The organism is Citrobacter sp. KTE151 (assembly GCF_000398845.1).
Lineage (GTDB): Bacteria > Pseudomonadota > Gammaproteobacteria > Enterobacterales > Enterobacteriaceae > Citrobacter > Citrobacter braakii.
This window is the reverse complement of the sequence record NZ_KB976065.1, coordinates 844768-902438: the sequence shown is the minus strand read 5'-3', so window position 1 is coordinate 902438 and position 57671 is coordinate 844768. Positions and strand designations below refer to the sequence as shown.

The following is a 57671-nucleotide window of genomic DNA, read 5'->3' as shown; positions in this document are numbered from 1 at the left end:
AAGAAAGGTTGTAACTCAGCCAGCTTTGCTTTGACGCCTGCGGCAGTATCCAGCGCGTTTGCACCGGTCGCCAGCTTAATGCCCAGACCTGTTGCGGGCTGACCATTAATTTTCGTCACCATGTTATAGTTTTCGCCGCCGAGTTCGATGCGGGCTACATCTCTGAGGTGAACCATTGAGCCATCCTGGCCCACCTTCAGCGTTATGCGGCCAAACTCTTCCGGCGTTTTCAGGCGTGTCTGAGCAATAATGGAGGCATTAAGTTGTTGACCCTGGACGGATGGTGCGCCTCCCAGTTGGCCTGCGGCAATCTGATTGTTTTGCGTTCTCAGTTGATTGATAACGTCCAGCGGAGTCAACTGATATTTGTTCATTGCGTTGCTGTCGAGCCAGATGCGCATTGCGTACTGTGCACCAAACATCTGGACATCGCCGACACCTGCTGTTCGGCTTATTGCGTCTTTAACGTTAGACGCCACATAGTCGGAAATATCATCCTGCGTCAGATTGTTATTATCGGAGACAAAACCCGCCACCATCAGGAAACCGCTACTGGATTTCTCGACGCTGATCCCCTGCTGCTGTACTTCCTGAGGCAGTAAGGGCATCGCTAACTGTAATTTGTTTTGCACCTGGACCTGTGCGATATCCGGGTCAGTACCCGACTCGAAAGTCAGAGTAATGGTGACGCTCCCGGAGGAATCGCTGGTGGAGGACATATACATCAGGTTATCGATACCGTTCATATTCTGTTCGATAACCTGCGTAACCGTGTCTTGTACTGTCTGCGCATCCGCACCTGGGTAGGTGGCAGAAATAGCGACCGCAGGAGGTGCAATGGTCGGATACTGTGCAACGGGCAGTTGCATGATTGCCAGAGCCCCTGCCATCATCAGAATGATGGCCAGAACCCAGGCAAAAATAGGGCGATTGATAAAAAAGTTAGCCATGTCCGGTTACCTTATTGCGCAGTTTTTGCGGCTGGAGTTTCGGTATCGGTGGTTGCTTTAACCTTTATGCCGGGACGCGCTTTCTGCAATCCGCTGACGATAACCTTATCGCCAGGCTGTAAGCCCTCGCTGATTAACCACTTATCACCTATCGCCTGAGTAGCAACGACGGTGCGAGCCTCGACCTGACTCTTGTCATTGACAACCATCACCGTTGCATCACCGCGTGGCGTACGCGTTACCCCTTGTTGGGGAACGAGAATGGCATTCGGCTGGATGCCTTCATCAATACGAGCACGCACAAACATGCCCGGCAGCAGCGTGTGCTGTGGGTTAGGGAATACGGCCCTGAGGGTGATGGATCCGGTACTTTCATCAACGGTGACATCAGAGAACTGCAACGCACCTTTCAGGGGGTACGACTGACCATTTTCCATCACCAGTTCGACGGTACTGCTGGCGCTGTCTTTATGCAGGCTCCCTTGCTCAACGGACTGTTTGAGGCGCATAAAGTCATTACTGGACTGTGTTACGTCGACGTAAATAGGATCAAGTTGTTGCACGGTAGCAAGCTCAGTTGCCTGGCCATTCGTGACTAATGCGCCTTCGGTGACGTTAGATTTACCGATACGTCCGCTAATGGGCGATGTCACTTTGGTGTAGGCCAGGTTGATACGAGCGCTTTCGACCGCCGCTTTTGCCGCGATAACGGAGGCATCGGCCTGGCGAGCATCAGCAATGGCCTGATCGTACTCTTGCTGGCTGATGTACTTAGTGCCAACCAGCGGGACATAACGTTTTACCGTTAAATGTGCGATAGCTGCTGCCGCTTCACTCTTTGCCAGTTCGCCTTTGGCGCTGTCGTAGTCAGCCTGGTAAGTCGCAGGATCGATCTGATAAAGCGACTGACCGGCTTCAACATCGCTTCCCTCGGTAAAATTCCGTTTAAGTACGATCCCGCTGACCTGAGGACGGACTTCAGCAATACGAAATGCTGTTGTGCGCCCAGGTAATTCGGTCGTCACGGCTAAAGGCGCCTTTTCGACGACATGGACAGTCACCTGCGGCTCTGCGGGGTGAGCTTGTGTTTCTCCCTGATCGTTACAACTGGCGAGTAATACAGCGGACATGATGATGAATGAGGGCAGGAGTGAAAACCTGGCATTTTTCGTCATTTCTATTCCTTAAAAAACCGAACGCTCGTTATTAACCGGGTAACGCAGAGGCGATAACGCGCACAAGTGAAAATAATAGTTGGCTATCCTACAAATTATTAGCTTGCGATGTAAGCAATACTTATTTATGGGCGCGATACACGGCACGTAAAAACAAAAAGGGATTAATCTTCGGTTGTTTCATTATGGTTTTAATAGTAATGCAATGATGCGCATAAACACATATTGAAATAAGTATTTGATTGGTGAATACATTGGTTGTTGTTATTTGTTTTGTTTATTTGTGTGCAATATCCATAATTAACAGTTTTAGAACTCGTCTAAATAAACACTAAGTGATACATTTGTTCCGTTTAGCAAATATTACATAAGAAAGTTAATCATTCTCTACCTTACCTCAGACAGTCGAAACCATGGCCAGAAAAACGAAAGCTGATGCCCTCAAAACACGACAGCACCTGATAGAAACAGCGATTATGCAGTTTGCCGTGCGTGGTGTTAGCAATACGACGTTAAACGACATTGCGGATGCCGCCAGCGTGACGCGGGGGGCGCTCTATTGGCATTTTGAAAATAAGACGCAATTGTTCAATGCGCTATGGTTACAACAACCTCCATTACGCGATCTTATTCAGGATAAGCTTATTGGTCGTTGGGGGGATAATCCTTTACAGCGACTGCGTGAAAAGTTTGTAGTGGGATTGCAATATATTGCACAGAATCCTCGCCAGCAGGCATTAATGCAAATTTTATATCATAAATGTGAATTTCATAACGATATGATATCAGAACAGACCATTCGCGATAAAATAGGTCTCAGTCATCAAAGCATTCGTGATTCACTGCAAAAGTGCGTGGATGAAAATCTGATTGCTACCAGTCTGGATTTAGATGTCATCATCATTATTCTGCACGGTAGCTTTAGCGGGATAATAAAAAACTGGTTAATGAATCCAGTGAGTTATGATTTGTATGGGCAAGCGCCAGTATTAGTTGATAACGTATTAAAAATGTTAAGCCCAGACGGCTGTGTAATGCAATTAATGCAGAGTGAAAATCAGCCAGGGTAGTTTTAGCCGCCAGGGCCTGACGGCTGTCGACGTATTTTTCGTCGTGCTATTCGAGGTCGACGCAGTTGACCAGCTTGAGGGGGTTCACAGAATTCATATTCCGGCACTTATCGTGCTCCGTTGTCATCAGCTCTATCCACTGAATAAGCAGCGTATCAAAGAGAAAAACGAAGACCGCAAAAACAACCAGCCACCAATACTTGCGAATCATTACCAAACCCTGTGTATTCATGCCCAAGCGTGCAGGGAATATACACGAAATCTGCAAGCTGAAAAGCAGACTTACAATGCCTTTACTTTGCTGAAAGATCGCCGCTCTTTGCTGTTAATCGACTCTTTTTAGAAAGATTTTTTGTCTTCCGCTTTTTCACCTTTGCAAGTTCATTCTCTGAAAAATGCGAACTAATGCTCATTCTTCTGAGCCCCATTTTTACGTACTCGGCATTGATTTCAATCCCGACAAACTTGCGACCTAATTCCACGGCAGTGGCACCGGTAGTGAAGCTACCGGCAAACGGATCCAGCACGCTGTCATCTGGACTGGAGGAAGCCAGAATGATGCGTTCAAGGAGGGCTTTGGGTTTTTGAGTGGGGTGATTTTCGTATTCGTCCATCAAATAACGAACGCGTGGAAACTCCCAAACATTGCCCGGTACTTTTTTCTGGTTGTAGGGTTGGGGCGGGTTCTTTCTGTAGTCTATCAGTGCACGTTTAGCGCCCGTTTTGGCTTCAACCAAAATATCATCACGATTAAACGTGTAGTTTTTCTGATCTTTTACCATCATCAGAAGCGGTTCATACATCGAACCAAAGTAATTTTTGGCCTGCACCCCGGAGCTATCGTATGACCACACGATACGGCTCTTGATGGTAAAGAGCTGGCGGCATTTGAGATCGATGTACGGCATGTTCTCCGTACTGTTCATGATGTACATGGTGCCGTGTGGTTTGAGAATGCGATGGCACTCGTCAATGCACTCAAACAGCCATGCCAAAAATGCCTCTTCGTCCCAGGATTCCACCATCCCGTCAAAGTCTTTACCGATGTTATAAGGTGGGTCGGCGAAAATGAGATCGACGCTTTCTGACGGCAGCTTTTTCAGTTCGGTCAGAGCATCACCCAGGATTATCTTTTTAGATTCATCGCCAAAATAGACAGGTTCACATCTTGCGTTCATCGCCAAAGCCTCCCGTGTGACGTTAATAAAAAAGGCGCTTCCCCATGCCGAGTAGCGCCTTTTAAAACAAACATTTCGCTGATTAGTATCAGTTCATGCCGTATTTTTTCAGTTTTTTACGCAGCGTACCACGGTTGATGCCCATCATCAGGGCAGCACGGGTCTGGTTACCGCGGGTGTATTGCATCACCATGTCCAACAGGGGCTGTTCTACTTCAGCCAGTACCAGCTCATAGAGATCGTTAACATCCTGACCATTCAATTGAGCAAAATAGTTCTTCAGTGCCTGTTTAACCGAGTCACGCAGGGGCTTTTGAGTTACCTGATCCTGAGAGTTAACGGTAGAAACGGTCAGTACGTCAGAATTTACGCGTTGTTCGAACATAGTTCTGTCAGCTCTTTATTTCTGTTTACGCAAAATTTTCGAAGTATGCCTCCAACGCCGCCAGCTGTTCGCTGGAATCTTCAATGGCGTTGAATGTGCGCCGAAACTGGTCATCCGGAGCGTGTTCCTGGAGATACCAGGATACGTGTTTACGCGCAATTCGGTACCCTTTTGCCTGACCATAAAAGTCGTGCAGTTCCCGAACGTGCGCACAAAGCAAGCGCTTCACCTCTGCCAGAGGCAGCGGGGGCAGCAGCTCCCCAGTGTCCAGATAATGCTGGATTTCCCGAAAGATCCAGGGTCTTCCCTGAGCTGCACGTCCTATCATCAGGGCATCCGCCCCCGTATAGTCGAGTACAGCTCTGGCTTTATGCGGGTCAGTAATGTCGCCATTCGCGATAATCGGAATGGAAACTTTCTGCTTAACTGCCCGAATACTGTCGTACTCAGCATCTCCATTGAACAAACAGGCGCGGGTGCGTCCATGAATGGTCAGAGCCTGAATGCCACAGTCTTCAGCCAGTTGGGCAATCTCTACGCAGTTACGGTGTTCCGGAGCCCAGCCGGTGCGAATCTTGAGTGTGACAGGAACGTCCACCGCATTGACGACCTCGGTTAGTATTGATTTCACTAGATCCGGGTACTGCAAGAGGGCTGAACCTGCGAGCTTGCGATTCACTTTTTTAGCCGGACACCCCATATTGATATCAATAATCTGGGCGCCGCTTTCCACGTTAATACGTGCGGCATCGGCCATCTCAACAGGGTCGCTACCGGCAATTTGCACCGTGCGAATTCCTGGCTCATCAACGTGCACCATCCGTAAACGAGACTTGTCACTTTCCCAAACCTGCGGGTTAGAAGACATCATCTCGGATACCGTCAATCCTGCTCCCATCTCATAGCACAGCGTCCTGAATGGTCTGTCAGTGATGCCAGCCATAGGTGCTGCGATCAGGCGATTTCTGAGCTGGTATTGTCCGATGCGCATGAGTTAAGAAATGACCATACTGTGACTGCAAGGCGGCGTATATTACGCATTTTTCGCACGAGATGAAAGGCCAAACTTTGACCAATCCACTGAGGTGGATCAATGAATTGCTGGTTAAGTACACAGTTTCAAATTAAAATCTTTAATAATCAGTTTGATACGTGGTTGTGCTAATTTTTCATCCGTTTATAAATTCCGAAAACTTCTCTTTTTTTATTACGGCCAGCCTCAGGTTATCAGGATAAAAAGCTGTTTTTGTGAGCAAATAGTGGCTTTGTAATGCGATCTCGCTCTCATTTCCGCAAATCCTTTTGCGAAAAAAAGAGCGATTATTGCGTTACCAACGGTAACGAGAGGGGATTATTTTTTCTGACCGGTAATGCGGCACCACTCTTCTTTCTCGATAACCGGATCGAGCGTAAAGAGTTCGGCATAGGCCTCACAGACGCTTTCCGCCTGGCTGGCAAGAATGCCAGAAAGCCCCAGTAAACCGCCCTCAACGGGCAGTACGCTGATTAACGGTGCCAGTTCACGTAATGGGCCTGCGAGGATGTTTGCGACCACCACGTCGGCTTTCATCGCCTCTGGCTGGTCTTTCGGCAGATAAAGCTCCAGACGCTCAGAAACGCCATTACGCTGGGCGTTATCACGGCTGGCCTGAATTGCTTGCGGATCGATGTCTACGCCGATGGCTTTTGCCGCACCCAGCTTCAGTGCCGCAATGGCAAGAATGCCGGAGCCGCAGCCGAAGTCGATGACGGTTTTGCCGTTAAGATCGAGACCGTCCAGCCATTGCAGACATAGGGAGGTGGTGGGGTGAGTGCCGGTACCAAACGCCAGACCCGGGTCCAGCATCACGTTGACGGCATTCTCATCCGGGACATCGCGCCAGCTTGGGCAAATCCACAAACGTTCACCAAAGCGCATCGGGTGGAAGTTATCCATCCATTCGCGTTCCCAGTCTTTGTCTTCGAGCTGTTCGATTTTATGCGCGAAGCCTGCACCCAGCAGCGGATGCTGCTCCAGGATGGCAACCACTTCTTTCATGTCGGTTTCTGCATCGAACAAGCCGATAACGTCGGTATCTCCCCACAGGCGAGTCTCGCCAGGCAGAGGCTCAAATACCGGCGTATCATGCGTGTCCTGGAAAGTAATGGAAACGGAGCCCGCTTCCATCAGCGCATCGCTCAACTCTTCAGCGTTGGCACCGGTCGTGTTCAGTTTCAGTTGGATCCATGGCATGGCAAAACTCTTTTATTTATCAGTAGTCAATATGGCGGCTTGCGGGACGGCAGAACCGAAACGGTTGCCGATCAGGAAAGCCAGCAAGCTTATCAGTAACGAGGGCACAATCGGGTGGAAACCCAGGTACTGAATGTTAAATGTAGCGAGTACGGCATAAAGAACGCCGCCGATAATCATCGCGCTCAAAGCGCCCGCCGCGTTTGCCCGTTCCCAGTACAATCCCAGCACCAGCGGCCACAGGAAGACGGCTTCCAGCCCGCCAAACGCCAGCAGGTTAAGCCAGATAATCATCTCTGGCGGTTTCCAGGCGGCCAGTAGCAGTAACGCGCCGAGCAACAGGGTAATTACTGCCGACATGCGCTTCAGCCGGGTTTCGTTTTTCAGCTGTTCCGGACGCAGGTTCAGGTACAGATCCTTAATGATCGTAGCGGAACTTTGCAGCAATTGGGCATTGATCGTCGACATGATCGCGGCCATGGGGGCCGCGAGGAAGATCCCAGCAGCTACCGGCGGCAACACTTTGACCATTAGCGTAGGGATAACCAGATCCGGCACTGTCAGATCAGGGATCACCGCACGCCCCAACGCACCCGCCAGATGCATACCAAACATCAGGATCGCCACTACGATGGTGCCGATGATAATGCCGCGGTGTACAGCTTTGCTGTCTTTATAAGAGATGCAGCGTACTGCTGTATGCGGCAGCCCAATTACGCCAAAGCACACCAGTACCCAGAATGAGGTCATGAACGTGGGTGACAGAATGTCATCCGCGCCTTGCGGCGAGACCAGTTTAGGGTCGATAGTTTGCAGGGTTACCACCGCATTGCTGAGGCCACCGGCAGCATGAATGACGCCGACCAGTAGAACAATAGTACCAATCAGCATCACCATACCCTGCATGGTGTCGTTCAGTACGCTGGCGCGAAAACCGCCGAACGCCGTATACAATGCAATACTGACGCCAAAAATAAGCAGACCGGTTTCGTAAGGTATACCCGCAGCGGTTTCAAGCAAACGTGCGCCGCCAATAAACTGTACGGTCATTGCTCCGACAAACGCGACCAGCAGGCTAAGGCTTGCCAGCCACACAAGCAGGCGACTCTGGTAACGGGCAAACAGCATATCGTTGAGGGTAACAGCATTATAACGGCGCGCCAGAATCGCGAATTTCTTACCAAGAATCCCCAAAGAAAGCCAAACAGCAGGCAACTGGATCATCGCCAGCAGCACCCATCCCAGCCCGTATTTGTAAGCGGCGCCAGGACCGCCAATAAACGAGCTGGCGCTAATGTAGGTTGCCGTTAGCGTCATGGCTAATACGACCCCGCCCATCGAGCGGCTGCCGAGGAAATATTCATTCAGGAAAGTGCCGGTCGATCTCTTACGCATGGCGTAAACGGAAAGACCGAAGACCACCAACAGATAGGCGACCAGCGGCAAAATAACTTCAAGCTGCATCGTCATCCTCCAACGGAATGTCGCGATAGATAAACTTCACCATCGCCCAGCACAGCACGATGAAAACCAGCGGCGTTAGCAGGCAGGCCATTTCGAACCAGTGTGGTAAGCCGGTAAAACCGAGCGTGGAATCTGGTAAGTAAGCGGCCACTAACCATGTGGCAAGATATAAAAGGGTCAGCCACAGCGCCCAGCGCGCCTCTTTATGGGCCTGAACAAAACGAGCGTCCATTTTTTGTCCCTTGTGGAAAAAGAAAGCGGGGATTGTACCTTATGGCACGTGCGGGAGGGGAGAAAAACAAAAGGCCGGAATTTCCGGCCTTTTCAGTTAACGCACGCTTACTTTTCCTGAAGTCCGAGTTTTTTCTCCAGATAGTGAATATTGGTTCCACCGTGCTGGAAATGCTCGTCATTCATGATGCGGATCTGCAGATCAACGTTGGTTTTGATACCGTCGATGATCAGTTCCTGCAACGCGTTTTTCATACGGGCGATCGCTACGTCGCGGTTTTCGCCATAGCAGATCAGCTTACCGATCATTGAGTCATAGTACGGAGGTACGGTGTAGCCTGCGTAAATATGAGACTCCCAGCGCACACCAAAGCCACCCGGCGCGTGGAAACGCGTGATTTTACCCGGGCTTGGCAGGAAGGTGTTCGGGTCTTCGGCGTTGATACGGCATTCTACCGCATGGCCTTTAACCACAACTTCATCCTGCTTGATGGACAGCGGTTGTCCCGCAGCGATGCGCAGCTGCTCTTTGATCAGGTCAACGCCGGTGATCATTTCGGTTACCGGGTGTTCAACCTGAATACGGGTGTTCATTTCAATGAAGTAGAACTCGCCGTTTTCGAACAGGAACTCGAAAGTACCTGCCCCGCGATAGCCGATATCAACGCACGCTTTGGCGCAACGCTCGCCGATGTAGCGACGCAGTTCCGGAGTAATGCCCGGTGCTGGCGCTTCTTCGACGACTTTCTGGTGACGACGCTGCATGGAGCAGTCACGTTCTGCCAGATAAATCGCGTTACCCTGACCGTCCGCCAGCACCTGAATTTCGATGTGGCGTGGGTTTTCCAGGTACTTCTCCATGTAAACCATGTCGTTGTTGAAAGCCGCTTTCGCTTCCGCTTTGGTCATGGAGATGGATTGTGCCAGTTCGGCATCGCTGCGCACGACGCGCATACCGCGACCGCCGCCGCCGCCGGAGGCTTTGATAATAACTGGATAACCGATGCGTTTAGCATGAGCGCGGTTAGCGTCCATGTCGTCGCCCAGCGGGCCGTCAGAGCCTGGGACTGTCGGTACGCCAGCTTTTTTCATCGCGGTAATTGCGGACACTTTGTCGCCCATCAGGCGGATGGTGTCGGCTTTCGGGCCGATGAAGATAAAGCCGGAACGTTCTACCTGTTCAGCAAAGTTGGCATTCTCAGAGAGGAAGCCATAGCCCGGGTGAATTGCCACTGCGCCGGTGATTTCAGCAGCGCTAATGATAGCCGGGATGTTCAGATAGCTTTTTACGGACGGAGCCGGGCCAATACAGACCGTCTCATCCGCCAGCAATACGTGTTTTAAATCGCGATCCGCGCTTGAATGCACAGCGACAGTCTTGATGCCCAGCTCTTTACAGGCACGCAGAATACGCAGGGCGATCTCACCGCGGTTGGCGATAACAATTTTATCCAACATGTTCGCCTCGTTATTCGATGACGACCAGCGGCTCGTCAAATTCTACCGGTTGACCGCTTTCTACCAGAATCGCTTTCACTACGCCGGATTTGTCGGCTTCGATCTGGTTCATCATTTTCATGGCTTCAACGATGCACAGGGTATCGCCCGCATTCACTTTCTGGCCGATTTCGATGAACGCTTTCGCATCTGGGCTCGGGGTGCGGTAGAACGTACCAACCATTGGGGAGCGTACGATGTGACCACTGATTTCCGCTGCTGCCGGAGCTTCCATACTTGGAGAGGCAGTTTGTGCGACAGCGTTAGACAGAGCTGGCTGCTGCATCACTGGTGCAGCATAAGCCTGTTGCATCATTGGAAAACTTGCAGCTGGCGCCGCACGGCTGATGCGTACAGACTCTTCGCCTTCAGAAATTTCCAGTTCGGAGATGCCTGATTCTTCAACCAGCTCGATCAGTTTTTTAATCTTACGAATATCCATGAGTGGGTTCCGTACTCTTTGTTTAGTGAGATTGTGACAAGCGTTTTACCGCCGTCTGTATAGCATTTTTATAACAGTGAGTGACAAGATGCCACGCATCTCAGGCATTGCACTGGGTGCGGTTGCCATTAAGTGAGATTGCCAGACTTGTTAGTCATTGTGCGGCTATCTTCTGCCATTTTCGGGTAAAAGACAAAATATACCTTCAACATGCGAATGTCACCCTTTCAGCACTCTAAAAACGCTACCGGGGATAGCAAAGTCGCACATTATAACTATTTCGTAGCAATTGGCAGCTAAATACTGGTCTTATCAGGGAAGATAATCAACCGTTAACATGTAAAGAAAATCGGATCGTCCACATTTTGTAACGCACTGCACATAACGTGAAACTACCGCCACCACTGGCGAAACTTCTTGTAACGGCAGGCTAACAACACCACAGCGAGTGCTGCATAAATAATCGGTTGAGGGGAGATAATTTTTACCGACCACAGATAATGTATGGGTGCCAGGATCGCCACAAGATAGACGAAGTTGTGCAAATACTGCCAATTTTTGCCCAGTTTTCGCTGAGCCGACTGGGTGGAGGTTAACGTGAGGGCGAATAATATGCCCCAACTGGTAATGCCCAGCATCAAATAAGGTCGCGTGATTAATTCCCGTCCTAACAGCGCCAGATTATGAATGCCCAGTTCCAGGAGTGCGTAGCTGGTTAAATGCAACGTTGCCCAGGCGAAACACCATAGCCCTAACAGGCGCCGTGTGCGTATCAATAATGGCTGTTTAGCGTAGCGCGCGAGGGGAGAGACCAGCAAGGTCGCCAGCAAGAATTTCAGAGCTGTCCTACCGGTAAAGTGCTGGATATCTTTGACCGGGTCTGCGCTCAGACCACCGTGATTCACCGCCCAAAATAGCCAGACAAACGGTAAAAAGCCGATAAGATGCAGGCAAACTTTCAGCCCGGTAATGTGCTTTGCAGTCAGGCGCACTCAAAAATTCTCCTGCAGGTTAAGACCACGGTACAGCGAAGCGACCTCGTCGGCGTAACCGTTAAACAGCAGCGTGGGTTGGCGCTGAACGTCCAGAATACCGCCTGCGCCAATAAAACGCTCAGTGGCCTGGGACCAGCGCGGGTGATCGACATGCGGATTCACGTTGGCATAAAATCCATATTCATTGGGGGCGGCCAGATTCCAGGTTGTCGGGGGGCGTTCGCGGGTTAGTTTAATACTCACGATCGACTTAATGCCTTTAAATCCGTATTTCCACGGCACAATTAAGCGAATGGGCGCGCCATTTTGTGGAGGAAGAGCTTTTCCATAAACCCCCACGGTAAGCAGAGTGAGTGGATGCATAGCTTCATCCAGACGCAGTCCTTCAATATAGGGATACTTCAGCCCGCCGCCAATAAAGCGATCTTTTTGTCCTGGCATCTCATCCGGTGCGTAGATCGTTTCGAAGGCGACATATTTTGCGTTGCTGGTGGGTTCAACCTGCGCCAGCAGTTTATGTAACGGAAAACCAATCCACGGCACGACCATTGACCAGGCTTCCACACAGCGCATCCGGTAAATCCGTTCTTCCAGTGGGAAACGGGCGGTCAGCGCATCGTGATCGAGGGTGAGTGGTTTTGCCACCTCACCACTGATTTTTAACGTCCACGGATCGGTTTTCAGACTGCCAGCATTGGCTGCCGGATCCGCTTTATCGAGACCGAACTCATAGAAGTTGTTGTAGCCAGAAACTTTATCCGCCGGCGTTAAAGGAAGCGAATTTTGCCAGGTGGCGGGTTTGCTGAAATCAAGCGGCTTACCCGCGGGCGCGGGCGGGCGGTCATTCCCCTTAAACCAGCTAAGAAGATCAGCCTGCACAGAGAGGGGGAAAGACAACGCGGCGGCGCTGATCCCTAATGCTTTCAGTACCTGGCGGCGTTGCATAAAAAAAGCCGACTCGTCAGTGACGTCGGCTTCTGTAAATGGACGTAATTTCTTCATAACAGACTCCCGGCTTACGCGTCATAACTGACAGGGGACGCGTAGTTAATATGGCAGGGAGTCTGTAGATATGCCGCGAAATTTCGTTAATTAAGTGTAAATTTCTGCGCTGGAGCCTGTTACTTCACCTTCACCAGCGTACGACCTTGCACCTGGTTATTGATGATGGCATCGGCAAACTTCGGCGCATCCGCCAGCGTAATCTCCGTGGCGGCCTGAGCATAGAAAGAGTCCGGTAGATCCTTAACCAGACGCGCCCAGGCTTCTGCCCGGCGTGCCGGCGGGGTCATCACCGAGTCCACCCCTTGCAAACGAACGTTACGCAGAATAAATGGCATCACCGTCGTCGGCAGAGCGAAACCGCCAGCCAGGCCGCAGGCGGCAACGCAGCCACCGTAGTTCATCTGTGCCAGGACTTTTGCCAGAACTTTGTCGCCAACGGTATCAACTGCACCAGCCCACAGCTGTTTTTCCAACGGGCGAGATTCAGCAAATTCATCGCGGCTAAGGATACGGTTAGCGCCCAGACTCTTCAGGTAGTCGTGAGTGCTTTCGCGACCCGAAACCGCCGCAACCTGATAACCCAGCTTATGCAGTAACGCCACGGCCGTGCTGCCCACGCCGCCGCTGGCGCCGGTGACGACAATCTCACCGTCTTGCGGGCGAATACCTGCATCTTCAAGCGCCATGACGCACAGCATGGCGGTAAAGCCAGCGGTACCGATGACCATGGCTTTACGTCCGTCCAGCCCTTGTGGCAGCGCAACCAGCCAGTCGCCTTTCACGCGTGCGCGTTCGGCCAGTCCACCCCAATGATTTTCACCCACGCCCCAGCCGGTCAGTAAAACTTCCTGACCTGCATGAAAACGGGGATCTTCGCTTGTGCGCACGGTACCGGCGAAATCGATACCAGGAATCATCGGAAAATTGCGAATGATTTTACCCTTGCCGGTGATAGCCAGGGCGTCTTTATAGTTCAGGCTTGACCAGTGGACATCCACCGTCACATCGCCTTCCGGTAGCTGATTTTCGTCGAGGGGTTGAACGGATGCGAGGGTTTTTCCGTCCTGCTGTTCTAAGATCAAAGCCTGCATAACCTGTCCTCAATTCGTATAGTGGATTGGAAAATTATTAATGAAGACTATACTCGCTAATCAAAACATGATGCCGATTCCGCGCAATAAATTGCCAGATATACCTAATTTGGTAGTATGCCCACACTGTTTGTATAAATGGACGGATTTTGCGTTCAGTTTTGCATTTTCGCGCCGCTTTATCACTTTCATGCCTGTTTCATAACTGTCGGAGTTAACACAAGGATGCGATTAACGACGAAATTTTCAGCTTTTGTGACGCTGCTTACAGGGTTAACGATCTTCGTAACTCTGATCGGCTGCTCGCTGAGTTTCTATAACGCGATTCAATATAAGTTCACCACCCGTGTTCAGGCGGTGGCGACAGCGATTGATACGCACCTTGTCTCCCGCGATGTCGTTGCGCTAACCCCGCAAATCGATGAACTGATGGTTTCGGTTGATATCGTGCGCGTCGAACTGCTTCAGGGCGAACACGTGGTGTATGACCACTCCCGAACCAGCAGCTACCGCCCGGCTGGGACGAACAATCTGTATCGTGATGTCACCGTCCCGTTGGTCAAACACCCGGGCATGTCGCTGCGTCTGGTTTATCAGGATCCAATGGGCAACTATTTCCATTCGCTGATGACTACCGCACCGCTCACGTTGGCGATTGCTTTCATTATACTGATGCTCTTTTTGTCTGTGCGCTGGCTTCAGCGTCAGCTTTCAGGTCAAGAGTTGCTGGAGATTCGTTCAACGCGCATTCTTAACGGCGAACGTGGACCGAACGTGCGGGGGACTGTTTATGAATGGCCTGCGCGTACCAGTAGCGCGCTCGATATGCTGCTGACCGAAATTCAAAGTGCCCGCGAGCAACGTAGCCGACTGGATACGCTGATTCGTTCCTATGTGGCGCAGGATACAAAAACCGGGCTAAGCAACCGCCTGTTCTTTGATAACCAACTGGCAACGCTGCTGGAAGATCAGGAAAAAGTGGGATCGCATGGCGTCGTGATGATGGTACGCCTGCCGGACTTTACGCTGCTGCGCGATAGCTGGGGAATTACCCTTGCTGAAGAACAAATTTCAACGCTAATCAATTTGTTGTCGACTTTTATGACGCGCTATCCGGGCGCGTTGCTGGCGCGCTACCACCGTAGCGATTTTGCCATCCTGTTGCCACACCGCACGCTGAAAGAGGCGGAAAGTATTGCCGGGCAATTATTAAAAGCGGTAGATGCGCTTCCGGCTAATAAAATGATCGACCGTGCCGATATGGTTCATATTGGCATTTGTGTTTGCCGCAGCGGTCAGTCGACGGAACAAGTGATGGATCACGCCGAAGCCGCCACGCGGAACTCGGTATTGCAGGGTGGGAACAGTTGGTCGGTCTATGATGACTCACTACCGGAAAAAGGTCGGGGTAACGTACGCTGGCGAACGCTGATCGAACAGATGCTCAGCCGGGGTGGACCCAGAATTTATCAAAAGCCTGCGGTAACCCGTGAAGGACGGGTGCACCACCGGGAGCTGATGTGCCGTATTTTTGATGGCAGCGAAGAGGTTATTTCGGCGGAATATATGCCGATGGTCCTGCAGTTTGGCCTGGCAGAAGAATATGACCGCCTGCAAATCAGCCGTCTGATCTTACTGTTGGGCTATTGGCCGCAGGAAAACCTGGCGATGCAGACAACGGTTGAATCGCTAATTCGCCCACGTTTTCAGCGCTGGCTACGTGATACGCTGATGCAGTGCGAAAAATCATTACGCAAACGCATAATTATTGAACTTGCAGAGGCAGATGTCTGTCAACATATCAGCCGGTTACAGCCCGTCATCAGATTGATGAATGCGCTGGGGGTGCGAATTGCCGTTACGCAGGCGGGTTTAACGCTGGTGAGCACCAGTTGGATCAAAGAGCTTAACGTTGAGTTATTGAAGCTGCATCCAAGCCTGGTGAGGAATATTGATAAGCGAACCGAAAACCAGCTCCTGGTGCAAAGCCTGGTGGAGGCTTGTTCTGGAACACCAACGCAGGTTTACGCCACGGGCGTTCGTTCGCGTAGCGAGTGGCATACGCTGACGGAACGCGGAGTTGCGGGTGGGCAAGGGGATTTTTTTGCCGCATCACAGCCACTTGACACTAACGTGAAAAAATATTCGCAAAGATACTCGGTTTAACCTGCCGTTTAATTCGTTTTCACGTAGAATAACGCGCGCTGTGCCTTCTGGGGGTGTGCTTGTCTGCTCGCCAGGTTGTAACAGCAAACATGCAGGTGAATGACCTTTGACAGGTTGCAAACAAAAGCGAGGAGTGCTGCTGATTTATTCAGCCCTGATGGACTCAGGCCGATTTTGTAACAAAGGAAACGAACTGCACTAATTTTCACCGTAGCAGATGATTTTTGCGCCTTGTCGCTGCTGCGTGTGGTTGGTAAAGTAAGCGGATTTTGTTTTCCGCCCCAGCTTTCAGGATTATCCCTTAGTATGTTGAAAAAATTTCGTGGCATGTTTTCCAATGACCTGTCCATTGACCTGGGTACCGCGAATACCCTTATTTATGTAAAAGGACAAGGCATCGTATTGAATGAGCCTTCTGTTGTGGCCATTCGTCAGGATCGTGCCGGCTCGCCAAAAAGCGTAGCCGCAGTGGGCCATGACGCGAAGCAGATGCTGGGTCGTACACCGGGCAATATCGCTGCCATTCGCCCAATGAAAGACGGCGTTATCGCTGACTTCTTCGTGACTGAAAAAATGCTCCAGCACTTTATCAAACAAGTGCACAGCAACAGCTTCATGCGCCCAAGCCCGCGCGTACTGGTATGTGTACCGGTTGGAGCAACTCAGGTTGAACGCCGCGCGATCCGTGAATCCGCCCAGGGCGCAGGTGCCCGTGAAGTATTCCTGATCGAAGAGCCGATGGCGGCTGCGATCGGGGCGGGTCTGCCAGTTTCTGAAGCAACCGGTTCTATGGTTGTGGATATCGGTGGTGGTACAACTGAAGTTGCGGTTATCTCCCTGAACGGCGTGGTTTACTCCTCTTCTGTACGTATTGGCGGCGACCGCTTCGACGAAGCCATCATTAATTATGTTCGTCGTAACTACGGTTCTCTGATCGGTGAAGCCACCGCAGAACGTATTAAACACGAAATCGGTTCCGCTTATCCGGGCGACGAAGTGCGCGAGATCGAAGTTCGCGGCCGTAACCTGGCAGAAGGTGTTCCACGCGGCTTTACCCTGAACTCCAACGAGATTCTGGAAGCCCTGCAGGAACCGCTGACCGGTATCGTGAGCGCGGTGATGGTTGCACTGGAACAGTGTCCGCCAGAACTGGCGTCTGACATCTCCGAACGCGGCATGGTACTGACCGGTGGCGGTGCTCTGCTGCGTAACCTTGACCGTTTGTTAATGGAAGAAACCGGTATTCCAGTTGTTGTTGCTGAAGATCCGCTGACCTGCGTGGCGCGCGGTGGCGGCAAGGCGCTGGAAATGATCGATATGCACGGCGGCGACCTGTTCAGCGAAGAGTAATCGGATGCAGGTAGGGTAGCCCGCGGGTTGCCCTTCCGCTCTGATACGAGAATACGCATAGACTATGAAGCCAATTTTTAGCCGTGGCCCGTCGCTACAGATTCGCCTTATTCTGGCGGTGCTGGTGGCGCTCGGCGTTATTATTGCCGACAGCCGCCTGGGTACGTTTAGTCAAATCCGAACGTACATGGATACCGCCGTCAGTCCTTTCTACTTTATCTCAAATGGTCCTCGTGAATTACTCGACGGCGTTTCGCAAACGCTGGCTTCGCGTGACCAACTCGAACTTGAAAATCGGGCGTTGCGTCAGGAACTGCTGCTGAAAAACAGCGAGCTGCTGATGCTGGGGCAATATAAACAGGAGAACGCGCGTTTGCGTGAACTGCTGGGATCGCCGCTGCGTCAGGACGAACAAAAGATGGTGACGCAGGTCATCTCAACGGTTAATGACCCTTACAGCGATCAGGTGGTGATCGACAAAGGGAGTGTTAACGGTGTCTACGAAGGTCAACCGGTTATTAGCGACAAAGGCGTTGTGGGTCAGGTCGTAGCGGTGGCTAAACTGACCAGCCGCGTGCTGCTGATTTGCGATGCGACGCATGCTCTGCCCATTCAGGTACTGCGTAACGATATCCGCGTGATCGCTGCCGGTAACGGCTGCACCGACGATCTTCAGCTCGAACACCTGCCGGCCAACACCGACATTCGCGTTGGCGATGTGCTGGTTACCTCGGGTCTGGGGGGACGTTTCCCTGAAGGCTATCCGGTTGGTGTTGTTTCTTCCGTTAAGCTGGACACTCAGCGCGCTTATACCGTGATTCAGGCACGCCCGACCGCAGGTCTGCAGCGTCTGCGTTATCTGCTGCTGTTGTGGGGCGCCGATCGTAACGGCGCAAATCCGATGACGCCAGAGGAAGTGCACCGCGTTGCCAATGAACGTCTGATGCAAATGATGCCGCAAGTTCTGCCTGCACCAGATGCCATGGGGCCGCCTGCGCCAGTGCCAGCTCCCGCAACAGGCGTGACTCCAGCGCCTGCGGGTACCACGCCGCCACAACCTGCTCCGCGTAAGCCGGGAGGACAGTAAGTGGCAAGCTATCGTAGCCAGGGACGTTGGGTGATTTGGCTCTCGTTCCTTATTGCACTGTTGCTGCAAGTCATGCCCTGGCCGGACGATATTCTGGTTTTCCGGCCAAACTGGGTACTGCTCATCTTGTTGTACTGGATCCTGGCGCTGCCGCATCGCGTAAATGTGGGCACGGGGTTTGTGGTGGGTGCCATACTGGATCTCATCAGCGGCTCCACGCTTGGCGTGCGCGCATTGTCGATGAGTATCATTGCTTATCTGGTCGCGCTGAAATTCCAGCTATTCCGTAACCTCGCGCTCTGGCAACAGGCGCTGGTGGTCATGTTGTTATCACTGGTCGTGGATATTATTGTTTTCTGGGCCGAGTTTTTAGTGATCAATGTCTCTTTCAGACCCGAAGTGTTCTGGAGTAGTGTAGTGAATGGTGTGCTTTGGCCATGGCTATTCTTACTGATGCGTAAAGTCCGTCAGCAGTTTGCGGTGCAATAAGGTTGATATGAATACTCTGTATCTTGCTTCTGGTTCTCCACGTCGTCAGGAGCTGCTCGCTCAGCTTGGTGTTACCTTTGAACGGCTGGTGCCTGGGATTGAAGAACAGCGACACCCGCAGGAGAGCGCGCAGCAGTATGTTTCGCGTCTGGCACGCGAAAAAGCGCAGGCTGGCGTGGCGCTGGCGCAGCGCGATTTGCCGGTATTGGGTGCAGATACCATTGTTATCCTTAATGGCGAAGTGCTGGAAAAACCACACGACGTCGCCCATGCCGCAGCAATGCTGCGCAAACTGTCGGGTAAAACGCATCAGGTCATGACCGCCGTGGCATTGGCCGACCGCCGGCACAGTCTGGACTGTCTGGTGGTGACGGATGTGACGTTCAGAGCACTAACCGATGAGGACATCGCGGGCTATGTTGCCAGCGGTGAACCAATGGATAAAGCAGGTGCATACGGTATTCAAGGGTTGGGTGGCTGTTTTGTCAGGAAGATCAATGGCAGCTATCACGCCGTAGTCGGCTTACCGCTGGTAGAAACGTATGAGTTGCTGACCAATTTTAACGCACTGCGTGAGAAAAGGGATAAACATGACGGCTGAATTGTTGGTAAACGTAACGCCATCGGAAACTCGGGTGGCTTACATTGATGGCGGTATTCTGCAGGAAATTCATATTGAACGTGAGGCGCGACGCGGAATCGTAGGCAATATCTACAAAGGTCGTGTAAGTCGTGTACTTCCGGGTATGCAGGCGGCTTTTGTAGATATTGGACTGGATAAAGCCGCATTTCTTCACGCTTCAGACATCATGCCGCACACCGAATGCGTGGCGGGTGAAGAACAAAAACAGTTCACCGTGCGCGACATTTCTGAACTGGTGCGCCAGGGCCAGGATCTGATGGTGCAGGTGGTAAAAGATCCGTTGGGTACTAAGGGCGCACGCCTGACGACGGACATCACGCTTCCTTCCCGTTACCTCGTCTTTATGCCGGGTGCTTCGCACGTTGGCGTTTCCCAACGTATCGAAAGCGAAACTGAACGCGAACGCCTGAAAAAAGTGGTGGCGGACTACTGCGATGAACAGGGCGGATTCATCATTCGCACGGCGGCGGAAGGCGTCTGTGAGGAGGATCTGGCCTCGGATGCTGCCTACCTGAAGCGCGTCTGGACTAAAGTCATGGAGCGTAAAAAGCGCCCGCAAACGCGCTACCAGATGTACGGCGAACTGGCGCTGGCGCAGCGCGTGTTGCGTGATTTTGCCGATGCCCAGCTTGACCGGATCCGCGTTGACTCTCGTCTGACCTATGAAGCGTTGCTGGAGTTCACAGCGGAATATATCCCCGAGATGACCAGCAAGCTGGAACATTACAGCGGGCGCCAGCCCATTTTTGATCTCTTTGACGTTGAGAATGAAATCCAGCGCGCGCTGGAACGCAAGGTTGAACTGAAATCTGGCGGCTATCTGATCATCGATCAAACTGAAGCAATGACCACCGTCGATATCAATACCGGAGCGTTTGTTGGGCATCGTAATCTCGACGACACTATCTTTAATACTAATATTGAAGCAACGCAGGCCATTGCTCGTCAACTGCGTCTGCGTAACCTCGGTGGCATTATCATTATCGATTTTATCGACATGAATAATGAAGACCACCGTCGACGGGTGCTGCACTCTCTGGAACAGGCGCTGAGCAAGGATCGCGTAAAAACCAGCATCAACGGTTTTTCACAGTTGGGCCTGGTGGAGATGACGCGCAAACGCACGCGTGAAAGCGTGGAGCATGTGCTGTGCAACGAGTGTCCGACCTGTCATGGGCGCGGTACGGTGAAAACCGTGGAAACTGTATGCTATGAAATCATGCGCGAAATAGTGCGGGTACACCATGCCTATGACTCCGATCGTTTCCTGGTTTATGCATCTCCGGCAGTGGCTGAAACCCTGAAGGGGGAAGAGTCACATGCGTTGGCAGAAGTGGAAATCTTTGTCGGCAAACAGGTTAAAGTACAAGTCGAACCGCTGTATAACCAGGAGCAGTTCGACGTTGTCATGATGTAATCTGGCCTGGTAAACGCCCAATGGCGATACCTTGCAGCCGGAGAAGGCGTTCACGCCGCCATCCGGCAAGACGGTTTTGTGAGTCACATTTTTTGGTAGACAAGGAGAGGCGCGTGAGGCGATTGCCGGGGATATTACTGCTCACTGGAGCCGCATTCGTTGTCATCGCAGCGCTGCTGGTCAGTGGGCTGCGCCTTGCGCTACCTCATCTTGATAGCTGGCGTCCGGCCATCCTTGGCAAGATTGAATCCGCCACCGGTCTGCCCGTCTCCGCCAGCCAACTTTCCGCTAGCTGGCAAAATTTCGGGCCTACTCTTGAAGCGCGCGATATCCACGCGCAGCTTAAAGACGGCGGTGAATTTTCGGTAAAGCGCGTTACATTAGCGCTGGATGTCTGGCAAAGCTTGCTGCACATGCGCTGGCAGTTTCGCGATCTCACCTTCTGGCAGCTGCACCTGCGTACCAATACCCCCATCCAGCGCAGCGAAAGCGGTGATGGAATTGAAGCCGGCCACCTGAGCGATCTCTTCCTGCGTCAGTTTGATCATTTCGATCTACGCGACAGCCAGATTAGCTTTTTAACCCTCTCAGGCCAGCGTGCAGAACTGGCGATCCCGCAGCTTACCTGGCTTAACGGTAAAAACCGACATCGCGCTGAAGGCCAGGTCAGTCTCTCCAGTCTGACCGGGCAGCACGGTGTTATGCAGGTTCGAATGGATCTGCGTGATGACAACGGGCTGTTGAATAACGGTCGGGTCTGGTTGCAGGCCGACGATATTGACGTCAAGCCGTGGCTGGGTAAATGGATGCAGGATAATGTCGCGTTGCAAACCGCGCGTTTTAGCCTGGAAGCATGGATGACGATCAGAAAAGGTGTCGTTTCCGGCGGCGATGTCTGGCTGAAAAAAGGTGGGGCAAGTTGGCTGGGAGAGAGTCGTACGCACACGCTCTCCGTCGATAACCTGACGGCGCACATCAGCCGCGAACAGTCGGGCTGGCAATTCTCCATTCCCGATACCCGTATCACGATGGATGATAAACCCTGGCCAAGCGGGGCGTTAGCGCTGGCCTGGATCCCTGAACAGGAAGTCGGCGGCGAGAATAACAAACGCAGCGACGAGCTACGCATCCGCGCCAGCAATCTGGAGCTGGCCGGGTTAGAAGGGTTGCGTCCGATGGCGGCCAAGTTATCGCCTGCGCTGGGTGATATCTGGCGGGCCACGCAGCCGAGCGGCAAAATAGATGTGCTGGCGCTGGATATCCCGTTACAGGCAACAGAAAAAACTCGCTTCCAGTCCTCGTGGACCAATCTGGCCTGGAAACAGTGGAAGCTGCTGCCAGGGGCAGAACATTTCTCCGGTACGCTCGCGGGCAGCGTTGAAAACGGGGCGCTCACTGCTTCCATGAAGCAAGCTAAAATGCCGTATGAAACCGTCTTTCGCGCACCGCTGGAAATAGAGGATGGCGTAGCGACGCTAAGCTGGCTGAAGAATGATAAAGGTTTCCAGTTAGATGGGCGCAACATTGATGTTAAAGCGAAAGCGGTACGCGCACGTGGTGGTTTTCGCTATCTGCAGCCCGCCAATGATGAGCCATGGTTGGGCATTCTGGCAGGTATCAGCACCGACGATGGCTCTCAGGCCTGGCGTTACTTCCCGGAAAACCTGATGGGCAAAGAGCTGGTTGATTACCTCAGCGGCGCTATTCAGGGCGGCGAAGCGGATAACGCCACGTTGGTGTATGGCGGCGACCCGCATCTGTTCCCGTATCTACACAATGAAGGGCAGTTCCAGGTACTGGTGCCGCTTCGCAATGCGAAGTTTGCTTTCCAGCCCGACTGGCCCGCGCTGACTGACCTTAATATTGAACTGAACTTCATTAACGATGGTCTGTGGATGAAGACCGATAGCGTTAATCTGGGCGGCGTGAAGGCCAGTAATCTGACGGCTAACATCCCCGACTATGCCAAAGAAAAACTGCTGATTGATGCCGACATCAACGGGCCGGGCAAGGCGGTTGGACCTTATTTTGATGAGACGCCATTGAAGGATTCACTCGGCGCTACGCTTGAGCAGCTGCAGATTGACGGCGATGTGAATGCTCGCTTACATCTTGATATTCCGCTAGACGGCTCGCTGGTTACCGCCAAAGGTGACGTCAACCTGCGTAATAACAGCCTGTTTATTAAACCGCTCGACAGCACGCTGAAGAATTTGAATGGTAAATTCAGCTTTATCAACGGCGATCTGAAGAGCGAGCCGATGACCGCGAACTGGTTTAATCAGCCGCTGAACGTCGACTTTTCCACGACCGAAGGGGCGAAAGCCTATCAGGTAGCTGTGAATCTGCAAGGTGACTGGCAGCCAAGCCGCATGGGGATTTTACCGGCGCAGGTCAACGACGCGTTGAACGGCAGCATAGCGTGGAATGGCAAGGTAGGAATCGATCTTCCGTATCATGCCGGGCCGACCTATAACGTTGAGTTAAAGGGCGATCTCAAGAATGTAAGTAGTCACTTACCTTCTCCGCTGAATAAGGCGGCCGGTGAGGCGTTGCCGGTGAACGTTAAGGCCAACGGCAATCTGCGCAGCTTTGATCTGACCGGCAACGCTGGCAGTAAAAATCATTTTAATAGCCGCTGGCTGCTGAATCAGAAACTGACGCTTGATCGCGCAATCTGGGCGTCGGAAAGCCGCACCGTGCCCGCGTTACCCGATCAACAAGGCATAGAGCTTAATCTTCCCCCTATGGATGGCGCGCAATGGCTGGCGTTATTCCAGAAAGGCGCTGTGGATAACGTGGGCAGCAACGCTAACTTCCCACAGCGCATCACGGTGCGTACGCCATCGTTATCCCTGGGCGGTCAACAGTGGAATAATTTGAGTATCGTTTCTGAGCCTGCGAGCAATGGCTCCAGCGTGCAGGCGCAGGGCCGTGAAATTAACGCCACGCTGGCTATGCGCAATAATGCGCCGTGGCTGGCCAATATTAAGTATCTTTATTACAACCCAAGCGCGGCGAAACCGTCACAGAATAGTACGTCAGCCTCGCCGTTCTCAGCCATCGACAACGTCAGTTTCCGTGGCTGGCCGGACCTTCAGCTGCGCTGTGCCGAGTGCTGGATGTGGGGACAGAAATACGGGCGCATTGACGCCGATGTAGCGATTAAAGGCGACACGCTGACCTTGAGTAACGGTCTGTTGGATACGGGTTTTGCCAGACTGACCACCGACGGCGTGTGGGTGAATGCGCCGGGCAAGGAGCGAACGTCGCTGAAGGGTAAACTGAGCGGCAACAAAATTGACTCCGCAGCCGGTTTCTTTGGCGTATCAACGCCGATTCGCAATTCTTCATTCAACGTGGAGTATGATCTGCATTGGCGTAATCCGCCGTGGGATCCTGATGTAGCCTCGCTGAATGGTATTTTGCGTACCCGGCTGGGCAAAGGCGAACTTACCGAACTCAGTACCGGACATGCTGGGCAACTGTTACGTCTGCTAAGCTTCGATGCGTTACTGCGTAAACTGCGCTTTGATTTTAGCGACACCTTCAGCGAAGGCTTCTATTTCGACTCGATTCGCAGCACGGCGTGGATCAAAGATGGCGTGATGCATACCGACGACACGCTGGTGGACGGTCTGGAGGCCGACATTGCGATGAAAGGTTCGGTGAACCTGGTACGCCGGGAGCTGGACATGGAAGCCATCGTCGCACCAGAAATATCTGCCACCGTAGGGGTTGCCGCCGCGTTTGCCGTCAACCCGATTGTTGGTGCGGCGGTGTTTGCCGCCAGTAAGGTGCTGGGGCCTCTGTGGAGCAAAGTCTCGATTCTGCGCTATCGCATCACCGGTCCGGTCGATAAGCCGCAAATTAATGAAGTTCTGCGTCAGCCGCGCAAAGAAAGCCAGCAATGATTTGACGGGGGCGAGTAATTGCCCCAATCTCAGTACATAGTATTGCCGGATGGCGCAGCGCTTATCCGGCCTACAGCAGCCTAACAACGTAGGCCGGATAAGGCGTTTTTTCCGCTATCCGGCAGAATTAAATGAGTAATCAAAACGATGAGTCTGAACCTGGTAAGTGAACAATTGCTAGCGGCAAATGGCCTGAAACATCAGGATCTGTTTGCCATCCTGGGCCAACTGGCCGAACGCCGTCTTGATTACGGCGATCTCTATTTTCAGTCGAGCTATCACGAATCCTGGGTTTTAGAAGACCGCATCATTAAAGATGGTTCTTACAATATCGATCAGGGCGTTGGCGTGCGCGCCATCAGCGGCGAGAAAACAGGGTTTGCCTATGCAGACCAGATTAGCCTGTTGGCGCTGGAACAAAGCGCTCATGCCGCGCGTACTATCGTGCGTGACAACGGTGACGGCAAAGTAAAAACGCTGGGGGCCGTGGAGCATCAGGCGCTTTACACCTCGGTTGATCCGTTGCAGAGCATGAGCCGCGAAGAAAAACTCGATATCCTGCGCCGCGTAGACAACGTGGCCCGTGCCGCCGACAAACGCGTCCAGGAAGTGACCGCCAGCCTGACCGGTGTTTATGAACTGATCCTGGTGGCCGCGACTGATGGTACGCTGGCCGCTGACGTCCGCCCGCTGGTACGTTTGTCCGTAAGCGTACAGGTCGAAGAGGACGGTAAGCGTGAGCGCGGCGCCAGCGGTGGCGGCGGTCGTTTTGGCTATGACTATTTCCTTGGCGACCTTGATGGTGAAGTCCGTGCCGACGCGTGGGCGAAAGAGGCCGTACGGATGGCGTTAGTCAATCTGTCCGCGGTAGCAGCGCCTGCTGGTACGCTGCCGGTGGTACTCGGCGCTGGCTGGCCTGGCGTTCTGCTGCATGAAGCGGTCGGTCATGGTCTGGAAGGTGATTTTAACCGCCGTGGCACCTCGGTATTCAGCGGTCACATGGGTGAGCTGGTGGCATCAGAACTGTGTACCGTTGTGGATGATGGCACAATGGCGGACCGTCGTGGTTCCGTGGCTATCGATGACGAAGGGACACCGGGTCAGTACAACGTGCTGATCGAAAACGGCATTCTGAAAGGCTACATGCAGGACAAACTGAATGCGCGCCTGATGGGCGTAGCGCCAACGGGTAACGGTCGCCGTGAATCTTACGCGCACCTGCCAATGCCGCGTATGACCAACACCTATATGCTGCCGGGGAAATCCACGCCGCAGGAAATCATCGAATCCGTTGAATACGGTATTTATGCGCCTAACTTTGGCGGCGGTCAGGTGGATATCACCTCCGGGAAATTTGTATTCTCGACGTCCGAAGCGTATCTGATTGAAAACGGTAAAGTGACCAAACCGGTGAAAGGCGCAACGCTGATTGGCTCCGGTATCGAAGCGATGCAGCAGATTTCGATGGTGGGTAACGACCTGAAACTGGATAACGGGGTTGGCGTTTGCGGTAAAGAAGGACAAAGCTTGCCGGTGGGCGTGGGCCAGCCGACGCTGAAGGTGGATAACTTGACCGTAGGTGGCACCGCGTAACGACCCGGTCGCCGGATAACGCTCAGCGTATCCGGCCAGGAATGTGCGTTGGCACTGAATGTAGGCCCGGTAAGCAAAGCGCTACCGGGCTTTTTTATTTCTCTTTTCTCCGGCCGTACATCCCCTGAAACAGCTGCGCCACATCGACAAAATAATCCGTCAGATAGTTAATCACCACCTGGACCTTGAGCGGTAGTTTGTCTTTTTCGGTATACAGCGCATAGACCGGACGTGGATCCGACTGGTAGCGGGGCAGCAGGATCTCCACTTCGCCACGATTGATCTCATTGATCACCCACATCAGCGGCACATAGGCAATGCCCGCGCCTGCGGCCAGCCAGCGCACCAGCGTCATCGGATCGTTAGTCACGAAGCGCCCCTCCGGGATCAGGCGGGTAGAGATCCCCTCCGGAGCGATAAGTTCGAATTCATTATCCGGGCGCACGCTGTATTCCAGCCACGAGTGGTTGCTGAGATCGGCGGGTTTTTCCGGCACGCCAAACAGCGCGAGATAGCTTTTAGCGGCGCAGACCACCATCGGCATAGTTCCCAGGCGACGTGAAAACAGGCTGGAGTCCTGCAACGCGCCGACGCGAATAACCACGTCCAGACCGTCGGCGATTAAATCCGGTGCCGGGATGCCTGTTACCAGATTTACCGTCAATCCTGGATACTCTTTCAGCATCGTTGCGGTCAACCCAGCGAGGACATTTTGTGCCATGGTTGAAGAACAGCCAATGCGCAAGGTGCCGATGGGCGTGTTGTTAAAGGCATAAAGCTGTTCGTGAACATCCTGTGCTTCGTGCAGCATCCGGCGGCAACCCTGATAATAAATTTTACCGGCTTCAGTTAGCCCAATGCTGCGTGTGCTGCGGTTTAGCAGCTTGACCTGTAGCTCATCTTCCAGTTTAGAGACCGTCTGGCTTATCGATGAAACGCTCATTTGTAACTGTCTTGCGGCGGCGGTGAAGGAGCCCAGTTCGACAACTTTGGCAAACACCGACATACGTTTTAATCGTTCCATTGTTCACTCTGACTTAAAAGTGATTTAGATCACATAATATAGATAACAGCATAACAGTTACGTTAATATATTATTATTCAAATAACAGCTATGTCGCTCTCGCCTGGCTCATCCTTGCCCTTCTCTGCGGTGACATACGCTAGAAAATCTATCACCTGCACTCTCTTAAGCTACCAAGGTCAACATGAGTCTGTTTCCCGTTATCGTGGTGTTTGGTCTGTCCTTCCCACCGATTTTTTTCGAATTACTTTTGTCACTGGCGATTTTCTGGCTGGTGCGCCGGGTACTGGTTCCAACTGGCATCTATGATTTTGTCTGGCACCCGGCTCTGTTTAACACCGCGCTGTATTGCTGCCTGTTTTATTTAATAACGCGCCTGTTCGTTTGAGGTTGAAGTGAAAACACTAACAAGAAAACTCTCCCGTACGGCCACGACTCTCGTACTGGTCATTCTGGCCTTCATCGCCATTTTCCGCGCATGGGTGTTCTACACCGAGTCGCCGTGGACGCGTGATGCGCGCTTCAGCGCCGACGTTGTGGCAATAGCCCCGGATGTTGCCGGGCTTATCACTAACGTCAACGTTCATGATAATCAACTGGTGAAGAAAGACCAGGTTCTGTTTACCATCGATCAGCCGCGCTATAAAAAAGCGCTCGAAGAAGCGGAAGCAGACGTCGCCTACTATCAGGTGTTATCACAGGAAAAACGCCAGGAGGCCAGCCGTCGTAACCGGCTAGGCGTGCAGGCTATGTCTCGTGAAGAGATCGACCAGTCAAACAATGTCCTGCAAACCGTATTACATCAGCTTGCGAAAGCGCAGGCGACCCGCGACCTGGCGAAATTAGATCTGGAACGTACCGTCATTCGCGCGCCAGCAGATGGCTGGGTGACTAACCTGAACGTCTACAGCGGCGAATTTATTACTCGCGGCTCTACGGCGGTGGCGTTGGTCAAACAGCATTCTTTTTATGTGCTGGCCTATATGGAAGAAACCAAGCTGGAAGGCGTCCGCCCTGGGTATCGCGCAGAGATCACCCCGCTGGGCAGTAATCATGTGCTGAAGGGCACCGTTGATAGCGTGGCGGCTGGCGTAACGAATGCCAGCAGCACTCGGGACGCAAAGGGTATGGCGACCATTGATTCCAATCTTGAATGGGTGCGCCTGGCGCAGCGTGTACCGGTGCGAATTCGTCTTGATGAGCAGCAGGGCACCCTGTGGCCTGCGGGGACTACGGCTACCGTCGTCATTACCGGCAAGCAGGATCGCGATGCAAGCCGGGAATCCTTCTTCCGTAAAATGGCGCACCGCCTGCGCGAGTTTGGCTAATCGTGATGGGCATTTTCTCTATTGCCAACCAGCATATCCGCTTTGCGGTAAAACTGGCATGCGCGATTGTACTGGCGCTGTTCGTTGGCTTTCACTTCCAACTTGAGACCCCGCGCTGGGCGGTGCTGACCGCCGCCATTGTGGCGGCTGGCCCGGCCTTTGCCGCTGGCGGAGAGCCCTATTCTGGTGCTATACGCTATCGCGGCATGCTGCGTATTGTCGGGACATTTATTGGCTGTATTGCTGCACTGATCATTATCATCAGCATGATCCGCGCCCCGTTATTGATGATCCTGGTGTGTTGTATCTGGGCCGGTTTTTGTACCTGGATCTCGTCGCTTGTGAAGATCGAAAACTCCTATGCCTGGGGACTTTCGGGCTATACGGCGCTGATCATCGTCATTACCATCCAGGCTGAACCGCTGCTGACGCCGCAATTTGCGCTCGAACGCTGTAGTGAAATAGTGATGGGGATTGTCTGTGCTATTGTGGCCGATCTGCTCTTTTCGCCCCGTTCGGTGAAACAGGAGATTGATGTCGAACTGGACAGCCTGCTGGTGGCGCAGTATCAGCTTATGCAGCTATGCATTAAGCATGGTGACAGTGAAGAAGTGGACAAAGCCTGGGGCGATTTAGTCCGGCGTACGGCGGCGCTGGAAGGCATGCGAAGTAACCTGAATATGGAGTCCTCACGCTGGGGGCGGGCTAACCGCAGGCTCAAAGCATTGAACACGCTGTCACTCACGCTCATCACGCAGTCCTGCGAAACCTATCTTATTCAGAACACTCGACCCGAACTGATCACTGATACCTTCCGCGAGTTGTTCAATATGCCGGTTGAAACGGTGCAGGATGTTCATAAACAGTTGAAGCGGATGCGGCGGGTGATTGCCTGGACCGGTGAACGCGAAACGCCGATTACGATATATAGTTGGGCTGGCGCCGCGACGCGCTACCTGTTGCTCAAACGCGGTGTACTGAGTAATACCAAAATTAGCGCCACGGAAGAAGAGATCCTGCAAGGTGAGCCAGTAGTGAAGGTGGAGTCTGCCGAGCGCCATCATGCGATGGTCAACTTCTGGCGCACCACGCTTTCTTGTGTGCTGGGAACTTTATTCTGGCTGTGGACCGGATGGACCTCCGGCAGCGGCGCAATGGTGATGATTGCGGTTGTCACTTCGCTGGCAATGCGTTTGCCCAACCCGCGCATGGTGGCGATAGACTTTATTTACGGTACGTTGGCGGCGTTACCGCTCGGGGCGCTCTATTTCCTGGTGATTATCCCCAATACGCAACAAAGCATGTTGTTACTGTGCCTGAGCCTGGCGGTGCTGGGGTTCTTTCTGGGTATAGAGGTACAGAAACGACGGCTGGGATCAATGGGGGCGCTGGCCAGCACTATTAATATCATCGTGCTGGATAACCCGATGACCTTCCACTTTAGCCAGTTCCTTGATAGTGCGCTGGGGCAAATTGTTGGCTGCGTGCTGGCATTTATCGTCATTCTGTTGGTGCGCGATAACTCTCGTGACAGAACGGGTCGCGTGTTGCTCAACCAGTTTGTCTCGGCGGCGGTTTCAGCGATGACCACCAACGTGGTACGTCGTAAAGAAAACCATCTCCCGGCGCTTTATCAGCAGCTGTTTTTGCTGATGAACAAATTTCCCGGCGACCTGGCGAAGTTTCGCCTGGCGCTGACGATGATCATTGCGCATCAGCGCTTGCGCGATGCGCCGATACCGGTAAACGAGGATCTATCCGCGTTCCATCGCCAGCTTCGTCGCACTGCGGATCACGTGATTTCCGCAGGAAACGACGACAAGCGCCGACGCTACTTTAGCCAGTTGCTGGAAGAGCTTGAGATCTATCAGGAGAAATTAATCATCTGGCAAGCGCCACCGCAGGTGACCGAGCCGGTAAAACGACTTAGCGGGATGCTGCACAAATACCAGCATGCGCTAACCAGTAATTAAGAGTTGGAAACCGACGCTAAAGGCGTCGGTTTTTTTATGGCTATACTTACCTGAAAATGCAGGAGGTTCCTGCATATTGATGGTCTGTAGAGTGACTGGCGTCGGGATGGTGGCTATAGATGAACATCTATACATTTGATTTTGACGAGATAGAAGACCAGGGGGATTTCTACCGTGAGTTTACGCGCGCGTTCGGTCTCGCCCGGGAAAAGGTGGTTGATTTAGATTCTCTGTGGGAGGTGGTTATCGGGGACGTTTTACCGCTGCCGCTGGAGATTGAATTTGTTCATTTGCCGGACAAGCTACGCAGGCGATACGGCGCGCTGATTTTACTGTTCGATGAAGCGGAAGAAGAGCTGGAAGGACAGCTGCGCTTTAACGTTCGTCACTCAATGTAAGGCATAAAAAAGCCCCCGGCAGGCGGGGGCAAGTCGTCGGACTAGACGACGAGGGTTTATTTGTAGAGTTCTGCAGTTGCGTGCCAGTGAGCGCCTTCACGGAGTTCGGTGACGCGATAGCTGCTGGCACCCGCTTTTTCAGCTTTAGCGGCGATGGCCTGACGCATGTCCATTGGTGAGCTACCGATCTGAGATACGGAGATGCTGCCCATGGATTGCAGGTTCTGTGCTTCTTGTGAGTTCACCTGAGTCACTGCGGCGCTTGCACCGAAAGAGAGAACAGAAAGAAGGCTTAAGGTTGCAATAGTCGTTTTGATTTTCATGATATTTACCTCGTCGAATTCTTTTATTGGGGGTCTGCGTTTCGTGACCCTCATCACAAAATCAAGTATACACTAATCACTCGATAAATTAATACCACGCTAATTGTTTCCATGCGGATTAAGTGTTAAGAAAAATATTTTTTATAACCAAACAGAATTAAAAATAGGGTTTTAAACATCGGTTTTATAATAAATTCAATTAAATCATTGAGATATGAATTTTTGCAAAATGTGCGTTTTTAACTCTTCATATTCGCTATGTGAATGACTTTTGACGGTTAAACGCACCATTTGTTAAATCAATGACAGTGGATAATAGAGGGAGGAGGGTGGATACAGAGGTTTTTCCCCCGCCGCGAGGCGACGGGGAGGAAGTATTACAGCTCTTGTTCAAACAGTTCCAGAATGGCTTCGTACAAATCTTTTACCGTAAAACCCTTAGCTGGGGTGGTGAAGATGGTATCGTCACCGGCAATTGTACCCAGAATCCCTTCCGCTTTACCTAATGAGTCCAGCAGACGTGCAATCAACTGAGCAGCGCCAGGGCTGGTATGAATAACCACAACTGCATCGTTGTAATCGATATCCAATACCAGATTTTTCAGTGGACTGGATGTTGTAGGTACCCCTAACTCTGCCGGCAGGCAGTACACCATTTCCATTTTCGCATTGCGGGTACGCACGGCGCCGAACTTGGTCAGCATGCGAGAAACCTTGGACTGATTGATATTATCAAAGCCCTGATCCTGCAACGCGAGGACGATTTCGCCCTGAGAGCTGAACTTTTCTTCTTTAAGCAGCGCTTTAAACGCCTTTACTAATTCTTCTTGTTTTGCCGAGCTTCGCATAAGTCACCCGTAATATGGCGGTAGAAACAACATTATTGTGCATACAGATGAATTTTTATGCAAACAGTCTGCCTTGTTCAAGGCTGAAATAATGTTATGAAAGAGCGGAATTTTATCAAATTTCGTTATCAAGAAACATGCCTGTGTCACGGCTCGCAAATAAGGTTAAAAGTAAATTAAATGTTATCAAATTGATGTTGTTTTGAGAGGTGGGTAGGGTATATTGTCAGCACCTGTTGGAAAGTTGCTCTACTGTGCGGGTGGTTTTGAATTACGTAACTTAGGTTTTATTTTACGTAAGTTAAATGCATAAAAGCCAAATTTGCGTGACTACGCATTCTTGACGCGTGGTTGTTGTATTCGTTGGATTTGTGAATTAAGGTCGCCGCCGCGGAGCAATAGACACTTTGCTTATCAATATAATAAGGAGTTTAGGATGAAAGTTGCAGTCCTCGGCGCTGCTGGTGGTATCGGTCAGGCGCTAGCATTACTGTTAAAAACCCAACTGCCTTCAGGTTCAGAACTCTCCCTGTACGACATCGCTCCAGTAACGCCTGGCGTGGCCGTTGATTTGAGCCATATCCCTACTGCTGTGAAAATCAAAGGCTTCAGCGGCGAAGACGCTACCCCTGCACTGGAAGGTGCTGATGTGGTACTGATCTCTGCGGGTGTCGCACGTAAACCGGGTATGGATCGTTCCGACCTGTTCAACGTTAACGCCGGTATCGTGAAGAACTTGGTGCAGCAGGTTGCTAAAACCTGCCCGAAAGCATGTATCGGTATTATCACCAACCCGGTGAACACGACCGTTGCTATCGCTGCAGAAGTGCTGAAAAAAGCAGGCGTATACGATAAGAACAAACTGTTTGGCGTGACTACGCTGGACATCATCCGCTCCAACACCTTTGTTGCGGAACTGAAAGGCAAGCAGCCTGGTGACGTTGAAGTCCCGGTTATTGGCGGCCACTCTGGCGTGACCATTCTCCCGCTGCTGTCACAAATCCCTGGCGTGAGCTTCACTGAGCAAGAAGCGGCTGACCTGACCAAACGTATCCAGAATGCGGGTACTGAAGTTGTGGAAGCTAAAGCCGGTGGCGGATCTGCAACCCTGTCTATGGGTCAGGCTGCAGCACGTTTCGGCCTGTCGCTGGTTCGCGCACTGAGCGGCGAAAAAGGCGTGGTTGAATGTGCTTACGTTGAAGGCGACGGCCAGTATGCTCGCTTCTTCTCTCAGCCGCTGCTGTTGGGTAAAAACGGCGTAGAAGAACGCCAGTCTATCGGCAAGCTGAGCGCATTTGAGCAGAGCTCGCTGGAAGGTATGCTGGATACGCTGAAGAAAGATATCACCCTGGGTGAAGAGTTCGTTAAATAACGCCTTTATGTAGGCCGGATGGCGGTGTTTAGCACTTTATCCGTCCTATAAATATCGCGAATTTGACGCATAAAAAAACCGGAGCTATCTCCGGTTTTTTTACATCATTTCGTTTGTGATTTAGTTTGTAGCCGGGTATTCCTGAATCGTTACCTGCAGCGTCAACTGCTTGTCATCACGCATCACGACAACAGAGATAACCGAACCAGGGCGAATCTCTGCCACCTGGTCCATGGTCTCCAGCGCAGATACCGCCGGTTTGTTATTGACCGAAATAATCAGATCGTTAACCTGAATTCCTGCCTGCGCAGCCGGACCGTCTGGAGCCACTTCGTTAACCACAATCCCCTGAATTTGATCCATCCCGCCGCCCTGGGCGTGCAGTGGCGCAATTTCGCGACCGCTGATGCCGATGTAGCCACGAATCACGCGCCCGTCACGAATCAGCTTATCCATGATTTTGGTTGCCAACTGAAACGGAATAGCAAAACCGATCCCTTCCGGGGTTTCGCCATCGTTGCTCTTATCAAATGACAGCGTGTTAATACCCATTAACTCGCCCAGCGAGTTGACCAACGCGCCGCCGGAGTTGCCGTGGTTGATGGAGGCATCCGTTTGCAGGAAGTTTTGCCGTCCAGTCGGGTTCAGGCCAATACGACCGGTGGCACTGATAATCCCCTGAGTGATGGTTTGCCCAAGGTTGTACGGGTTACCAATAGCGAGGACGACATCGCCGATGTGCGGCACGCGTTTGTTATTAATTGGAATTGTCGGCAGTCCGCCAGTCGCGTTGATTTTCAGCACCGCAAGATCGGTTAACGTATCAGAACCCACAAGCAGCGCTTCGAATACACGCCCATCCTGCAACGCGACGATGATTTGGTCGGCATCATTAATGACGTGCTTATTGGTAATGATATAGCCGCGCTGATCCATGATAACGCCTGAGCCGAGTGTGCGGATCTCAAGCTGGTTATGTGCTGTGCTGTTCATACTACGGTTATAGACGTTAACGACGGCAGGCGCTGCACGGCGAACCGCCGGGTTATAGCTGGCAGGCGTTTCATCTGCACTGTCGAACTGTGGCGCGGTAAGCGTATTTATTTTTCGCAGAGAGGGCATCGCGGCCAGCAGAATAGCGCCGACGATTAAACCAATCGCGACCGAACGTAAAAGCTTCACAAACATGATGGCGGCGTCATTAATAAAGGGAACGGCAGCAGCATATCACGAGTTTACCGGACATCACACGGGGGGCTGATGTCCGGTTGCATGCGTTAACGCAGGAGCAGGTAAATACTCTCGTTACCGCGCACTACCTGCAGAGCAATGATCGACGGTTTCGTTTCCAGCACTTTACGCATTTCGGCGATCGAATTTACACGATCGCGGTTAACGCCAATGATAACGTCATCTTTATGCAGACCGGCCTGCGCGGCTGGGCTGCTTTTTTCAACGTTATCAATTTTGATGCCTTTGGTGCCGTCTTTAAGCTGACCGTCACTGAGCGTAGCCCCTTGCAACGCAGGAGCAATCATCTCCGCGCTGGCGGACGATGATGTACTGGTATCCAGGGTTACTTCAACCTCCAGCGGTTTACCGTTACGCAGCAGGCCCAGTTTGACTTTGGTCCCTGGTTCGGTTGTCGCTATGCGTGAACGCAGTTCGGCGAAGCTGTTGAGCGGTTTGCCGTTGAGGCTGGTAATGACGTCACCAGACTTCACACCTGCTTTTGCGGAGCCAGAGTTAGGCAGAACCTCGCTGACAAACGCGCCGCGCTGCACGTCCAGTTTGAACGCTTTGGCTATATCGGCGGTCATTTCGGTGCCTTTAATTCCCAGCAGACCACGTTTGATTTCACCAAACTGCATCAGTTGCTGCGCCAGCGTGCGTGCCATATTGCTCGGGATCGCAAAACCAATACCGATGCTACCGCCGCCGGGGGCCAGAATCGCGGTGTTAATGCCAATCAGCTCACCATTGAGGTTTAGCAACGCGCCGCCGGAGTTACCCCGGTTGATGGAGGCGTCGGTCTGAATAAAGTTTTCCAGACCTTCCAGGTTCAACCCGCTGCGACCCAAAGCCGATACGATGCCGGAGGTGGCCGTTTGCCCCAAACCAAACGGGTTACCCACGGCCACCGCGAAATCACCGACGCGGAGTTTGTCGGAGTCGGCAATGGCAATTTGCGTCAGGTTGCTGGGGTGTTGAATTTGCAGCAGAGCGATATCGCTCTGGTCGTCGCTGCCGATAAGCTTAGCGTCGAACTCACGGCCATCGTTAAGCTGAACGCTGATTTTTTGCGCCTGATTGATGACGTGATTATTGGTCAGGACGTAGCCTTTGGCGGCATCAATGATGACCCCGGAACCCAGCCCTTCAAAAGGTTGTGCAGGTTGATCGGGAAGTTCATCACCAAAAAACTTTTTGAACTCTTCCGGGACTTTCTGCCCCTGAGCGGCGGTGCCTTCGACCCTTACGCTCACCACGGCAGGTAACACTTTCTCCAACATCGGGGCTAGGCTGGGGAGCGCAGCCTGACCGGGAACCTGGCCGGGAATCGACGCTGCGGCTGGGAATGGCGCCGAGAGAGTTAACCCGACACTTAACGCTAATGCACTCAACAGCTGGGTGTGTTTTTTCATGGATCCTGCTCTCGTACCTTGAGTAAACGGAAGATGATTCAAAACAGTTTGATGTTATTGAATTTTCGGTTTGGTCACAATGAGGCTAACGACTAAATAATAGCTGGGACAGGAAGAGAAGCGGAGGGCGCAATTGCTGCGCCCAATAAATTTCTTAATGATGTGCAGTTAGTCGCGCTTTGCGCCACTACGCAGCAGGCCAGATGCGCCTTCAGAATAGTCACGCGGCATCTGAACCGGCGCCTGATCGTTACCCGCTTCGGACTCTGCCAGACGATTACGGAACGGATTATTTTCCGGTGACATACCCGGCAGCAGGTTGCTGGAGCTTTTCGCCATATGCTGGTAGATCTGACGATAATCGTCCGCCATGTTATCCAGCAGTTCAGCGCTGCGGGCAAAGTGGCTCACCAGCTCTTCGCGGTACTCTTCCAGCTCAGCTTTATTTTTTTCCAGTTCGTACTGCAATGCCTGCTGTTGGCGTAATTTACGATTACCAAAACGCATGGCTACAGCACCAATAATGATACCGACGACTAACCCAATTAGCGCATATTCCCAGGTCATGAACATCTCCCGTTGTCTTGTGTTTCCGTAGGGTGTTGGCTTTAGGCTCCATGCCTGCGCCTGATTATGCCACTATAACCGCTAATCCCGTAGAAGTGGAATCCCGTGTTTATATCACGTAATGTAGAACGGCCTTTTTTTCGTCAACCGTGAGCGACGGCACATCGATTCTCAAGGAATAACAATAACATCATGCAAAGCCTTTCCCCGACATCGCGTTACCAGCAAGCCCTCAAAGACGGCAGTCATCAGCCCGACAACGTACAACAAGAAGCAGTGAATCGACTGGAAACAATTTTCCAGGCGCTTTCGACGCCAGCACGTCCTGCGCCGCAGGAGAGCGGACTGATGGCGCGTTTTGGCAAATTGCTGGGAAAGCGTGAGTTACCGACCAACGCGCCAGTGCGTGGTCTGTATATGTGGGGCGGAGTCGGGCGCGGAAAAACGTGGCTGATGGATCTGTTCTTCCATAGCCTGCCGGGCGGGCGTAAACAGCGTTTGCACTTTCACCGTTTTATGCTGCGCGTCCATGAAGAGCTTACGGCCCTTCAGGGGCAGAGCGATCCGCTGGAAATCATTGCCGACCGCTTTAAGGCTGAAACTGACGTGCTGTGCTTTGACGAATTTTTTGTTTCTGACATCACCGACGCCATGCTGCTCGGCGGCCTGATGAAGGCGCTGTTTGCCCGTGGTATTACGCTGGTGGCAACCTCCAATATTCCGCCTGATGAGCTGTATCGCAACGGTTTGCAACGCACGCGTTTTCTTCCTGCCATTGATGCCATCAAACAGCATTGTGACATCATGAATGTCGATGCTGGCGTCGATTATCGTCTGCGCACCTTAACGCAGGCGCATTTGTGGTTGTCACCACTGAATGAGGAAACCCGCCAGCAGATGGACAAGCTCTGGCTGGCATTAGCGGGAACGAAAAGTGAACATGCGCCGACGCTGGAGATCAATCATCGTCCGATGCAGACGCTGGCCGTCGAAAACCAAACGCTGGCGGTGTCGTTCACCACGCTCTGTGTCGATGCGCGTAGTCAGCATGACTACATTGCGCTATCGCGTCTTTTTCATACGGTGCTGTTGTCTGATGTGCCGGTCATGACGACGCTGATGGAGAGCGAAGCGCGGCGTTTTATCGCACTGGTGGATGAGTTCTACGAACGCCACGTTAAGCTGGTGGTCAGTGCGGCCTCACCACTTTATGAAATTTATCAGGGCGAGCGTCTGAAGTTTGAATTTCAGCGTTGTTTGTCGCGTTTGCAGGAGATGCAAAGCGAAGAGTATCTGAAGCGGGAACATTTAGCCGGTTAAACCTGCTGCAAATCACATAAAGGGGTCGATCTTTGACCCTGACTTCTCTATAATCTTGCGACCCCACGTTACGAGAGAGTTTTTTTCCCAAAACTTTCTATGCGCCGGCATAGGCTATTCGAAGGGGTAGGTTTGCTGGACAATGTCGTGTGAACCTCAACTGACAAAACGTTTGGGTGTTCACCAACGTGTAACTTATTTATTTGGGTAAGCTTTTAATGAAAACTTTTACAGCTAAACCAGAAACCGTAAAACGCGACTGGTATGTTGTTGACGCGACCGGTAAAACTCTGGGCCGTCTGGCTTCCGAACTGGCTCTGCGCCTGCGCGGTAAGCACAAAGCGGAATATACTCCGCACGTAGATACCGGTGATTACATCATCGTTCTGAACGCTGACAAAGTTGCTGTAACTGGCAACAAGCGTACTGACAAAGTGTACTATCACCACACCGGTCACATCGGCGGTATCAAACAAGCGACCTTTGAAGAGATGATTGCTCGCCGTCCTGAGCGTGTGCTTGAAATCGCGGTTAAAGGCATGCTGCCAAAAGGCCCGCTGGGTCGTGCTATGTTCCGTAAACTGAAAGTTTACGCTGGCAACGAGCACAACCACGCGGCACAGCAACCGCAAGTTCTTGACATCTAATCGGGATTATAGGCAATGGCTGAAAATCAATACTACGGCACTGGTCGCCGCAAAAGTTCCGCAGCTCGCGTTTTCATCAAACCGGGCAGTGGTAAAATCGTAATCAACCAACGTTCTCTGGAACAGTACTTCGGTCGTGAAACTGCCCGCATGGTAGTTCGTCAGCCGCTGGAACTGGTCGACATGGTTGAGAAACTGGATCTGTACATCACTGTTAAAGGTGGTGGTATCTCTGGTCAGGCTGGTGCGATCCGTCACGGTATCACCCGCGCTCTGATGGAGTACGACGAATCCCTGCGTGGCGAACTGCGTAAAGCTGGCTTCGTTACCCGTGATGCTCGTCAGGTTGAACGTAAGAAAGTCGGTCTGCGTAAAGCACGTCGTCGTCCTCAGTTCTCCAAACGTTAATTGTACTCTGCTTCGGCAGACAACAATTTGCGAAAAAACCCGCTTCGGCGGGTTTTTTTATCGTTACTGCTCTCCGTATAACCACGGTAATCCGCTGATTGCCACCTCTTTTTCCCCATTTCAAGAATCGACTCACCACAAAGGTCACAAAATCTGGTAAACTATCATCCAATTTTCTGCCCAAATGTCCGGTATCGTTCATTTTTTGTTTGTATTTTGAACAGTAATGGCTTTCCCGAATATGGGTGACATCACTTCTGGCTGGCCACTTAGTGGCTGGTAGCAGTAAAAATTCTGAATATACCTGGAGGTTTTCATGGCTGTCGCTGCCAACAAACGTTCGGTAATGACGCTGTTTTCTGGTCCTACTGACATCTATAGCCATCAGGTCCGCATTGTGCTGGCTGAGAAAGGTGTTAGTTTCGAGATTGAGCATGTGGAGAAGGACAATCCACCGCAGGATCTGATCGACCTCAACCCGAATCAGAGCGTACCGACACTGGTGGATCGTGAGCTGACCCTGTGGGAATCTCGCATCATTATGGAATACCTGGATGAGCGCTTCCCGCATCCGCCGCTGATGCCGGTTTACCCGGTTGCGCGTGGTGAAAGCCGCCTGTACATGCAGCGTATTGAAAAAGACTGGTACACGCTGATGAACGTCATCGTGAACGGTTCTGCTTCTGAAGCCGAAGTCGCGCGTAAGCGTCTGCGCGAAGAACTGCTGGCAATTGCACCAGTATTTGGCCAGAAACCTTACTTCCTGAGCGACGAGTTCAGCCTGGTAGACTGCTACCTGGCGCCGCTGCTGTGGCGTTTACCGCAACTGGGCATTGAATTCAACGGTGCAGGTTCGAAAGAACTGAAAGGGTACATGACTCGCGTCTTTGAACGTGATTCTTTCCTGGCTTCTCTGACTGAGCCTGAACGTGAAATGCGTCTGGGCCGGGGTTAACCTGTATGGATTTGCCACAGCTAACACCACGCCGTCCGTATCTGCTGCGCGCATTCTATGAGTGGTTGTTAGACAACCAGCTTACGCCGCACCTGGTGGTGGATGTGACGCTTCAGGACGTGCAGGTTCCTATGGAATATGCGCGTGATGGGCAAATTGTTCTGAATATCGCACCGCGTGCGGTGGGTAACCTGGAACTGGCTAACGATGAAGTGCGCTTTAACGCGCGCTTCGGTGGTGTGCCGCGTCAGGTTTCTGTACCGCTGGCGGCAGTTCTGGCAATTTATGCTCGTGAAAATGGCGCCGGTACTATGTTTGAGCCGGAAGCCGCCTACGACGAAGATGTCGCCAGCTTAAATGATGACGACAACGACGCACCTGGTTTTGAGAGTGAAACGGTCATGTCGGTCATTGATGGCGATAAGCCTGACAATGGCGACGACAACGATCCGGATGACACTCCGCCGCCGCCTCGCGGTGGGCGTCCAGCGCTACGCGTAGTGAAATAAAAAACAGGCCCTTTGGGGCCTGTTCTGTTTTCTGCCTTCGGGATCAGTAAAACAGCGTGATGGTGACTATCATATTGACCACAAATCCCACTGCCATCGGGATGGCCGTACGTTTTACCACTTCAAAGGGCGATACGCCCGCAATACCTGATGTCACCACAATGACCGCTGTAATGGGGGATACCGCCCGGGCCAGCGTAGTAGCAAAATGCATCGGCATAATCATCACTACCGCAGGAATATGTAGTCCGGCGGCAATATCTGGAATCAGGCTGGCAAAAGACATAAACGGCGCGTTACCTGACCCCATGACAATCGCACAGGCGGCAATGACCACGGCCATGATGATCATCACGCCGATACCGCCAAGGCCGGAATGCTCTGCACCTTTTATTACGGCGTCGACAGTCCCGATAGTCGTCAACCCTTTCGCAAAGATCTCACCGGCGACCACCAGCGTGACAACGTTGGCAAACTGGGTTCCCATGCCGTCAAAGAAGGCCTGCACATCATCCATCGTTTCGCGCAGATTATGTTTATGCAGGAACTCGACAAACATCGTCAGCGTCATGCTCATCAGCATGACCACCACCAGATTCAGCTCTGTTTTCATTAACCCCATATGTGCCAGGGCAAGCGAGCCCAACATCAGAAGCAGCGGCATGACGGGTAGAATGGCGTAATAGAGAGGTGGCACGTTTTCCAGCGTCTTTTGTTCAGCGAATCCGTTGCTTTCCGGGAATGCTTTTTTATCAAACTGCCGCTGAACGAAAAAATGTGCAATAGCGACGGCGACGATAACGCACGATGCGACGGGTAACTGATAGTGAAAGAAGTAGGTAGCGATTTTCATGCCCGCCACCTGCGCGGCAAAAATAGAGTTGGTTTCCAGAATGCCCCATTCAATTGACATTGAAGTGGCAATGACCGCCACCGCGGATAAACGGCTCACGCCAAGACTGACCAGCGTCGGGAACAGCGTCACCATCAGCAGCATGCCTAACCCGGAAGCGCTGGTGATGAACTGCGCCATGATCTGACCAATCACATAGGTGGCGGCAAGAACAACATAGGGTGAGCGGATTAGCTTAAGCGGGCGGCTTAACAGGCTAACCATCGCTCTGCTGGCCCCCATCCTGTCCATATAACGGGCATAACCACCTACCGCCATGATTGATAACCCTAGTCCGGCCGCCCGATTGGAAAGCATACGCAGAATTTCGTTGTAAATATCGACCAGTAGATAGCCGCTGCTCTTGTCGTTAGCGACCAGCGCGCCGTAGCCTAGCCAGACGCCGCAGATCATCAGGAAGATCCCCGCGGCTGCCAGCACTACCTGCGGTTTGTAGTTTTTGAGGATCAGGTAACCCATCGTTAATAAAACGATGACAGAGATAATGATGCCGAACATTGTTTCACTCCATGCCAGAGAAGAAGATAAATCCGGTAATAACGCTGTTGTCCAAACGGATGTTATATTTTTTCGGGCGATTTTTATGGAGTGAATATCTTATTTTTAATTCGATGTTTAAATTATTTATCTTTATAAAATAGATGGTTATGATAATTTATCACGTTCATGTTCATAAATTTCACGAAGCGAATATGATTGTTTTCAATTAAAGATAAGCTGAATGTTTTAGCGTAACAAAATATCCGGATGGGTTAGACCGCCAATAAGCCCGACAGTCTGATTGACCATCATTTCACCCTGCTTTCGATCCTGTGTTAGGATAAACCCGCTGTTATTTGTCACCACGACTTAGCTGAATGGGCCCTATGAACGCATTTGATTCGCAAGCTGAAGACTCTCCATCCACCATTGGCCGTAGCTTACGCAACCGCCCGCTGGCGCGTAAAAAGCTGTCTGAAATGGTTGAAGAAGAACTGGAGCAGATGATTCGTCGTCGGGAATTTGGCGAGGGCGAACAGTTGCCGTCTGAGCGGGAGCTGATGGCCTTCTTTAACGTGGGCCGTCCTTCTGTACGAGAAGCGCTGGCAGCGTTAAAACGCAAAGGTCTGGTGCAAATCAACAATGGCGAGCGCGCCCGCGTTTCGCGTCCTTCAGCTGATACCATTATCAGCGAGCTGTCCGGTATGGCGAAAGATTTCCTCGCGCATCCCGGCGGCATTGCCCACTTCGAACAGCTGCGACTGTTCTTTGAATCCAGCCTGGTACGATACGCCGCAGAACATGCGACGGATGAGCAAATCGACAGACTGGCGAAAGCACTGGAGATCAACAGCCAGTCGCTCGATGACAATACGCTGTTCATTCGCTCGGACGTTGATTTTCACCGCATACTGGCGGAGATCCCGGGCAATCCCATCTTTATGGCTATCCATGTTGCGCTGTTAGACTGGCTGATTGCCGCCCGTCCGACCGTGGCCGACCAAGAGTTGTATGAGCACAATAACGTGAGTTATCAGCAGCATATCGCTATTGTGGACGCGATTCGTCAGCGCGACCCTGAGGAAGCTGACCGCGCACTGCAAGAACATCTCAACAGCGTTTCCGCTACCTGGCACGCCTTCAGCAAAAGTAAAAAATTGCGTAAGTAATCGCGATCCTGACGATCGTTTAGTGAGGCAGATCGCACTATAAGCGTTCTGTATTGTATTGCTGCTTATTTGATCTGGTATAACAGGTATAAAGGTATGCAGTCAGACAACACTAATCATCATCAGAGGTAGCTATGGCAAGAGATTTAAAAGGCGTAATGCCAGCGTTGTTAACCCCATTCGATAGCCAACAGCGACTGGACATTGAGAGCCTGCGCCGCCTGGTGCGTTTCAACATTGGGCAAGGGATCGACGGGCTCTATGTCGGTGGGTCTACGGGTGAGGCATTTGTCCAAAACCGCGCTGAGAGAGAGCAGGTACTGGAAATTGTTGCCGAAGAAGCGAAAGGCAAGGTGACGCTGATCGCTCACGTTGGCACAGTGAGTACCGAAGAGAGCCAACAGCTGGCGAGTGCCGCGCATCGCTACGGCTTTGATGCGGTTTCAGCCGTCACACCGTTTTACTATCCGTTCAGCTTTGAAGAGCACTGCGATCACTATCGCGCAATTATTGATTCCGCTGATGGCTTGCCGATGGTGGTCTATAACATCCCGGCGCTGAGCGGCGTAAAACTGACGCTGGATCAGATCAACACGCTGGTGACGTTGCCGGGCGTTGGCGCGCTGAAGCAAACCTCAGGCGATCTCTATCAGATGGAACAGATCCGCCGCGCTCACCCCGATCTGGTGCTTTATAACGGTTATGACGAGATCTTCGCTTCTGGTCTGCTGGCGGGCGCAGATGGCGGTATCGGTAGCACTTACAACATTATGGGATGGCGTTATCAGGGAATTGTGAAAGCGCTCAAAGAAGGCGACATCCGGACGGCGCAAAAGCTGCAAACCGAGTGCAATAAGGTTATCGATCTGCTCATTAAGGTTGGCGTGTTCCGCGGCCTGAAGACGGTATTGCACTATATGGACGTGGTTTCTGTTCCGCTGTGCCGTAAACCATTTGCCCCGGTAGATGAACAATATCTGCCGGAACTGAAAGCGCTGGCCCAGCAATTAATGCTGGAACGCGACTGATCGGACGCCGGATAGCACAATACTTATCCGGCCTGCAAAAACAAGACTCGTAGGCCGGATAAGGCAAATCCGCCATCCGGCACCACAACGAAAATAAAGATCGTCGGGAGAGTAAAATGAGTACTTCTACCCAGAGCATCCCGTGGTATCGCCATCTCAATCGGGCACAATGGCGGGCATTTTCTGCCGCCTGGCTGGGATATTTGCTTGATGGTTTTGATTTTGTATTAATCGCCCTTGTGCTGACGGAAGTACAAGGCGAATTCGGACTGACGACGGTGCAGGCGGCCAGTCTGATCTCGGCCGCTTTTATCTCCCGCTGGTTTGGCGGGTTAATGCTGGGCGCGATGGGCGACCGTTATGGACGCCGCCTGGCGATGGTCACCAGTATCATTCTGTTCTCTGTGGGGACGCTGGCCTGCGGCTTCGCGCCGGGCTACACCACCATGTTTATCGCCCGCCTGGTTATCGGTATGGGGATGGCTGGTGAGTACGGCTCCAGCGCAACTTATGTTATTGAAAGCTGGCCCAGGCACCTGCGAAACAAAGCCAGCGGCTTCCTGATTTCCGGCTTCTCTGTAGGCGCAGTGATCGCCGCGCAGGTCTACAGCCTGGTGGTCCCGGTCTGGGGATGGCGCGCGCTGTTCTTCATCGGCATTTTGCCGATTATCTTCGCCCTCTGGCTGCGTAAAAATATTCCGGAAGCGGAAGACTGGAAAGAGAAACACGAAGGCAAAGCGCCGGTACGCACGATGGTGGACATTCTCTACCGGGGCGAACATCGGGTTATCAATATTGTGATGACTCTCGCCGCCGCAACCGCGCTGTGGTTCTGCTTTGCAGGCAACCTGCAAAATGCGGCTATCGTGGCGGTCCTTGGCCTGATATGCGCGTTTATCTTCATTAGTTTTATGGTGCAAAGCAGCGGGAAACGCTGGCCGACGGGCGTCATGCTGATGGTGGTTGTGCTGTTTGCCTTCCTTTACTCATGGCCGATTCAGGCGCTGCTGCCAACCTATCTGAAAACCGAATTGCTGTATGACCCTTCCACTGTCGCCAGGGTGCTCTTCTTTAGCGGCTTTGGCGCGGCGGTCGGTTGTTGCGTCGGTGGTTTTCTTGGCGACTGGCTGGGCACGCGTAAGGCCTATGTCTGCAGTCTGCTGGCTTCGCAGTTGCTGATTATTCCAGTGTTCGCGATTGGCGGCTCAAATGTCTGGGTACTGGGTTTACTGCTGTTTTTCCAGCAAATGCTCGGTCAGGGGATCTCCGGGATCTTACCAAAACTAATTGGCGGCTATTTCGATACCGACCAGCGTGCGGCGGGTCTGGGCTTCACCTACAACGTGGGTGCACTGGGCGGGGCGCTGGCACCGATCATCGGTGCGCTGATTGCCCAACGACTGGATCTGGGCACCGCGTTGGGATCGCTCTCTTTCGGCCTGACATTTGTGGTGATCCTGCTGATTGGTCTCGATATGCCGTCTCGCGTACAGCGCTGGCTGCGGCCTGAAGCATTGCGTACGCATGATGCCATTGATGGCAAACCGTTTAGCGGGGCCGTGCCGTTCGGCGGCGACAAAAGCACCATGGTGAAATCCAAAAGTTAATCCGTTTGCCCGGTCCTGCGCCGGGCAATAGTCATAAGGGAATAAGCATGTCGTTACTTGAACAACTGGATATCAAGATTGCCGCGAACGGCGGGCTGATTGTCTCCTGCCAGCCTGTTCCTGACAGCCCGTTAGATAAACCGGAAATTGTTGCGGCGATGGCGCTGGCCGCAGAACAGGCTGGCGCGGTGGCGTTACGCATTGAAGGGGTGGAAAACCTGAAAGCGACCAGGACGGTAGTTTCGGTGCCGATTATCGGCATTCTCAAACGTGACCTTGATGACTCTCCGGTCCGCATCACCGCATATCTGGAGGATGTTGATGCGTTAGCGCAGGCAGGCGCTGACATCATCGCCATCGACGGTACCGATCGCGTACGTCCGGTACCTGTAGAAACCTTACTGGCGCGTATTCACCATCACCAACGCCTTGCGATGGCTGACTGTTCGTCCATGGCGGATGGCATGGCCTGCCAGAAACTCGGTGCCGAAATCATTGGCACTACCCTTTCTGGTTATACCACGCCAGAAACGCCCGAAGAGCCGGATCTGGCTCTGGTGAAGTCTTTAAGTGACGCGGGTTGTCGGGTGATTGCTGAAGGACGTTACAACACGCCAGCGCAGGCCGCTGAGGCGATGCGTCATGGCGCTTGGGCGGTGACAGTCGGCTCAGCCATTACCCGGCTGGAGCACATTTGCCTGTGGTACAACACAGCGCTTAAAAAGGCGGTGCTATGACCACGCTGTCGATTGATATTGGCGGCACCAAACTGGCTGTCGCACTGGTAGACAGCAGCCTGCAAATTCAAGAGCGTCATGAATTGCCGACGCCCGCCAGCAAAACACCGGATGCTCTGCGTGCCGCGTTACAAGCACTGGTTGCACCGCTACAGGTGCAGGCAACGCGGGTGGCGATCGCCTCAACGGGGATTATTCGCGACGGTTCTCTACTGGCGCTGAACCCGCACAACCTCGGCGGGCTGCTGCATTTTCCTCTGGTGCAAACGCTAAAAGATCTCACCGCTTTGCCGACGCTGGCAGTCAATGACGCGCAGGCCGCGGCGTGGGCTGAGTATCATGCGCTTGGCGGCGAGTACCGCGATATGGTGTTTATCACCGTCTCCACCGGCGTAGGCGGCGGGGTGGTAAGTGATGGGAAGCTGATGACCGGGATTGGCGGTCTGGCCGGGCATCTGGGACATACGCTGGCTGATCCGCATGGGCCGGTGTGCGGTTGCGGGCGTGTGGGTTGTGTCGAGGCGATCGCTTCCGGTCGGGGGATCGCGGCGGCTGCCGAAGGCGCGCTTGCTGGATGCGACGCCAAAACCATTTTTAGCCGCGCCGGGCAGGGTGATGAGCAGGCCAGTCGGTTGATCCATCGTTCGGCACGTACTTTGGCAAGGCTTGTCGCCGATGTGAAGGCCACGATCGATTGCCAGATTGTGGTGATTGGCGGCAGCGTGGGGCTGGCAGAAGGGTATCTGTCGCTGGTGGAGAACTATCTGGCACAAGAGCCTTCGGCTTACCACGTAGAATTACGGGCGGCGCATTACCGTCATGACGCTGGATTACTGGGGGCCGCGCTGTTGGCCCAGGGAGATTGATTATGATGTCAGATGAGTTGCGTTCATTGCCTTCTGCCGGATTACATCCGGTTTTGCAGCAGGCGTTAACGCTGGCTGTTGCGGCGAATCCGCAGGAGAAAACGCCAGGGCGCTACGAGTTGCAGGGCGATAATATTTTTATGAATGTTATGCAATTTGCAACGCAGAGCCCAGAGCAAAAGAAAGCGGAACTGCACAGGGAATACATTGATATTCAGGTGCTGTTATCCGGTGAAGAACGCATTCTGTTCGGGATGACTGATTCTGCTCGTCAGTGCGAAGAGATGCACGTTGAGGATGATTATCAGCTGTGTAGTCAGATTGCCGATGAGCAGGCGATGGTACTGAAGCCGGGAAGATTTGTGATTTTTATGCCGGGCGAGCCGCATAAGCCGGGCTGCGTGGTACAGGCTCCGATGGACATCAAAAAGGTGGTGATCAAGGTGCGCGCCAGTTTATTACACACCTGACGATGAGAGTGACGGTGTCGGATGGCAAGGCTTGCGCCATCCGACACCGGATATTACAACCTAGCGCTTAAACGTCACCGCTTCCGGCTGCGTCAGATGCAGCGTCGTTTGGCTCGGCACAGTCTCGGCAATGATTCGCCCGTGACGAATGGAATAACGTGCAGGCGTCTGGCGACGAACCGCGTCAAACCCATTCTCTGCCGGTAAAATCACCAGGTTCGCGGATTTCCCCACGCTCAGACCGTAGTCCTGCAGGTGCAGGGTTTTCGCGCTGTGGGTGGTGATCAGATTCAGGCCATCGTTAATTTGTCCGTATCCCATTAGCTGGCACACATGTAACCCCATATGCAGTACTTGCAGCATATTCGCGGTGCCCAGCGGATACCACGGATCGAAGACGTCATCATGGCCGAAGCAGACGTTGATCTCTGCCTCCAGCATCTCTTTGACGCGTGTGACGCCGCGGCGTTTAGGATACGTGTCAAAGCGCCCTTGCAGGTGAATATTCACCAGAGGATTCGCGACAAAGTTAATGCCGGACATTTTCAACAGGCGGAAAAGACGGGAAGCATACGCGCCGTTATAGGAGTGCATTGCCGTAGTATGGCTGGCGGTCACGCGCTCGCCCATATTGTCGCGATGGGCCAGCGCCGCGACGGTTTCAACAAAGCGTGATTGCTCATCGTCAATTTCGTCACAGTGCACGTCGATAAGTCTGTCGTATTTTTGCGCGAGGGCGAAAATTTTGTGCAACGACTCCACGCCATATTCACGCGTAAATTCAAAGTGGGGGATCGCACCAATGACGTCGGCACCCAAACACACGGCTTCCTCTAATAACGCTTCACCGTTGGGATAAGAAAGAATGCCCTCTTGCGGGAACGCGACAATCTGTAGCTCTACCCACGGAGCGACTTCTTGCTTCACCTCCAGCATGGCTTTCAGCGCCGTCAGCGTTGGGTCGGAAACGTCAACGTGAGTGCGGACATACTGGATGCCGTTGGCCATCTGCCACTTAAGAGTCTGCATGGCGCGCGCTTTGACGTCATCGTGAGTGAGCATTGCCTTACGTTCGGCCCAGCGCTCAATGCCTTCAAATAACGTCCCAGACTGGTTCCAGCTCGGCTCCCCCGCGGTTTGCGTGGTATCCAGGTGGATATGTGGCTCTACGAACGGTGGGATTGCCAGGCCACCTTCGGCATCAAGCACTTCACCCTGTGGCAACGTAGCGGCGTCCTGAGCCTCAATTCGGCTGAAGCGTCCGTTTTCAACCGTGAGCTGCCACAATCCTTCGCGTCCCTGTAAACGCGCCTGACGAATGGTGATGTTATTATTCTGCATGGCTGACCTCTGGTGATTTAGCAAGGCTGCGATTGAAAAGTGGGTTCAGCAGGATATAGCTGAATACGCCGCCGAGTACGGCGTTGACGGGTACAATACCGGGAATATAGTGACCGGCGGCAATGCCCAGTGCAACGGACAGGATAGCTATCCAGTTTACGGAAATAAATTGTGCTTTGCTGAAGTCGGCATATCGGCGATGGTTCAGCAGATAGTCGGCGATAATCACTCCACCAATTGGAGGAATCGCTGCCGACAAAAATGTCAGCCAACCGACAAAGTTATTGTAAAGCCACAGTGCGCACAGTGTGCCGATAATACCGTTAGCCACCGACAACGAACGGCTGGAAAGGCCGGTAATATTGGCAAATCCCAAACCTGAAGCGTAGAGCGCATTGTCGTTGGTGGTCCAGATATTCAGGCCGAGCACCACAATCGCGGGCAGCAGCAGGCCCTGAGCAATCATCACGTCAGAGATGTCCGCCTGTCCAACAGCGGCGGCACCCGCAGCGCCGAAGATAAACATCAACGAGTTGCCAAGGAAAAATGCCACCATAGCAATCAGTACCGCACCTTTGGCGTTGCGGCCAAAGCGGACAAAGTCGGCGGTTAACGTGCCTGCGCTGATAAATGAGCCGACCACCAGCGCCAGTGCGGTGGAGAAATTCAGCGGTGTCTGCGGCACTATCGCTTTTAAATGGTCTAAACCGCCGACATCGCTCACCGCCAGCCAGACGGAGTAGCTGCCAAGAACGACGATGGCAGGTACGGCGATGATAGATAAAACGGTCAGCGCCGAGATGCCAAAAAAGATAGTCAGGGTCATCAACAGACCGGAAACCGCAATCAGAACATTGACGTCAATCCCCGTCGCTTTGCCAACCGGGATAGCAAACATGGCCACACCAACGCCAAACCAGCCTACCTGTGTACCGCCTAAGAGCAGTGAGGGAAGCCATGAACCTTTCAAACCAAATGAGTAACGTGCCAGAAGGTGGGTTGAGAGCCCTGTTTTTGCGCCGATAAAACCGAGAAATGCAGTGTAAATACCGAGGAGAAGATTACCGAAGAGAACTGCAAGGAAGAAATCATTATAGGAAAGACCGGTACCGAGTGTGCCACCGGTCCACATACTGGCGGAAAAAAATGTGAGTCCCAACATGACAAACGTTAGTGGAATCACGCCCTTCCGCGCCGCCAGAGGGACGGGGCCCTGGCTATAATTGTTGTCCTGCGACACAACGCCTCCATGAATTTTGCCCAAAAAATCCGCCGCATAGTATACAGTTCTCAGAATAAAGCAAACGTTTCCGTATGTTTTTTTAGTTCTCTTTCACGGTGTTGATAGAGGGGAGGGGGCAGGGGGTATTGCGAGGAATCTGGCATCTCATCAGCGTTTGAAGATGAGATGCCAGAAGATGCTTACTTACACTTCCAGGTAGTTCAGGATACCGTCTGCCGCTTTACGACCTTCGGCAATCGCGGTGACTACAAGATCTGAACCGCGCACGATGTCACCACCAGCGAAGATTTTTGGGTTGCTGGTCTGGAAGGCGTTATCGCTGCGTTCCGGAGCAATAATACGGCCCTGAGAATCCAGCTCGACGCTGTGCTCTTTCAGCCACTCCATACTGTGCGGGCGGAAGCCAAACGCCAGTACCACCGCATCAGCTGGAACAACGTGCTCGGAACCGGCGACGATCTCCGCGCGGCGACGCCCCTTCGCATCCGGTTCGCCCATTTCGGTGCGCGCCATTTTCACGCCGCACACTTTACCGTTGGCATTCACTTCCACGCCTAAAGGCTGGACGTTGAACTGGAACTCGACGCCTTCTTCACGCGCGTTTTTCACCTCGCGTTTGGAACCCGGCATGTTCTCTTCGTCGCGGCGATAGGCGCAGATCACGTGTGCCGCGTTCTGGCGAACTGAGGTCCGCACGCAGTCCATCGCGGTATCGCCACCGCCGAGAACAACGACGCGTTTGCCTTCCATGCTGATGTACGGCTCGTCACTGCTTTCGCCAAATCCCATCAACTGTTTGGTATTGGCGATCAGGAACGGCAGGGCATCAAATACGCCGGAAGCGTCTTCGTTTTCCAGCCCACCGCGCATCGACTGATAGGTACCTACGCCAAGGAACACGGCATCGTAATCCTTCAGCAGATCGTTGAGCTGCACGTCGCGGCCCACTTCCACGTTTAGTTTGAACTCAATACCCATACCAGTGAAGATTTCACGGCGACGGGTCATGACCTCTTTCTCCAGCTTGAATGCCGGGATCCCGAAGGTCAGCAGACCGCCGATTTCCGGGTGGCGGTCAAATACCACCGCCTTCACGCCGTTGCGGGTCAGCACATCAGCACAGGCCAGGCCCGCCGGACCTGCACCGATGATCGCCACGCGCTTGTCCGTCTGGCGAACGCCAGTCATATCCGGACGCCAGCCCATCTCGAACGCTTTATCGTTGATATAGCGCTCGATGTTGCCGATAGTCACCGCACCGAACTCATCGTTTAGCGTGCAGGATCCTTCACAAAGACGATCCTGCGGGCACACTCGACCACACACTTCCGGCAGAGTGTTAGTCTGGTGCGACAGTTCTGCCGCTTCAAAAATACGTCCCTCATTCGCCAGCTTAAGCCAGTTCGGGATGTAGTTATGTACCGGGCACTTCCACTCGCAGTACGGGTTGCCGCAGGAAAGACAGCGATCTGCCTGTGCTTTGGCCTGGCCTTCGGAAAACGGCTCGTAGATCTCGATAAATTCGATCTTACGGATCTTCAGCGGTTTCTTCGGTGGATCAACGCGCTGCAGGTCGATAAATTGGTATACGTTCTGACTCATTGCTGCTACCCCTTACTGCGCCTGCACACGCAGCTCTGCTGCGCTACGACTACGGTGACCCAACAGTGCTTTCACATCACTGGATTTCGGTTTTACCAGCGCGAATTTCGCCGAGAATGCTGGCCAGTTCGCCAGGATCTCTTCGCCGTGTGAAGAACCGGTATGTTGTACGTGCTCGGTAATCAGACCGCGCAGGTGTTCCTCATGAATAGCCAGCGAGTCCACGCTCAGTACTTCTACCAGTTCCGGGTTCACGCGTTTGCGGAATTCACCGTCTTCGTCGAGCACGTAGGCGAATCCGCCGGTCATGCCCGCACCGAAGTTGACGCCGGTTTTGCCGAGAATACACACGATGCCGCCGGTCATATATTCACAGCCGTTGTCGCCAATACCTTCAACCACGGTAATAGCGCCGGAGTTACGCACCGCAAAACGCTCACCCGCACGACCCGCAGCAAACAGGCGGCCACCGGTAGCACCATACAGGCAGGTGTTACCAATGATGCTCGCCTCATGGCTACGGAAAGCAGAGCCAACCGGAGGACGCACTGCCAGCAGGCCGCCCGCCATGCCTTTACCGACATAGTCGTTGGCATCGCCGGTCAGATACAGCTCCACGCCGCCCGCGTTCCACACGCCGAAGCTCTGGCCTGCGGTACCGCTGAAGTGCGCTTTAATCGGGTCAGATGCCAGCCCCTGATCGCCATGCGTCTGAGCGATATAGCCCGACAGCGATGCGCCGACGGAACGGTCGGTGTTGCGGATATCGAACCAGAAGGTTTTGCTCTGGCGCTCGTCGACAAACGGTTTCGCCTGCTGTAACAGCTGGGCGTTCAGCACGCCGTTATCAAACGGCGGATTGTTTTCAGTGCAATGCAGCGCTTTACCTGGATGCGGTTCAGCGGTTTCCAGCAGACGAGACAGCTCCAGCTTCTGCTGCTTGGCGGTAAACCCTTCCAGCTCTTTGAGCAGGTCGGTACGACCAATCAGATCCACCAGACGTTTCACGCCCAGTTGCGCCATCAGCTCGCGGGTTTCGCGGGCGATAAATTCAAAGTAGTTAGTCACTTTGAACGGCAGGCCGTGATAGTGGTTCTTACGCAGTTTGTCATCCTGAGTTGCCACGCCGGTTGCGCAGTTGTTCAGATGGCAAATACGCAGATATTTACAGCCCAGCGCAACCATGGGGCCGGTGCCGAAACCGAAGCTTTCTGCACCCAAAATTGCCGCTTTAATGATATCGACGCCGGTTTTCAGACCGCCATCGACCTGCAGACGGATCTTGTGACGCAGACCGTTAGCCACCAGCGCCTGCTGGGTTTCCACCAGCCCCAGCTCCCACGGGCAGCCCGCATATTTCACTGAGGAGAGCGGACTTGCACCGGTACCGCCATCGTAGCCGGCAATGGTAATCAGATCCGCATAGGCTTTCGCCACGCCGGTCGCAATAGTGCCGACGCCTGGTTCGGAAACCAGTTTCACCGAGATCATCGCTTTCGGGTTGACCTGTTTCAGGTCGAAAATCAGCTGCGCTAAGTCCTCGATAGAGTAGATATCGTGGTGCGGCGGTGGGGAGATCAGCGTCACGCCCGGCACCGAATAACGCAGTTTGGCGATGTACGGGGTGACTTTATCACCCGGTAACTGACCGCCTTCGCCCGGCTTCGCGCCTTGAGCGACTTTAATCTGAATGACATCAGCATTGACCAGGTACGCTGGGGTTACGCCAAAGCGACCGGAAGCCACCTGCTTAATGCGCGACACCTTGTTAGTGCCGTAGCGTGCCGGATCTTCGCCGCCTTCACCGGAGTTCGAGTTACCGCCGATGCTGTTCATGGCTTCGGCCAGCGCCTCGTGTGCTTCCGGACTTAATGCCCCGATAGACATCGCTGCGGTATCAAAGCGTTTAAACAGTTCGGTTGCGGGTTCTACTTCGCTAATGCTTACGGCTTCATCGCCAGGTGTAATCGCCAGCAGATCGCGCAGCGTGGCCGCCGGACGCTCATTGACCAGCTTTGCATATTCCTGATAGTCGCTGTACTCGCCGCTTTGTACTGCCTGTTGCAGCGTGCGCACCACATCCGGGTTGTAGGCGTGGTATTCGCCGCCGTGAACGTACTTCAGTAAACCGCCCTGGCTGATAGGCTTACGCGCCAGCCAGGCATGTTTGGAGAGGTTCAGCAGATCCTGCTGGAAGTCGGTAAAACCCGCGCCGCTGATGCGACTGACCACGCCCTGGAAGCATAAAGCCACAACATCATCGTGCAGACCAACGGCTTCAAACAGCTTCGAGCAGCGGTAAGAGGCGATGGTCGAGATGCCCATTTTGGACATGATTTTGTACAGACCCTTGTTGATGCCGTTACGGTAGTTCAGCATCACTGTCCGGTAATCTTTGGCAATCGCTTGAGTGTCGATCAGACGTCCCAGCGTTTCATACGCCAGATACGGATAAATGGCCGTCGCGCCAAAACCGAGCAGAACGGCAAAATGGTGCGGGTCACGGGCGCTGGCGGTTTCAACGATGATGTTGGCATCGCAACGCAGGCTTTGTTCTACCAGACGTGTTTGTACTGCGCCAACGGCCATCGGTGCCGGAACCGGCAAGCGGTTTTTTGCGATATTACGGTCAGAGAGCACCAGCAGCACCGTGCCGTTACGCACCATCTGTTCAGCCTTATCGCACAATGCTTTGACGGTCTCTTCGAGCGTGGTTTCAGTCACGTCGAAGGTGATATCCAGTCGGTCAGCGCGATAATGCTCCTCTTTCATGGTGGTGAGCTGGGTGAAATCGGAGTACAGCAGGATCGGCGACTTAAAGCTCAGACGGTGCGCCTGACCTTCGGCTTCGCAGAAGACGTTCATCTCACGACCGATGCTGGTGGCCAGCGACATGACGTGCGCTTCACGCAGCGGGTCGATCGGCGGGTTGGTGACCTGGGCAAACTGCTGGCGGAAGTAGTCATAAATGATGCGCGGCTGGCTGGAGAGCACGGCAAACGGGGTATCATCACCCATTGAACCGACCGCTTCCTGACCATTTTCACCGAGCACGCGGATAACGGAATCCAGCTCTTCAGCGCTGTAGTTAAACTGTTTCTGGTAGCTGGCGAGGGTGTCATCGTCCAGTTCACGGCTGCCGACCTGATCGTCAGCTAGGTCTTCGAAAGGCACCAGACGGCGGACGTTCTTCTCCATCCACTCTTTGTAGGGGTGGCGGCTTTTCAGATCGTCATCGGTTTCAGCCGAATGCAGAATGCGCCCGCTACGGGTATCGATAACCATCAACTCCCCAGGGCCGACGCGACCTTTCTCAACCACTTCATCCGGCTGATAATCCCAGATCCCGACTTCAGAAGCGCAGGTAATCAGCTTGTCTTTGGTGATGACGTAGCGCGCCGGACGCAGGCCGTTGCGGTCAAGGTTACAGGCGGCAAAGCGACCGTCGGACATAACGATACCCGCCGGACCATCCCACGGCTCCATGTGCATGGAGTTAAAGTCGAAGAACGCGCGCAGCTCCGGATCCATATCCGGGTTGTTCTGCCAGGCCGGCGGCACCAGTAAACGCATGGCGCGGATGATATCCATCCCGCCCGCCAGCAGCAGTTCCAGCATGTTATCCATCGAGCTGGAGTCGGAGCCGGTTTCGTTAACGAACGGTGCGGCGTCGTGCAGATCAGGGATCAGCGGCGTCTGGAATTTATAGGTACGAGCGCGCGCCCACTGGCGGTTGCCGGTGATGGTGTTGATTTCACCATTGTGCGCCAGGTAGCGAAACGGTTGCGCCAGCGGCCAGCGTGGTACGGTGTTGGTGGAGAAGCGCTGGTGGAACAGGCAGATGGCCGATTCCAGACGCAGGTCCGCCAGGTCCAGGTAAAAGCGCGGCAGATCCGCCGGCATACACAGACCTTTATAGATATTGACCAGGTTCGACAAGCTACAGACGTAGAAGTCTTTATCTTCCTGGAGGCGTTTTTCGATACGACGGCGCGCGATGAACAGGCGACGCTCCATATCACGCGGACGCCAGCCCGCAGGGGCATTAACAAAAATTTGCTCGATACGAGGCAGGGAGGAGAGCGCAATTTCACCGAGAACACCTTCGTTAGTCGGCACGTCGCGCCAGCCGACAATCGACAGGGTCTCCTGCTGTAATTCTTCTTCTACAATGCGACGAGAAGCCGCTGCCAGCTCAGCGTCTTCATTTAAAAAGATCATGCCGACGGCGTAGTTTTTGGCTAAACGCCAGCCGCGCTCTTGCGCTACGATGCGAAAAAAGCGGTCAGGTTTTTGTAACAGCAGGCCGCAACCATCGCCGGTTTTTCCATCGGCAAGAATTGCGCCACGGTGCTGCATGCGGGCCAGTGCGTGTATGGCGGTACGCACTACCTTGTGGCTAGGTTCGCCTTCTATGTGGGCGATCAGGCCGAAACCACAGTTATCCCTCTCAAGGGATTTATCGTACAACATATCAGTGAACCTCCCCAGGCTCTGCGGGATTCCCATCTGGACCGTTGCGCACGGGCACACCAAGAGCATGGCGACGGGGTTTGCGTGTCATACGCTTACCTCGCATTCGCCCTCTTTATCCTTTTCGCACAGGTCAAACAAGTTTGAGGACTTGCTTCAGAGGGAATCTCAATTACTGCATAAATATGATGAGCAGACTGCTCATCCAGAAAGCTTCCAGCGGATTTCCAAGTTATCGGGAATCCACACACAGGTCAAATGGCAATCTTATTTATGCAAAAATGTGCTATTGGGCAATTAACTTTATGAAAATATTGAAATAAAAGGGTTTTACACATTGATATAACCTGAGGAGGATGCCCTGGGAAGTGTGATCTGTCTCACTGTAAGAGAGGCCGGATATCTCTCGTCCTCCCTTTGTTTATCGATATACTTGGCATTTTATGCTGGTTTTTAGAGTTTTGGCGTCTTAAAGATACTGTTTTTACGCTGAGAGTATAAGAAGATAAAAAAAACAGCTGGATATAAGGAAAAGTAATTATATTTTGAGTGAATGAAATTTCGATTATTTTGATTTGTTATGCAATAAATAAAGGCTCGCCAGGGCGATTGATCCAGGTCATCGCCGACTGGGGCAAAAAATGGCAGGCTTTGGCCTCTTTTCAAGGCGCGGTCTACCAGATTATGCAGTTACAGAAATTAGTCAATATGTTTGGTGGGGATCTTTCTCGCCGTTATGGGCAAAAGGTTCATAAACTCACGCTGCACGGCGGCTTTAGCTGTCCAAACCGTGATGGCACCATCGGACGCGGCGGATGTACTTTCTGTAATGTCGCCTCGTTTGCCGATGAAGCACAGCAGCACCATTCAATTGCCGAGCAGCTTGAGCATCAGGCGCAGTTGGTCAATCGCGCCAGACGCTATCTGGCCTATTTCCAGGCTTATACCAGCACCTTCGCGGAAGTACAGGTGCTGCGTTCGATGTATCAACAGGCGGTCAGCCAGGCCAACATCGTTGGGTTATGCGTTGGGACGCGCCCCGACTGCGTG

At 52.9% G+C, this 57671-nt stretch carries 51 protein-coding genes (2 of these 51 only partly in view); 26 read left to right on the top strand and 25 right to left on the bottom strand.

Going from position 1 to position 57671, the window contains the following annotated elements:
* On the bottom strand, positions 1–950 hold the 5' end (the start) of the coding sequence (locus tag WC7_RS04430; RefSeq protein ID WP_016154728.1) for an efflux RND transporter permease subunit. Its footprint begins 2164 nt before the window's first position; only the first 950 of its 3114 coding nucleotides appear in the window; its start codon is at positions 948–950; its stop codon lies off the left edge, out of view.
* Between the two features lie 11 nt (positions 951–961).
* Positions 962–2125 (bottom strand): efflux RND transporter periplasmic adaptor subunit, encoded by a 1164-nt coding sequence (locus tag WC7_RS04435; RefSeq protein WP_016154727.1) that lies wholly within the window; start codon positions 2123–2125, stop codon positions 962–964.
* A gap of 413 nt (positions 2126–2538) precedes the next feature.
* Between WC7_RS04435 and envR the strand changes: the two genes are divergently transcribed.
* Complete coding sequence (gene envR / locus WC7_RS04440; RefSeq protein WP_016154726.1) at positions 2539–3195, top strand: acrEF/envCD operon transcriptional regulator; 657 nt, start codon at positions 2539–2541, stop codon at positions 3193–3195.
* Positions 3196–3241: 46 nt separating this feature from the next.
* Here envR and WC7_RS26045 read toward each other — a convergent pair whose 3' ends face one another.
* The 12 genes from WC7_RS26045 to WC7_RS04500 form a co-directional block, all read right to left on the bottom strand.
* Positions 3242–3406 carry a DUF2556 family protein gene (locus WC7_RS26045; protein ID WP_016154725.1) on the bottom strand — a complete coding sequence of 55 codons (165 nt, stop codon included), beginning with the start codon at positions 3404–3406 and terminating at the stop codon, positions 3242–3244.
* An 82-nt stretch (positions 3407–3488) separates the two neighbouring features.
* Positions 3489–4373 (bottom strand): adenine-specific DNA-methyltransferase, encoded by an 885-nt coding sequence (gene yhdJ / locus WC7_RS04450; RefSeq protein ID WP_016154724.1) that lies wholly within the window; start codon positions 4371–4373, stop codon positions 3489–3491.
* Between the two features lie 88 nt (positions 4374–4461).
* The gene (gene fis, locus WC7_RS04455; protein ID WP_000462905.1) at positions 4462–4758 is read right to left on the bottom strand and encodes a DNA-binding transcriptional regulator Fis; all 297 of its coding nucleotides are present in this window, start codon (positions 4756–4758) and stop codon (positions 4462–4464) included.
* 25 nt (positions 4759–4783) lie between these two features.
* A complete protein-coding gene (gene dusB / locus WC7_RS04460; RefSeq protein WP_003025224.1) occupies positions 4784–5749 on the bottom strand; it encodes a tRNA dihydrouridine synthase DusB in 966 nt (321 codons plus the stop codon).
* Positions 5750–6109: 360 nt separating this feature from the next.
* A complete protein-coding gene (prmA, locus tag WC7_RS04465) occupies positions 6110–6991 on the bottom strand; it encodes a 50S ribosomal protein L11 methyltransferase (RefSeq protein WP_016154723.1) in 882 nt (293 codons plus the stop codon).
* 12 nt (positions 6992–7003) lie between these two features.
* Positions 7004–8455 carry a sodium/pantothenate symporter gene (gene panF, locus WC7_RS04470; RefSeq protein WP_016154722.1) on the bottom strand — a complete coding sequence of 484 codons (1452 nt, stop codon included), beginning with the start codon at positions 8453–8455 and terminating at the stop codon, positions 7004–7006.
* The gene (locus tag WC7_RS04475; protein WP_016154721.1) at positions 8445–8687 is read right to left on the bottom strand and encodes a YhdT family protein; all 243 of its coding nucleotides are present in this window, start codon (positions 8685–8687) and stop codon (positions 8445–8447) included. Before WC7_RS04475 ends, panF begins: the two co-directional genes overlap by 11 nt.
* Before the next feature lie 107 nt (positions 8688–8794).
* Complete coding sequence (accC, locus tag WC7_RS04480; protein ID WP_003828838.1) at positions 8795–10144, bottom strand: acetyl-CoA carboxylase biotin carboxylase subunit; 1350 nt, start codon at positions 10142–10144, stop codon at positions 8795–8797.
* A gap of 10 nt (positions 10145–10154) precedes the next feature.
* Positions 10155–10625: an acetyl-CoA carboxylase biotin carboxyl carrier protein gene (gene accB / locus WC7_RS04485; RefSeq protein WP_003025210.1), complete on the bottom strand. Its 471-nt coding sequence runs from the start codon at positions 10623–10625 to the stop codon at positions 10155–10157.
* A gap of 392 nt (positions 10626–11017) precedes the next feature.
* A complete protein-coding gene (gene msrQ, locus WC7_RS04490) occupies positions 11018–11617 on the bottom strand; it encodes a protein-methionine-sulfoxide reductase heme-binding subunit MsrQ (RefSeq protein ID WP_016154720.1) in 600 nt (199 codons plus the stop codon).
* Positions 11618–12622 (bottom strand): protein-methionine-sulfoxide reductase catalytic subunit MsrP, encoded by a 1005-nt coding sequence (msrP, locus tag WC7_RS04495; protein ID WP_016154719.1) that lies wholly within the window; start codon positions 12620–12622, stop codon positions 11618–11620.
* Between the two features lie 119 nt (positions 12623–12741).
* The gene (locus WC7_RS04500) at positions 12742–13716 is read right to left on the bottom strand and encodes an acrylyl-CoA reductase (NADPH) (RefSeq protein WP_016154718.1); all 975 of its coding nucleotides are present in this window, start codon (positions 13714–13716) and stop codon (positions 12742–12744) included.
* A gap of 225 nt (positions 13717–13941) precedes the next feature.
* Here WC7_RS04500 and csrD point away from each other — a divergent pair, with 225 nt between their 5' ends.
* The 8 genes from csrD (at position 13942) to tldD (ending at position 26375) form a co-directional block, all read left to right on the top strand.
* Positions 13942–15882, top strand: a complete 1941-nt coding sequence (gene csrD, locus WC7_RS04505; protein ID WP_016154717.1) for an RNase E specificity factor CsrD — start codon at positions 13942–13944, stop codon at positions 15880–15882.
* Between the two features lie 306 nt (positions 15883–16188).
* Complete coding sequence (gene mreB / locus WC7_RS04510) at positions 16189–17232, top strand: rod shape-determining protein MreB (protein WP_000913396.1); 1044 nt, start codon at positions 16189–16191, stop codon at positions 17230–17232.
* Positions 17233–17296: 64 nt separating this feature from the next.
* Positions 17297–18319: a rod shape-determining protein MreC gene (mreC, locus tag WC7_RS04515; RefSeq protein ID WP_016154716.1), complete on the top strand. Its 1023-nt coding sequence runs from the start codon at positions 17297–17299 to the stop codon at positions 18317–18319.
* Positions 18320–18808 carry a rod shape-determining protein MreD gene (gene mreD / locus WC7_RS04520; protein ID WP_003025196.1) on the top strand — a complete coding sequence of 163 codons (489 nt, stop codon included), beginning with the start codon at positions 18320–18322 and terminating at the stop codon, positions 18806–18808.
* 7 nt (positions 18809–18815) lie between these two features.
* Complete coding sequence (locus WC7_RS04525; RefSeq protein WP_016154715.1) at positions 18816–19409, top strand: Maf family protein; 594 nt, start codon at positions 18816–18818, stop codon at positions 19407–19409.
* Positions 19399–20868, top strand: coding sequence for a ribonuclease G (gene rng / locus WC7_RS04530; protein ID WP_003828822.1), 1470 nt, complete (start codon positions 19399–19401; stop codon positions 20866–20868). Before WC7_RS04525 ends, rng begins: the two co-directional genes overlap by 11 nt.
* A gap of 113 nt (positions 20869–20981) precedes the next feature.
* Positions 20982–24782, top strand: coding sequence for an AsmA2 domain-containing protein YhdP (gene yhdP / locus WC7_RS04535; protein WP_016154714.1), 3801 nt, complete (start codon positions 20982–20984; stop codon positions 24780–24782).
* Between the two features lie 147 nt (positions 24783–24929).
* Positions 24930–26375 (top strand): metalloprotease TldD, encoded by a 1446-nt coding sequence (gene tldD / locus WC7_RS04540; RefSeq protein ID WP_016154713.1) that lies wholly within the window; start codon positions 24930–24932, stop codon positions 26373–26375.
* A 94-nt stretch (positions 26376–26469) separates the two neighbouring features.
* On the opposite strand, the gene aaeR is transcribed toward tldD, so the two are convergent.
* Positions 26470–27399 (bottom strand): HTH-type transcriptional activator AaeR, encoded by a 930-nt coding sequence (gene aaeR / locus WC7_RS04545; RefSeq protein WP_016154712.1) that lies wholly within the window; start codon positions 27397–27399, stop codon positions 26470–26472.
* Between the two features lie 184 nt (positions 27400–27583).
* On the opposite strand from aaeR, the gene aaeX reads away from it, so the two are divergent.
* The 4 genes from aaeX (at position 27584) to WC7_RS04565 (ending at position 31098) form a co-directional block, all read left to right on the top strand.
* Positions 27584–27787, top strand: a complete 204-nt coding sequence (aaeX, locus tag WC7_RS04550; RefSeq protein ID WP_003025177.1) for a p-hydroxybenzoic acid efflux pump operon protein AaeX — start codon at positions 27584–27586, stop codon at positions 27785–27787.
* 7 nt (positions 27788–27794) lie between these two features.
* The gene (aaeA, locus tag WC7_RS04555) at positions 27795–28727 is read left to right on the top strand and encodes a p-hydroxybenzoic acid efflux pump subunit AaeA (protein WP_016154711.1); all 933 of its coding nucleotides are present in this window, start codon (positions 27795–27797) and stop codon (positions 28725–28727) included.
* 5 nt (positions 28728–28732) lie between these two features.
* Entirely contained in the window at positions 28733–30700 is a 1968-nt protein-coding gene (aaeB, locus tag WC7_RS04560) for a p-hydroxybenzoic acid efflux pump subunit AaeB (protein ID WP_016154710.1), read from the top strand.
* 119 nt (positions 30701–30819) lie between these two features.
* Entirely contained in the window at positions 30820–31098 is a 279-nt protein-coding gene (locus tag WC7_RS04565) for a barstar family protein (protein ID WP_016154709.1), read from the top strand.
* A gap of 56 nt (positions 31099–31154) precedes the next feature.
* On the opposite strand, the gene yhcN is transcribed toward WC7_RS04565, so the two are convergent.
* Together yhcN and argR are read right to left on the bottom strand one after the other, a co-directional pair.
* Positions 31155–31421 (bottom strand): peroxide/acid stress response protein YhcN, encoded by a 267-nt coding sequence (gene yhcN, locus WC7_RS04570; RefSeq protein WP_003025165.1) that lies wholly within the window; start codon positions 31419–31421, stop codon positions 31155–31157.
* A 377-nt stretch (positions 31422–31798) separates the two neighbouring features.
* Positions 31799–32269, bottom strand: a complete 471-nt coding sequence (gene argR / locus WC7_RS04575) for a transcriptional regulator ArgR (protein ID WP_003025162.1) — start codon at positions 32267–32269, stop codon at positions 31799–31801.
* A 436-nt stretch (positions 32270–32705) separates the two neighbouring features.
* Between argR and mdh the strand changes: the two genes are divergently transcribed.
* The gene (gene mdh, locus WC7_RS04580; RefSeq protein WP_008785953.1) at positions 32706–33641 is read left to right on the top strand and encodes a malate dehydrogenase; all 936 of its coding nucleotides are present in this window, start codon (positions 32706–32708) and stop codon (positions 33639–33641) included.
* Positions 33642–33761: 120 nt separating this feature from the next.
* Here mdh and degS read toward each other — a convergent pair whose 3' ends face one another.
* The 3 genes from degS to zapG form a co-directional block, all read right to left on the bottom strand.
* Complete coding sequence (degS, locus tag WC7_RS04585) at positions 33762–34829, bottom strand: outer membrane-stress sensor serine endopeptidase DegS (RefSeq protein ID WP_003025154.1); 1068 nt, start codon at positions 34827–34829, stop codon at positions 33762–33764.
* Positions 34830–34918: 89 nt separating this feature from the next.
* Positions 34919–36286 (bottom strand): serine endoprotease DegQ, encoded by a 1368-nt coding sequence (gene degQ, locus WC7_RS04590; protein WP_016154708.1) that lies wholly within the window; start codon positions 36284–36286, stop codon positions 34919–34921.
* A 168-nt stretch (positions 36287–36454) separates the two neighbouring features.
* On the bottom strand, positions 36455–36853 hold the full coding sequence (gene zapG / locus WC7_RS04595) for a Z-ring associated protein ZapG (protein WP_003025147.1): 399 nt from the start codon (positions 36851–36853) through the stop codon (positions 36455–36457).
* Positions 36854–37045: 192 nt separating this feature from the next.
* Here zapG and zapE point away from each other — a divergent pair, with 192 nt between their 5' ends.
* From zapE to sspB, 5 genes are all read left to right on the top strand, one after another.
* Positions 37046–38173, top strand: a complete 1128-nt coding sequence (gene zapE / locus WC7_RS04600) for a cell division protein ZapE (protein WP_016154707.1) — start codon at positions 37046–37048, stop codon at positions 38171–38173.
* Positions 38174–38391: 218 nt separating this feature from the next.
* Positions 38392–38820, top strand: coding sequence for a 50S ribosomal protein L13 (gene rplM, locus WC7_RS04605; RefSeq protein WP_003025141.1), 429 nt, complete (start codon positions 38392–38394; stop codon positions 38818–38820).
* Between the two features lie 15 nt (positions 38821–38835).
* Positions 38836–39228 (top strand): 30S ribosomal protein S9, encoded by a 393-nt coding sequence (gene rpsI / locus WC7_RS04610; RefSeq protein WP_003025138.1) that lies wholly within the window; start codon positions 38836–38838, stop codon positions 39226–39228.
* Between the two features lie 316 nt (positions 39229–39544).
* Positions 39545–40183 (top strand): stringent starvation protein SspA, encoded by a 639-nt coding sequence (gene sspA, locus WC7_RS04615; protein ID WP_003025132.1) that lies wholly within the window; start codon positions 39545–39547, stop codon positions 40181–40183.
* A gap of 5 nt (positions 40184–40188) precedes the next feature.
* Entirely contained in the window at positions 40189–40692 is a 504-nt protein-coding gene (sspB, locus tag WC7_RS04620; RefSeq protein WP_016154706.1) for a ClpXP protease specificity-enhancing factor, read from the top strand.
* Positions 40693–40735: 43 nt separating this feature from the next.
* Here sspB and dcuC read toward each other — a convergent pair whose 3' ends face one another.
* A complete protein-coding gene (gene dcuC / locus WC7_RS04625) occupies positions 40736–42103 on the bottom strand; it encodes an anaerobic C4-dicarboxylate transporter DcuC (RefSeq protein ID WP_016154705.1) in 1368 nt (455 codons plus the stop codon).
* 359 nt (positions 42104–42462) lie between these two features.
* Here dcuC and nanR point away from each other — a divergent pair, with 359 nt between their 5' ends.
* The 6 genes from nanR (at position 42463) to nanQ (ending at position 47962) form a co-directional block, all read left to right on the top strand.
* On the top strand, positions 42463–43254 hold the full coding sequence (gene nanR / locus WC7_RS04630) for a transcriptional regulator NanR (protein WP_016154704.1): 792 nt from the start codon (positions 42463–42465) through the stop codon (positions 43252–43254).
* 134 nt (positions 43255–43388) lie between these two features.
* Positions 43389–44282, top strand: coding sequence for an N-acetylneuraminate lyase (gene nanA, locus WC7_RS04635; RefSeq protein WP_016154703.1), 894 nt, complete (start codon positions 43389–43391; stop codon positions 44280–44282).
* Positions 44283–44398: 116 nt separating this feature from the next.
* Positions 44399–45889 carry a sialic acid transporter NanT gene (nanT, locus tag WC7_RS04640; protein WP_016154702.1) on the top strand — a complete coding sequence of 497 codons (1491 nt, stop codon included), beginning with the start codon at positions 44399–44401 and terminating at the stop codon, positions 45887–45889.
* A 47-nt stretch (positions 45890–45936) separates the two neighbouring features.
* On the top strand, positions 45937–46626 hold the full coding sequence (locus WC7_RS04645; protein WP_016154701.1) for an N-acetylmannosamine-6-phosphate 2-epimerase: 690 nt from the start codon (positions 45937–45939) through the stop codon (positions 46624–46626).
* Positions 46623–47492: an N-acetylmannosamine kinase gene (gene nanK, locus WC7_RS04650; RefSeq protein WP_016154700.1), complete on the top strand. Its 870-nt coding sequence runs from the start codon at positions 46623–46625 to the stop codon at positions 47490–47492. The genes WC7_RS04645 and nanK overlap by 4 nt, the downstream gene beginning before the upstream one ends.
* 2 nt (positions 47493–47494) lie before the next feature.
* A complete protein-coding gene (gene nanQ / locus WC7_RS04655) occupies positions 47495–47962 on the top strand; it encodes an N-acetylneuraminate anomerase (protein WP_016154699.1) in 468 nt (155 codons plus the stop codon).
* A gap of 60 nt (positions 47963–48022) precedes the next feature.
* Here the strand turns inward: nanQ and WC7_RS04660 are convergent, their stop codons facing one another.
* The 4 genes from WC7_RS04660 to gltB form a co-directional block, all read right to left on the bottom strand.
* A complete protein-coding gene (locus WC7_RS04660) occupies positions 48023–49303 on the bottom strand; it encodes a cytosine deaminase (RefSeq protein WP_016154698.1) in 1281 nt (426 codons plus the stop codon).
* The gene (gene codB / locus WC7_RS04665) at positions 49293–50543 is read right to left on the bottom strand and encodes a cytosine permease (RefSeq protein ID WP_016154697.1); all 1251 of its coding nucleotides are present in this window, start codon (positions 50541–50543) and stop codon (positions 49293–49295) included. Before codB ends, WC7_RS04660 begins: the two co-directional genes overlap by 11 nt.
* A gap of 186 nt (positions 50544–50729) precedes the next feature.
* Positions 50730–52148 (bottom strand): glutamate synthase small subunit, encoded by a 1419-nt coding sequence (locus WC7_RS04670; protein ID WP_016154696.1) that lies wholly within the window; start codon positions 52146–52148, stop codon positions 50730–50732.
* 12 nt (positions 52149–52160) lie between these two features.
* Positions 52161–56621 carry a glutamate synthase large subunit gene (gltB, locus tag WC7_RS04675; protein ID WP_016154695.1) on the bottom strand — a complete coding sequence of 1487 codons (4461 nt, stop codon included), beginning with the start codon at positions 56619–56621 and terminating at the stop codon, positions 52161–52163.
* Positions 56622–57305: 684 nt separating this feature from the next.
* Here gltB and WC7_RS04680 point away from each other — a divergent pair.
* Positions 57306–57671 carry the beginning of a tRNA modification radical SAM protein MnmL/YtqA gene (locus WC7_RS04680; RefSeq protein ID WP_049040958.1) on the top strand. 564 nt of this gene lie beyond the right edge of the window, so 366 of the gene's 930 nt are visible here — the first part of the coding sequence; the start codon lies at positions 57306–57308; its stop codon lies off the right edge, out of view.

Bases quoted from the DNA above. Each gene is read 5' to 3' on its own strand.
- WC7_RS04435 (WP_016154727.1), bottom strand. From the start codon at position 2,125: ATGACGAAAAATGCCAGGTTTTCACTCCTGCCCTCATTCATCATCATG.
- envR (WP_016154726.1), top strand. From the start codon at position 2,539: ATGGCCAGAAAAACGAAAGCTGATGCCCTCAAAACACGACAGCACCTG.
- WC7_RS26045 (WP_016154725.1), bottom strand. From the start codon at position 3,406: ATGATTCGCAAGTATTGGTGGCTGGTTGTTTTTGCGGTCTTCGTTTTT.
- yhdJ (WP_016154724.1), bottom strand. From the start codon at position 4,373: ATGAACGCAAGATGTGAACCTGTCTATTTTGGCGATGAATCTAAAAAG.
- fis (WP_000462905.1), bottom strand. From the start codon at position 4,758: ATGTTCGAACAACGCGTAAATTCTGACGTACTGACCGTTTCTACCGTT.
- dusB (WP_003025224.1), bottom strand. From the start codon at position 5,749: ATGCGCATCGGACAATACCAGCTCAGAAATCGCCTGATCGCAGCACCT.
- prmA (WP_016154723.1), bottom strand. From the start codon at position 6,991: ATGCCATGGATCCAACTGAAACTGAACACGACCGGTGCCAACGCTGAA.
- panF (WP_016154722.1), bottom strand. From the start codon at position 8,455: ATGCAGCTTGAAGTTATTTTGCCGCTGGTCGCCTATCTGTTGGTGGTC.
- WC7_RS04475 (WP_016154721.1), bottom strand. From the start codon at position 8,687: ATGGACGCTCGTTTTGTTCAGGCCCATAAAGAGGCGCGCTGGGCGCTG.
- accC (WP_003828838.1), bottom strand. From the start codon at position 10,144: ATGTTGGATAAAATTGTTATCGCCAACCGCGGTGAGATCGCCCTGCGT.
- accB (WP_003025210.1), bottom strand. From the start codon at position 10,625: ATGGATATTCGTAAGATTAAAAAACTGATCGAGCTGGTTGAAGAATCA.
- msrP (WP_016154719.1), bottom strand. From the start codon at position 12,622: ATGAAGAAATTACGTCCATTTACAGAAGCCGACGTCACTGACGAGTCG.
- WC7_RS04500 (WP_016154718.1), bottom strand. From the start codon at position 13,716: ATGCAGGCTTTGATCTTAGAACAGCAGGACGGAAAAACCCTCGCATCC.
- csrD (WP_016154717.1), top strand. From the start codon at position 13,942: ATGCGATTAACGACGAAATTTTCAGCTTTTGTGACGCTGCTTACAGGG.
- mreB (WP_000913396.1), top strand. From the start codon at position 16,189: ATGTTGAAAAAATTTCGTGGCATGTTTTCCAATGACCTGTCCATTGAC.
- mreC (WP_016154716.1), top strand. From the start codon at position 17,297: ATGAAGCCAATTTTTAGCCGTGGCCCGTCGCTACAGATTCGCCTTATT.
- WC7_RS04525 (WP_016154715.1), top strand. From the start codon at position 18,816: ATGAATACTCTGTATCTTGCTTCTGGTTCTCCACGTCGTCAGGAGCTG.
- rng (WP_003828822.1), top strand. From the start codon at position 19,399: ATGACGGCTGAATTGTTGGTAAACGTAACGCCATCGGAAACTCGGGTG.
- tldD (WP_016154713.1), top strand. From the start codon at position 24,930: ATGAGTCTGAACCTGGTAAGTGAACAATTGCTAGCGGCAAATGGCCTG.
- aaeR (WP_016154712.1), bottom strand. From the start codon at position 27,399: ATGGAACGATTAAAACGTATGTCGGTGTTTGCCAAAGTTGTCGAACTG.
- aaeX (WP_003025177.1), top strand. From the start codon at position 27,584: ATGAGTCTGTTTCCCGTTATCGTGGTGTTTGGTCTGTCCTTCCCACCG.
- aaeB (WP_016154710.1), top strand. From the start codon at position 28,733: ATGGGCATTTTCTCTATTGCCAACCAGCATATCCGCTTTGCGGTAAAA.
- WC7_RS04565 (WP_016154709.1), top strand. From the start codon at position 30,820: ATGAACATCTATACATTTGATTTTGACGAGATAGAAGACCAGGGGGAT.
- yhcN (WP_003025165.1), bottom strand. From the start codon at position 31,421: ATGAAAATCAAAACGACTATTGCAACCTTAAGCCTTCTTTCTGTTCTC.
- argR (WP_003025162.1), bottom strand. From the start codon at position 32,269: ATGCGAAGCTCGGCAAAACAAGAAGAATTAGTAAAGGCGTTTAAAGCG.
- mdh (WP_008785953.1), top strand. From the start codon at position 32,706: ATGAAAGTTGCAGTCCTCGGCGCTGCTGGTGGTATCGGTCAGGCGCTA.
- degS (WP_003025154.1), bottom strand. From the start codon at position 34,829: ATGTTTGTGAAGCTTTTACGTTCGGTCGCGATTGGTTTAATCGTCGGC.
- degQ (WP_016154708.1), bottom strand. From the start codon at position 36,286: ATGAAAAAACACACCCAGCTGTTGAGTGCATTAGCGTTAAGTGTCGGG.
- zapG (WP_003025147.1), bottom strand. From the start codon at position 36,853: ATGACCTGGGAATATGCGCTAATTGGGTTAGTCGTCGGTATCATTATT.
- zapE (WP_016154707.1), top strand. From the start codon at position 37,046: ATGCAAAGCCTTTCCCCGACATCGCGTTACCAGCAAGCCCTCAAAGAC.
- rplM (WP_003025141.1), top strand. From the start codon at position 38,392: ATGAAAACTTTTACAGCTAAACCAGAAACCGTAAAACGCGACTGGTAT.
- rpsI (WP_003025138.1), top strand. From the start codon at position 38,836: ATGGCTGAAAATCAATACTACGGCACTGGTCGCCGCAAAAGTTCCGCA.
- sspA (WP_003025132.1), top strand. From the start codon at position 39,545: ATGGCTGTCGCTGCCAACAAACGTTCGGTAATGACGCTGTTTTCTGGT.
- sspB (WP_016154706.1), top strand. From the start codon at position 40,189: ATGGATTTGCCACAGCTAACACCACGCCGTCCGTATCTGCTGCGCGCA.
- dcuC (WP_016154705.1), bottom strand. From the start codon at position 42,103: ATGTTCGGCATCATTATCTCTGTCATCGTTTTATTAACGATGGGTTAC.
- nanR (WP_016154704.1), top strand. From the start codon at position 42,463: ATGGGCCCTATGAACGCATTTGATTCGCAAGCTGAAGACTCTCCATCC.
- nanA (WP_016154703.1), top strand. From the start codon at position 43,389: ATGGCAAGAGATTTAAAAGGCGTAATGCCAGCGTTGTTAACCCCATTC.
- nanT (WP_016154702.1), top strand. From the start codon at position 44,399: ATGAGTACTTCTACCCAGAGCATCCCGTGGTATCGCCATCTCAATCGG.
- WC7_RS04645 (WP_016154701.1), top strand. From the start codon at position 45,937: ATGTCGTTACTTGAACAACTGGATATCAAGATTGCCGCGAACGGCGGG.
- nanK (WP_016154700.1), top strand. From the start codon at position 46,623: ATGACCACGCTGTCGATTGATATTGGCGGCACCAAACTGGCTGTCGCA.
- nanQ (WP_016154699.1), top strand. From the start codon at position 47,495: ATGATGTCAGATGAGTTGCGTTCATTGCCTTCTGCCGGATTACATCCG.
- WC7_RS04660 (WP_016154698.1), bottom strand. From the start codon at position 49,303: ATGCAGAATAATAACATCACCATTCGTCAGGCGCGTTTACAGGGACGC.
- WC7_RS04670 (WP_016154696.1), bottom strand. From the start codon at position 52,148: ATGAGTCAGAACGTATACCAATTTATCGACCTGCAGCGCGTTGATCCA.
- gltB (WP_016154695.1), bottom strand. From the start codon at position 56,621: ATGTTGTACGATAAATCCCTTGAGAGGGATAACTGTGGTTTCGGCCTG.